Raw genomic sequence first — 55417 nt, forward strand, 5'->3', positions numbered from 1 at the left:
AAGAGCGGAGCCGAGTTCCCAATCCACATTCATTACAAAGGCTGGTTCGGCCCAAATTATACCGAAGAAATGAAGCTGAGGATTATCGATAGCGACACGTTCACCGGCTTCATGTGGGCATGAAAGGCCCAGGGAGCCAGAGCCGCCAGCCGCTCCCTCGTATTTTAGCAAATGTGAAACAGAGCGATCTTGCTAGCGTTGAAGCTCCGAAAAAGGATCTTCGAGCATGGACTCGTCTACAGCAGCAGTCATGGTTTTGCTTTTGTGCAGCCAAGGCGATGCGTCGGTCTGCAAACCGGTCAATGCGGCTTCGTCTCGTGTGTTCTCATCCCTCAGCGAATGCCGTTCTTCGTTGGCAAAAGAGCTAGCGCGGGCTCCCAGCGGAAGAATGGTCGGCCGATGCCAAGTCGTCGATCCGATCGTCACAGGCTCGCTGCCAGCCGGCTATACGACAGTTATCGTTTCGCGTGGCGGGAAGGCTGCCAGGTATGTTGTACCGCATATTGAAAAGCCCGCCACCCATTGAGGCAGCGGGCTAACTTTCCGCCTTGGGTCGAAAGCAGGCGCCACGTCAGCGTCCCCGGCAATCGGAACAAAAAGCCATGCGCGGCTGTTTCCCTGTCGAAGGGACCGCAATTGGGATGCGGATACAGTGGACGTACTGAACTTGGAGCTGGCAAGAGCCAGGCAGCGCGTCAAGCGCGCTGAGATTTCGCTCAATCACGCAAAAGAACTGCTGGACGAGGAATGCGGCGTCGGTATCAATCTTGTGCTGTGCGACCGCATTAGGTCGGAACAGCAGCGGGTCGCGGAGGCCAAGAAGCGGCTGGTGAAGATCGCTTCGACTGCCTCAGCCTGACGGTGTGACTTCCCCAAAGGTGATCCTGCCGCGTTGCCTTGTCCCTGGACAGGGTCATGGCTACACTCAGGCCCCGAGGGAGGCTCCAGGATGGCACTTGACCTTTCGGTAGAGACCACGGCCCGTAAAGCGGCGACGCAGCCCGGCAAATATCTCTTCGGTCCGGTCGCTGATTTCCTGATGCTCGGCGGCAGCGCGTTTCTGATCCTGCCCGTGCTGTTCTTTGTGCCCCGCGAATACGAAGGCCCCTTGGCCGCGACGATGGTCGTCGTGGCCTATCTGGTGAACTACCCGCATTTCGCCCATTCCTACCAGATCTTCTATCGCAATTTCGGCAGCAAGGCGCGCGGCGAGGGATACGACAGGAGCCTGCAGCTTCGCTACATTTTCGCCGGCGTCATCGTTCCGCTGATCATGGCGCTGTTCTTCGCCTATGGCGCGGTGACGTCGAACACGCGGCTGCTCGGCTTGGCAGCCAATGCGATGTTCTTCTTCGTCGGCTGGCACTACGTCAAGCAAGGCTACGGCATGCTGATGGTCGACGCCGTCTTGAAACGTAAATTCTTCGATGACCGGGACAAGAAGGTGCTGCTCGTCAACAGCTACGCGGTGTGGATCCTGGCCTGGCTACAGACCAACACGGCGGTGACACAGGGGCAGTACTACGGCCTTCAATATTACACCTTCGCGGCACCGTCCTGGATCACCGACATTGCGGCGCTGGCGGCCGTCGGATCGACGGCGGCCACGCTTCTGATGCTGATCAACCGCTGGCGACGGAATGGCGGCGGCCTGCCTTACAACGGCATCGTTGCCTATGTCGCCTCGCTCTATCTCTGGATCCTGATTGCCCGGATAAATCCGCTCTGGCTGCTGGTGGTGCCGGCGCTGCATTCGTTGCAATACCTTGCCGTGGTGTGGCGCTACCAAACCAATGTCGAGCGCGACGTCTCGGATGCCGCGAGCGACCCGGAGCCGAAAATCCTATCTGTGTTCGGGCCCCGCTACAGGCTGCGGGTGCTGGGGTTCATCATCGGGGGCGGGGCGCTTGGCTATCTCGGCTTCTGGCTGATCCCGTTCGTGCTGACGGCCCTGGTCCCCTACGACAAACAGGTGCTCGGTTCGTCGCTGTTCTTCTTCATCGTGCTGATCTTCATCAACGTGCACCATTACTTCCTCGACAATGTGATGTGGCGCCGCGGCAATCCGGAAGTGTCGAAATATTTGTTTCGATAGGGAAATTCGAGCCGACAGGCGACGCCGAGGTCACGCGACCAGTGATACATTTCCGCCGGCGTGACGCTCGAGTCGCCCGGCGAGGTCGAGTTCCAGAAGCACCATGGCAACCTGCGCGGCGCTCAGTCCGGTGTGGCGGATGATGTCGTCCACGGCGGTGGGTGTAGGCCCAAGCGCCTCCAGCACGTCGGCGCGGTCGTTTTCGCCGGGCGGCGGCATGGCAGACATGTCGGGCGCCTCGGCGAGCGGCGTGGTTCTTGGAGCGCGGGTGCCGGCAAGCGGTGCCAGCGCGCTAAGCACATCAGCGGCTTCGGTGACCAGCGTGACGCCGTCCTTGAGCAGGGCGTTGCAGCCGGCGGCGCGCGGGTCGAGCGGCGAGCCCGGCACGGCAAAGACCAGCCGGCCCATTTCATTGGCGAGGCGTGCGCTGATCAGCGAGCCGGAACGTTGCGCGGCTTCGACCACCACCAGACCGAGGGCCATGCCGGCGACAAGGCGGTTGCGGCGCGGGAAATCCTGGGCGCGCGGCTGCCAGGCGAAGGGCATTTCCGAAACGATGGCGCCGCCGCGATCGCCGATCTCGTCGCACAGGCCGGCATTCTCGGGCGGGTAGGGGACATCGAGCCCGCCGGCCAGAACGCCGATGGTTCCGGTCGACACGCTGCCTTTGTGCGCGGCCGTATCGATGCCGCGCGCCAGGCCCGAAACGACGGCGTAGCCTTCACGGCCGAGGTCGGTTGCCAGCATGCGTGCCATCTTGATTCCGGCCAGCGAGGCGTTGCGGGCGCCGACGATCGCCACCGCGGGCAAGCGGAAGGCCGCGCCTTCGCCTTTCACCGCCAACAGCGGCGGCGGGTTGTCCACCGTCTTCAGCATGGGCGGATAATCGGCCTCGCCAATGCCGACGAAGCGGGCGCCGGCGCGCCGCGCGGCGTCCAACTCGGCTTCGGCCTCGGCGGCGGAGGGGATGCGGACGATACGATTGGCACCGCCGGAGATCATCAGCTCAGGCAACATTTCAAGCGCGGCTTCGGCCGAGCCGAAGCGGTTGATCAACTCGCGAAACGAAGCTGGGCCGACATTGGGCGTGCGGATCAGCCGAAGCCAGGCAAGCCGCTGCCGGTCGCTGAGGCGCGGGCCGGCGGCCGGAGCGCTCATCCCTTCGCCCCGATCTTGCCCTCGGTGCCGGCCAGCAGCCGCGAGATGTTGGCATGGTGCTTGATGATGACGATCAGGCTCATCACGGCGAACAGGCCGGCGATCTGCGGCGTGCTGATGAAATAGAGCGCGATCGGCACGACCACCGCGGCCGCCAATGCCGCCAGAGAGGAGTATCGAAACAGAAAGGCCATCGCGAGCCAGACGACGGCGAAGACGAGCATGCCTTGCCAGGCAAGACCGAGCAGCACGCCGAGATAGGTTGCGACGCCCTTGCCGCCTTTGAAGCCGAGCCAGACCGGGAAGAGATGGCCGAGGAAGGCGCCGAAGCCGGCCAGCAGTCCGAGGTCCGGTGAAAAATGCCCGGCGACCAGCGCGGCGGCCGTCCCCTTCAGCGCATCGAGCAGAAGCGTGGCGGCGGCGAGACCTTTATTGCCCGTCCTCAGCACATTGGTCGCGCCGATATTGCCGGAGCCGATCTTGCGGACGTCGCCGAGGCCAGCAGCGCGGGTAATCAGGAGCCCGAACGGGATTGAGCCGAGCAGGTAGCCGAAGACGAGCGCGATCGCGTAACCCATCGTTTCCCCCATATTCTTTCGTCCGGGCTCTCGCCTTACGATTGCTGCAGTTTGCGTTATGCAACTCTAGTTTGCAATAGCTGGCGCTGCTCCGGGCATCAGTCGGGCATAATGGTAGAGTCGGGAGGGTTCGCCAAGCAACTCTGTGCCTGCAGGCTCGCCAGGGCCGAAAGCGATGGATGATCTATGCAGAAAACACCGTGCGGCCCGCGACCACCGTCTGCAGGACCTTGCCCTGAAGGCGCGCGCCTTCGAAACAGGTGTTCTTCGAGCGCGAGTGCAGGCCGCTTTCACTGACGATCCACGGCTCGTCGAGATCGACGACCGCGAGATCGGCCGGTGCGCCCGGCTGCAGCGTGCCGCCAGGCAGGCCGAACAATCTTGCCGGCGCCGTGGACAGCGTCTCGATCAGCCTGAGCAGCGGCACGTCGCCATTGTGGTAGAGCCGAAGTGCCGCGCCAAGCAGCGTCTCCAGCCCGATGGCGCCGGCGGCGGCATCGGCGAAGGGCAGGCGCTTGGTGTCGACGTCCTGCGGGTCGTGCGAGGAGACGATGATGTCGATCGTGCCGTCCTTGATCGCTTCGATCATCGCCAGCCGGTCGTCCTCGGCGCGCAGGGGTGGGGTCAGCCGGAAGAAGGTGCGGTATTCGCCGACATCGTTCTCGTTGAGCGACAGATTGTGGATGGCGACCCCGGCCGTGACATTGGCGCCGTCGGTCTTGGCCCGGTTCACCGCGCTGGCCGCCATCGCCGAGGAGATCTTTGCGGCGTGGTAGGCGCCGCCGGTCAGCCGGGCCAATGCCAGGTCGCGTTCGAGCGGGATGAGCTCGGCCTCGCGCGGAATTCCCGAAAGGCCGAGCCAGCTTGCATAGAGCCCTTCGTTCATGACGCCGGACGAGGCGAGGTCGGCATCCTGCGTCTCATGCACGATCACGCCGTCGAAATCGCGTGCATAGGTCAGCGCGCGGCGCATCACCAGTGCGTTGGCGATCGTGTGGCGGCCGTCCGTGTAGGCGACGGCGCCGGCCTCGCGCAGCAGGCCGAATTCGGTCATCTCGCGCCCTTCGAGGCCCTTGGTGATCGCGGCCGCGGGGAAGATGTTCACGCTTGCGGTGTCGCGGGCCGTGCGCAGCACGAACTCGACCAGCGCCACATTGTCGATCACCGGATCGGTATCCGGCATCATGACGACGGAGGTGACGCCGCCTGCCGCCGCCGCCACGCTTGCCGAGGCGATGGTCTCGCGATGCTCGCCGCCGGGTTCGCCGATGAAGACGCGCGCGTCGACAAGGCCTGGAATGATCGTCTTGCCGGCGCAGTCGACGACGGTGGCGCCTTCCGGCACGCCCTGGTTCAACGCGGCTTTCCCGGCCGCGGCGATCTTGCGGCCGTCGACGATGACGCTGCCGATCTCGTCCACGCCGCGCGACGGGTCGACGATGTGCGCCTTGCTGAAGACGGTTACGCTCATGCGCCACGCCCCTCATGGTTGCGGCGCGGGTCGAGCAGCGCCTCCATGACCGCCATGCGCACGGCGACGCCCATCTCCACCTGTTCCTGGATGACGCTTTGCGGTCCGTCCGCGATTTCGGAGGCGATCTCGACGCCGCGGTTCATCGGCCCGGGATGCATCACCAGCGCATCGTCCTTGGCGGCTTTCAGCTTTTCTGCATCGAGGCCGAAATAGCGGAAATATTCGCGGATCGACGGCACGAAGGCGCCTTCCATGCGCTCGCGCTGCAGGCGAAGCATCATCACGACGTCGGCATCTTTCAGTCCCTCGGCCATCGAGCGCGCGACGATCACACCCATCCTGTCGATGCCGGAGGGCAGCAGCGTCGAGGGCGCGACGACGCGCACCTGCGCGCCGAGCGCGTTCAACAGCATGATGTTGGAGCGGGCGACGCGCGAATGCAGGATGTCGCCGCAGATCGCCACGATCAGCTTCGACAGCGGGCCCTTGGCGCGGCGGATGGTCAGCGCGTCGAGTAAGGCCTGCGTCGGATGCTCATGCGCGCCGTCGCCGGCATTGACCACAGAGCAGCCAACCTTCTGGGCGAGCAGGGCGGCCGCGCCGGCCGACTGGTGGCGGATGATCAGGATGTCCGGGCGCATGGCGTTGAGTGTCATCGCCGTGTCGATCAACGTCTCGCCCTTCTTCACGGAGGAACTTGCCACCGACATGTTCATGACGTCGGCGCCGAGCCTTTTTCCGGCGAGCTCGAAGGACGACTGCGTGCGGGTCGATGCCTCGTAGAACAGGTTGATCTGCGTGCGGCCGCGCAGCGTCGAGGTCTTCTTTTCCGGCTGGCGCGAGATCGAAACGGCCCGATCGGCGCGATCGAGCAATAGCTCGATATCGGCCGGGGAAAGATCGCGGATGCCCAGAAGATGGCGATGGGGGAAGAGCGGCAGGGACGAAGCGTCGGTCATCTCAAGGCGCTGCTATAGGGTGCGGTCCGGCCTGCCGCAAGCGCCAGCTTTGGATTGCGGGCGTTCTCCCCGGTATTTTCGTCGCGCGTGCCGTAATGCTTGGGCTATAAACCGGATGGCCTCGGATTCGTAATCGCGGCCTTGGGATGTAAGGAAGACGCGTGACCGACGAGGTGACCAACCAGCCGCCGCCGCTGACGGGCGGCAACGCATGGCGGGGCGATCCGTTGCTCATCCAGCTTGCCGAGCGTTTTTCCGATCCCGTGCGCAAGGATCTCGACGGGCTTGGCCGGTTCGTGATGACGCAGGAGGCGCAGGAGCTTGCCCGCCTCGCCAACGCCGATACGCCGAAATTGCGCACGCATGACCGCCAGGGCCGGCGCCTCGACCTCGTCGAATACCATCCGGCCTATCACGCCTTGATGCGCCGCTCGGTCGCCGGCGGCCTGCATTCTTCCGTCTGGGAGAACGGCGATGCCGAGATCGGCCGCCGCCATCAGGTGAGGGCGGCGCGCTTCTATCTGACCGCCGAGCTCGAGAGCGGGCATCTGTGCCCCATCACCATGACCAGCGCCTCGCTGGCGGCGCTGATGGCGAGCCCAAAACTTTTCCGCGAATGGGCGCCGCGCGTGACGACGCGCAAATACGATCAGACGCAGAAGCCGCCGGTGCAGAAGACCGGCCTGACGCTCGGCATGGGCATGACCGAGAAGCAGGGCGGCACGGATGTGCGCGCCAACACCACCAGGGCGGAGCGCACCGGTAGCGGTTTTTATCGGCTCACCGGCCACAAATGGTTCATGTCGGCGCCGATGTCGGACGCTTTCCTGGTGCTCGGTCAGGCACCGGAGGGGCTGTCCTGCTTCCTCGTGCCGCGCATCCTGGGCGACGGTTCCGGCAACGGCTTCCGCTTCCAGCGGCTGAAGGACAAGCTCGGCAACCGCTCGAACGCCTCGTCTGAGGTGGAGTTCGTCAACGCGATCGGCGAGATGGTCGGCGATCCGGGCGCGGGCGTGAAGACCATCATGGATATGGTGACGTTGACCAGGCTCGACTGCGCGGTCGCTTCCTCGGCGCTGATGCGGGCCGGGCTCGCCGAGGCCGTGCACCACACGCGCCATCGCCAGGTGTTCGGCTCGAACCTGATAGACCAGCCGCTGATGCAGCGGGTTCTGGCCGACATGGCGCTCGACGTCGCCGCGGCCACGGCGCTGTCGTTCCGGCTGGCGCGCTCCTTCGACGAGGCGGCGAGCGATCGCGGCGAGGCGGCCTTTGCCCGCGCCATGACGCCTGTGGTCAAATACTGGGTCTGCAAGATCGCGCCGGCGCTGCTCTACGAGGCGATGGAGTGCCTCGGCGGCAATGGCTATGTCGAGGAAGCGCCGCTTGCCCGCTACTATCGAGAAGCGCCGGTCAACGCGATCTGGGAGGGCTCGGGCAATGTCATGGCGCTCGACGTGCTGCGCGTGCTTGGCCGCGCGCCCGGCCTGTTCGAGGAGGTGCTGGCCGGCATCGACCGCGATCTCGGCACCGGCGGACGCGGCACGATCGGCGTGCTGAAGGCGGCCATGCAGGTCGCCGCGACCGACCAGGGCTCGGCGCGCCTTTTGACGGAACAACTCGCGCTTTCGGCCGCCGCGGCGGAGCTGCGCAGGCTGGGAGCAGGGCGGATCGCCGACGCCTTCGTCGAAACCCGGCTCGGCGGCCAGTGGCGCACCACCTACGGCATGCTCGATTCGCGCCACGATGCGCGAATGATCATCGACACGCTCTATCCGCCGGTGACCTGATCCCGGCTCTAAATCAAAGGAGCACGATCCGAAAACTGCTTCGCACGTTCGGCACCATGCTCCAAAGCCAATTGCCGGCCTGTGGATAGCCGTTAACCTTAACGAATGGTTTCCATTGCGGCGGACCTTCGCAAAGCCCAATCTCCGCTTGCTGGAGTAGGGAAGAGTTAACCATAGCCGGGCTCCGCGAAGCAGGATGCGTATGCGGCACGTGTTGAGCTCAGTTCTGGCCTTGCATTGGGCGGTGGTTTTCGCCCTGCTTGCCTATGTCTGCATGGACGGCAGCCGGGGCATAGGAGCGGCCCTTGGCGTGCTTGGCCTCTCGATCCAGGGCGGCCGGTTTCCGCAGCTTGAAAATGTCGCCGTGGTCGCGCCGCTTTCGGTCGCGCTCCTGACCGTCGCGGTGTTGTTCTGCTGGGCCTTCGTCGAAACGCTGCTCAACGGCGCGGCAAGGCCGGACGCGGGTGAGAGCGTGGCGCGGGTCGCCTTCATCTTCGCATCGTCGCTGCTTTCGCTGATTCTCATCGGCGGCGTGGCGCAAGGCATCGACGGCCTGTTCGTGATCGTCGGCATCCAGATGACGGCCCTGCTTGCCTCCTATGTCGCGGTGACGGCCGAACGCCGCTCCGCCTTTGCCGCCGCAATGAATTTGCCCCAGGGCGACGTTCGTGTCGCCTCGCGCATGGCGATGGGGGCTGCGCACAGCTCCTTGCTTTCGCGCATATCAGGCCGTTCGGAAAACAAGCCTGGAGGCAGCCGCTGATGCGCACGCTGTTCACACTTTGGGCTGCTCCGATGGCCATCTTCTGGGGATGGTTCTTCCTGTCGGCCAACGACATGAATTTCGGCTATGTGATGCTGAGCCGACAGGTGCACGATTTCGCCTTCCAGCTTTATGGCCAGATGCTCGGCGTCGACCCGGCCATCATCCCGGGCATGGTGGCGCGGACCTGCGTTTTCGACTTTTTCCTGCTGATGGGGCTATGGGCCTTCCGCCGCCGGCGCATCATCGCCGAATGGATCAGGCAGCGCCGGCGAGGCAATATCAGCGAAGACCGTTTTGCCGGAGCGACTGAAGCCGGTCCAACGCTCCCTGCAGAATAAAGGCGGCGGCCGCCGAATCGATCTTGCCGGCGCGCTTCTTGCGCGAGAAATCCATCTCGATCAGCGTCCGCTCTGCCGCGACCGTCGACAGCCGCTCGTCCCACAGCACGAAGGGCAGGTCGGAAAGCGGAGCCATGTTGCGGACGAAGGCGCGCGATTTTTGCGCACGAGGGCCTTCAGAGCCGTCCATGTTGACGGGAAGGCCGAGCACGACGGCGCCGACATTGTCCTTCTCGAGCTGAGCGAGCAGCTGAGCGGCATCGAGCGAAAATTTCTTGCGCAGGATGACCGGGCGCGGATGGGCGAAGGACAGCCCGCGATCGGAGACCGCGACGCCGATCGTCTTGTCGCCGAGATCGAGCCCGGCGAGCGTCTTGCCGTTGGCAAGCCGCCCCGGCAGTTCCTCGATTGAAATAATGCCCAATGGCTTTTCCTGACATCCGGGCGTCACACATCCTTTCGACGTTTAGGAGCAGGGCGCCACTTTCAATTTGCCGCCAGCGTTCTATCTTCCGGCAACGGAAAAATCGAGGAAGCATTCATGAAACTGACCTGGTACGGGCATTCGGCATTCCGCGTCGAGACCAAGGACGCCACCATCCTCATCGATCCTTATCTGATCGGCAATCCGTCTTGGACGGGCGGCTGGGAGGGGCCGGCGGAAGGCGTTACGCATGTGCTCCTGACCCATGGCCATAGCGATCATGTCAGCGGCGCGGTCGAGGTGCTGAAGAAAAGCGGCGCCATGCTGGTCGCCAATTTCGAGATCTGCATGTATCTCGTCGGCCAGGGCGTCAGCGGCGACAAGATCAATCCAGGCAATATCGGCGGCACCGTCGATTGCGGTCCTTTCACCACGACCTTTGTCCAGGCGCTGCATTCGTCTTCTTTCGGCGGCCAAGGCGGCTCCAACACCTATCTCGGCAATCCGGGCGGGCTCGTCCTGCATTTTCCCGAAGACAAGACGCTCTACCATATGGGCGATACCGACATCTTCTCCGACATGGGGCTGATCAACGAACTGCATGAGCCCAAGATCGGCATCGTGCCGATCGGCGACCGCTTCACCATGGGCGGCGCGGTGGCGGCCCTTGCCTGCCGCCGCTTCTTCGGCTTCGACACCGTCATTCCCTGTCATTTCGGCACTTTCCCGATGATCGACCAGACCGCCGACAAGTTCGTCGCCGGCATGGAAGGCTCGGGCGTCAGGGTGGCGCTGCCCGAGATCGGCAAGGCGATCACGATCTAAGGCGCTTCGCTCTTCTGCGATGGGGTCGCACTGTCTTGGACGCCCCCTAGGCATCTCCGGGCCGATCGGGTCGACATGATCCATGTTGCGCGCTGAGCGCCGCGCCGCTATAGCCCGCACTGGTTTTCCCGAGGCGAAAAGAACATGTCCGTTGATCTTCAGACCGTGAAGCGCGTCGCGCGCCTTGCCCGTATCGCGGTGAGCGAGGAGGACGCCGAGCGCATGACCGGAGAATTGAACGCCATCCTCGGTTTCGTCGAGCAATTGAACGAGGTCGATGTCTCGGGCGTTGAGCCGATGACCTCGGTCACGCCGATGGAGATGAAGAAGCGCCAGGATGTCGTCACCGACGGCAACAAGCCCGCCGACATCGTTGCCAACGCGCCGGCGACGGAAGAGAACTTCTTCCTCGTTCCGAAGGTGGTGGAGTAGGCCGTGGCCGTCGAGATCGCCGTCGAGACGCCTTTGCAGGACGACGTGCGCGCGCTGGTCGCAGAACTCAATGCCGCGCTGCTCGAACTGACGCCGCCCGAGCATTGCTATCATCTGACCGTCGAGCAGATGGCGGGCTCGGATACGACGGTGTTCATCGCGCGCGACAACGGCCTTGCCGTCGGCTGCGGCGCGCTGAAGCGCCACGACGAGGCGATCGGCGAGGTCAAGCGCATGTACACGCGGCCGTCGCATCGCGGCCAAAAGATCGGTGCCGAAATCGTCGGATGCGTCGAGGCGCTTGCCCGCCAGGAAGGATTGACGCGGCTGGTGCTGGAAACCGGCGATCGCCACCCCGCCGCCTGGACCGTCTATGAGCGCGCCGGATTCACGCGTTGCGGACCGGTGCTGGATTATCCCGACTCCGAATGGTCGGTGTTTTACGAAAAGAGCCTTGCCTGATGAGCGATCTCACACATCTGACCATTTCCGAGGCCCGCGCCAAGCTGCGCGGCAAGGAGATCACCGCGGCCGAAATTACCGAGGCCTATCTCGCGGCGATCGATCGCGCCAATCCGGTGCTGAACGCTTATGTGACTGTCACCGCTGACAAGGCGCGCGAAATGGCAAAGAGCTCGGATGCCAAGCTCGCCAAGGGCGAGGGCGGCGCGCTGGAGGGCATTCCGCTCGGCATCAAGGACCTGTTCGCTACCGAAGGCATCCATACCCAGGCCTGCAGCCACGTGCTCGACGGCTTCAAGCCGCGCTACGAGTCCACCGTAACGTCGAATCTGTGGGCCGACGGCGCCGTCATGCTCGGCAAGCTCAACATGGACGAGTTCGCCATGGGCTCGTCCAACGAAACCTCCTATTACGGTCCGGTGATCAATCCGTGGCGCCGCTCGCGTGTCGACACGGTAGTGATGCCGACGACGCATCAGGGCGATGGCGGCTTCGTCTCCGCCGGCGGCACCAGGACCCAGCGCACGCTGGACAACGCCCAGCTGGTTCCGGGCGGCTCATCCGGCGGCTCGGCGTCGTCCGTGGCCGCGTTCCTGTGCGCCGGCGCCACCGCAACCGATACCGGCGGCTCGATCCGGCAGCCCGCCGCCCTGACCGGCACGGTCGGCATCAAGCCGACCTATGGACGCTGCTCGCGCTGGGGCATCGTCGCTTTCGCTTCCTCGCTCGACCAGGCCGGCCCGATCGCGCGCGACGTGCGCGACGCCGCGATCCTGTTGAAGTCGATGGCTTCGGTCGACCCGAAGGACACGACCTCGGTCGACCGCCCGGTACCCGATTATGAAGCTGCGATCGGCAGGCCGATCAAGGGCATGAAGGTCGGCATTCCGAAGGAATACCGCGTCGACGGCATGCCGGAAGACATCGAGGCGCTCTGGCAGAAAGGCATTGCCTGGCTGAAGGACGCCGGCGCCGAGATCGTCGACATCTCGCTGCCGCACACCAAATATGCCTTGCCGGCTTATTACATCGTGGCGCCCGCCGAGGCGTCTTCGAATCTCGCCCGCTATGACGGCGTGCGCTATGGCCTGCGCGTGCCCGGCAAGGACATCATCGACATGTATGAGAAGACGCGCGCCGCCGGCTTCGGCCGCGAGGTCAAGCGCCGCATCATGATCGGCACCTATGTGCTGTCGGCCGGCTATTACGACGCCTACTATCTGCAGGCGCAGAAGGTGCGAACGCTGATCAAGCGCGACTTCGAGAATGTCTTTGCCGCCGGCGTCGACGTCATCCTGACTCCCGCGACTCCGTCGGCCGCCTTCGGTATCGCCGACGAGGACATGGCCTCCGATCCGGTCAAGATGTATCTCAACGACATCTTCACGGTGACGGTGAACATGGCCGGCCTTCCCGGCATTTCCGTACCGGCTGGCCTCGACGGGAAGGGCCTGCCGCTTGGCCTGCAGCTGATCGGCCGTCCGTTCGACGAGGAAACGCTGTTCCAGACGGCTAATGTCATCGAGCAGGCGGCGGGTAGGTTCCAGCCGGAAAAATGGTGGTAGATCAATCCCATCAGGCTAGTGCCAACCCAGCGTCGTGAGTGATGTTTTTCTTCCTGTCGAAGCTCTTTTGGTTCGTTGCCAGGCCACTCAACTTGGCGATATTCCTGCTGCTGGCAGGCTTGGTTGCCGGCATGTTCGGCCGTCGGCGATTGGCAACCACCGGCAGTGTTCTCGCCTTTCTCATCCTTGTGCTTTCGACATGGTCGTCGATTGGCGTCATGATGCTCAACCCGCTGGAAGAGCGCTTTCCGAGACCGCCGATGCCGGCAAAGGTGGATGGTATCGTCGTGCTGGGCGGCGCCATGGACGGCGCGGTCAATATTGTGCGCGGCGGCTATGAATTGAACGCCAGCGGCGACCGCATCGTCGAGGCGGCGGTGCTGGCCCGGCGATTCCCGACGGCAAGGGTCGTCGTTACAGGCGGTCCGCTCGAAATGATCGGCGAAGGCGAGGGTGATGCGGACGCCGCGCCGCGCCTGCTTACAGCGCTCGGGGTAAGCGCCGATCGCCTGGTCCTCGAGAACAAATCACGCACCACCTACGAGAATGCCATATTCACCAAGAGGCTGGTGATGCCGAAGCCGGGCGAGACCTGGCTGCTCGTCACGTCGGCTTTCCATATGCCGCGCGCCAAGGCCCTGTTCGACAAGGCCGGCTTTCCTACTGTTCCCTGGCCGGTCGACTACTGGACCACGGGAAAGGAACGCCTGTACCGCACAAGCCCTGGGGACAATCTGGAAATCACCACCAAGGCGCTTCGTGAATGGACCGGGCTCATCGCTTATTGGATCGCCGGCCGCATCGATCAGCTCTTTCCCGGACCGGGTGGCTGACCGAGCACCGCCTGCCGCGCGGCGGAGAAGAACTGGCGGCGCACCAGCACCGCCAGAAGCACCAGCGTCGAGATCACGAAGACGACCGGGTCGACAAACCAGCCGAGATAGCCGATCGAGAAGAAGACGGCGCGCAGGCCGGAATTGAAGTGCTTGCCGGCAAGTACGTTCATGCGCGTCGCCCGCCACACCGCCGTTTCGCTGACCGGATTGCGTGAAGCCGGGCCATGCGGCGTCGGCACCGCGCCGATCAGGATCGAGCAATAGTTGAACAGCCGGTAGGCCCAGCCGAATTTGAAGAAGGCGAAGGCGAGAATGAGCACCAGGCCGAACACCTTGGTTTGGAAGGTTTCGCGCGACGCTGCCGCGCCGAAGGGCAGGTCGGCCAGCACCTGAAGCACGCGATCGGAGGCCCCGAGCAAAGCAAAGCAGCCGCCGAGCGCAATCAGGGAAGAGGAAGCGAAGAAGGCGGTGCCTTGCTGCAGGCCGCCCATGATGGCGGTGTCAACGATGCGAATCTCGCGCTCGGCCATATTGCGCATCCAGGCTTCGCGCTGGGCGTTCATGGCGGTTGTCAGCGAGACGCGGCTGATCAGTTTGCCGTCGGAGGCGAGGGTATGCAGCACCCAGACGACCAGGAAGAAGGTCAAAGCCGCCAGATCTGCCGGTGAAAGGTGGAGTGAGTCGCCCATGCGTTCTTGTAACACAGGCGAAGCCGGTGCTTCGACGAGGCAGGAGGCGTCGGCACTGCGATGTCGCTGGCGGAGCAAACAAGGTCGGCAGCCGCCGCGCCGCGACATGCAAAACAGCGGAAACATCGCGGGAGTTCCTATATGTAAGCCTTGATCGGCCCCCAGGAGACAATGGCCCGTGTTCCTTTCGGTTTTCGACCTGTTCAAGATCGGCATCGGGCCGTCGAGCTCGCACACGATGGGCCCGATGACGGCCGCGCGCCGTTTCCTCGACGAGATCCTGACCGGCGACTGGCCACGGCCGGCGGGCGTCAAAGTCGATCGTATCGGCGCCAGCCTGCATGGATCGCTCGCCTATACCGGTATCGGCCATGGTTCCGACCGCGCCGTGATCCTTGGCCTAGCCGGCCAGACGCCGCAGACGGTCGATCCGGACGAGGCCGACGGTATCGTCGCCAGCATCGGCGCGGAGAAGCGGATTTCGCCGCCTGGGCATCCGACATACCGTTTTGATCCCGCCAAGGACCTCGTGCTCGACCGCAAGACGCCGCTGACCGGCCATGCCAACGGCATGGCCTTTTATGCCTATGATGCCTCCGACCGGCTGCTGCTCAAGCGCATCTATTATTCGATCGGCGGCGGCTTCGTCGTTTCCGAGGAAGAGCTGCAGCGCATGAAGTCCAAGGGCTCAGTGACGACCGAAGGCAGACGAGTGCCGTACCCGTTCAAGAATGCCGTCGAGATGCTGGCGATGGCGGCAAAGAGCGGGCTCTCGATCGCCGAGATGAAGCGCGCCAACGAGGAAAAACATATGTCGCGCGAGGAGCTCGACAAAGGCCTCGACGCGATCTGGGACGCCATGAAAGGCTGCATCGACCGCGGCCTGTCGCAGGACGGCATCATGCCGGGCGGGCTGAAGGTGCGGCGCCGCGCGCGGCAGCTGCACGACAAGCTGCAGGAACAGTGGCAGCAGAACCGGCCCAACCCCTTGCTCGCCAATGACTGGCTGTCGATCTACGCCATGGCGGTCAATGAGGAGAACGCTGCCGGCGGCCGCGTCGTCACAGCGCCGACCAATGGTGCTGCCGGCACGCTGCCGGCGGTGCTGCGCTACTGGCTGCATTTCCATCCCGAGGCGGATCAGCCGAGCATCCGCGACTTCCTGCTGACGGCGGCCGCCGTCGGCGGCATCATCAAATCCAACGCCTCGATCTCAGGGGCCGAAGTCGGTTGCCAGGGCGAGGTGGGGTCAGCCTCTGCGATGGCCGCCGCCGGCCTGTGCGCCGTGATGGGCGGCACACCCGAGCAGGTGGAGAACGCCGCCGAGATCGCGCTCGAGCATCATCTCGGCATGACCTGCGATCCGGTTGGCGGCCTGGTGCAGGTTCCCTGCATCGAGCGCAATGCGCTTGGCGCGGTCAAGGCGGTGACCGCCGCTTCCTTGGCCATCAAGGGCGATGGCACGCATTTCGTGCCGCTCGACGCCGCGATCGAGACCATGCGCCAGACCGGCCTCGACATGAACGAGAAGTACAAGGAAACCAGCCTGGGCGGGCTGGCCGTAAATGTGGTGGAGTGCTGAGGTCTTACCGAGAACCCCAGGCTGGTCCTGTGGAGAAGTCTCTCAAGGCGTTGACGCATCAACCGTCGCGGCTAAATCTTGGGCCATGTCACTCAATCTCCTAAAATTGTGCGTCGGCTGCGACAGCGTCGAGGATCTCGAAGAGTGGATCGCCTTCCGCCTCGACGAGCGGCGCCGCGCCGGCGAGCCGGTCGAACATTGGCACACCACCCGCATGGTGCCGACGCGCGGCAGCGAGATCACGGATGGCGGCTCGCTCTATTGGGTGATCAAGGGCAGCGTGCAGTGCCGGCAGCTGATCACCGAGATCAGGCCCTTCACCGACGCTGAAGGTGTCGGCCGCTGTCATCTGGTGCTCGATCCCGAGGTCGTGCGCACCGACTGGCAGCCGCGGCGCGCCTTCCAGGGCTGGCGTTACCTCAAGCCCGCCGATGCGCCGGCCGATCTCGGCAAGGGCAGAGCGGCACTCGCCGAAATGCCACCGAAGCTGAGGCTGGAACTCGCCGAACTCGGTCTGCTCTAAAGCAGCTTGTGTATCGCCGTCCCGGCGCTGGCCCTTCGGCTCGCCCAGCGTGGGGCTTGCAAGCGCCGGACGTAGGTCCCATCCTATTTCCATGCTCAGTCATTCGTATGGCAGCGCAAACCGATGGGTGTGATCCTCGCATTGGCGGCAATCCTTGTGGTGCTTTTCGGCGCCGCGTTGCTCTTTGTGCGCGCGGATCCGACAAGGATGGCTGATAGTCTCAGGTCGCTTGGACCGGCCTTGCTGGGGCTGGTGGGCGCGCCCATGCTGATCTTCGGCCGCAGCCTCATTGGCGGACTGCTTTTGCTGGCGGCGCTCGCCTGGGTCGGCTGGATCCGGACGAGGCGACCTCCGGCGCGGGCCGCCGCTTCCAAGCATTCGACGGTGCGCACCGCCGCGCTCGAAATGGACCTCGACCATGACAGCGGCAGGCTCGAGGGGCTTGTTCTGGCCGGGCGCTATGAAGGCAAGATGCTTGGCGCGATGGGGCTGACGGATCTGCGCCAGCTTTATGGCGAGCTGAGCCCCGATCCGGAGAGCCGCCAGCTCTTAGAGACGTATCTTGACGGCCGTTTTCCCGTCTGGCGCAAGGACGCGCAGCCGCACGGTGGCGAAGGGCTGAGTGTTGCGCCAGGTGCGGGCGCCATGACTAAGGAGGAGGCCTACAAGGTCCTTGGTCTTGAAGCGGGGGCTGCCGCGGCGGATATCCGCAAGGCGCACCGCCGCCTGATGCAGCGCCTGAACGCTGATGTCGGCGGCACGTCTGTCCTGGCGGCGCGAATCAATGAAGCCAAGGACGTCCTGCTCTCCAATCACGATTAGTCTCCTTCGACGCCGGTACCTTCCGGGAGATTTCAACAGCCGCCTATTGCTCGACGGCGTAGCACGAGATTTTCTTGCGTTTCAGCGCATCGCAGGCCTTCCAGGCGGCATTTTTCGAGCCAAAGCCGCCGAAGCGGGCGCGGTAGTAGGTGGTGCCGTCCTTGTCGAAGGCGACGGTGAAGCCGGAAGCATCGGCCAGTACCTTCGGCGCCTGCTTGGCGGTCTGGTCGAGAAGGCTCTGAGCTCCGGATTTGGTGGGCGAGGAGGCAACCTGAACCACCCAGCCGGACGGAACCGACGACGTCTTGACAGGATCAACCGCCGGCGCGGCGGGTGCCGGTTCGGCATAGGCCGTTACCGCCTGCGATGTGGTCTCCTGCGGCTGAGGAGCCGGCGCCATGGCGGCCACGGCAACCGTCTTCACCTTCTTGACCTGGATCACGGGCTTCGTCTCTTCGGCGACCTGCTGGGTGTCGTCCTCAACGTCGTCAGCCGAGGCAACGACAGTGTCGTCCGTCGCCGGCTTTTCGTCCGGTGTTGGTGCTTCATGCTTGGGCAAAAAGACCTTGGCCAGCGTCTTGATCGGGTTGTCGTTGCCCTTGGCAATGAGATCACCGCCGCCGCGCGTCGAGGCGCGCGGCAGATAGGTGTTGATCAGCGCCGCCATCTGGTTGTCGCGGCTGCGGCCGGAAGCGCCGCCCATCACCACAGCGACGAGCCGACGATCGCCATCGGCGACGGAGGACACCAGATTGTAGCCCGAGGCGCGGGTGTAGCCGGTCTTGATACCGTCGACGCCCTTGATGCGCCCGAGCAGGCGGTTGTGGCCGTTGATGCGCTGGCGGCCGTAGAGGAACGAGCGCTGCGAGAAATAGCCGTAATATTGCGGGTAGTGCTCGCGCAGAGCGATGCCGAGCATCGCCATGTCATGCGCGGTGGTGAACTGGCCCGGATCGGGCAGGCCGTTGGCGTTGCGGAAGACGGTGCCGTTCATGCCGAGCTGGCGCGCCTTGGCCGTCATCATGCGGGCGAAATTGTCTTCGCTGCCGCCGAGCATCTCGCCAAGCGCTGTCGCCGAGTCGTTCGCCGATTTCGTCACGATCGAGAGAATGGCGGTCTCGACCGGAACCGAGCCGCCGGGGCGCACGCCAAGCTTGGTCGGCGCCTCGGCGGAGGCATGCGCGGAAAACGGAACCGGCGTGTTCTTGCTGATCCTGCCCTTCGCCAGCGCCTCGAAGGTGAGGTAGAGCGTCATCATCTTGGTGAGTGAAGCCGGATAGCGCCGGCCATTGGCGTCGGCCGAATAGAGCACCTTGCCGGTCTTGGCGTCGACGACGATGGCCGCGGACTTGGCGGCAAGGGCAGACGCGGCATCGGCGGCGACAATCGTTACCGCGAGCGCGGCAACCATGATTGCCTTGAAGGAGAATGCAGATTTGGAGACGAAGCCCGACAACGCCTGACGCACCGTTACTTACCCTGAATTTTCGTTGCCCCGGAGGCGGCAAAGGGAATGCCTGCCTCACTTCCGGCCAAGCTATCGCGCGCAGCGTTACCAATCCGTTTATGGTAACCGCCGCGTTCACCATTTTTCGGCAAATCGAGCTTCTCTTTAATCGAATTTTACCGGCCCGGTGCCGCTGGAGCCCCCGCTTACCCAAGGGATTCTTGACTTTTGTGCATCGCACAATATATTGAGGTGCATTGCACAAGGGCGCCCGGGGCCAAAAGGGCGTTTCAACCAAGGGAAGAATGAAATGACCCAGACCTATGAGGACTTCTCGAAATATGGCAAGGAGTTTGCCGACACCGGGCTGAAGAGCTTTGCTTCGCTCACCAAGGGCGCGCAGGCGATCGCCACCGAAGCCGGCGAATACACCAAGAAAAGCTTCGAGGCCGGCAGCGCCGCCGTCGAGAAGCTGTTCGCGGCCAAGTCGATCGAGAAGGCCATCGAGATCCAGACCGATTACGCCAAGCAGAGCTATGAGAGCTTCGTGGCCGAAGCCAGCAAGATCGGCAATCTCTATGCCGAGCTCGCCAAGGAAGCTTACAAGCCCTTCGAATCGGTGGTCGCCAAGGCGAAGTAATTTCGACCCATCACAGCCGATACGGCCAACGGGCCTGTGGAAAGGACCCGGTCGCGGAAACGCGGCCGGGTTTTTTCATGCGCGACGCAACCCGATGCACATTGCCGCATTCACGATTGAGAAATTCGCTGAGGTTTGCCCACCTAGCCATATTGTCAGCTAAACAGAAGGGCTTAAAATCGTCCATCGAGAACCTACATGTTGAACTCGCATGAGGATTCGAAAAGGCTGGACTACGTGACGATCGGTTTGACTGCCACGGCGGGCGTGGTGCGAATGCAAAGTGACGGGGACCGCAACGATCCCGGTCGCGGTACCGCTGTCATCACGCGCACCAAGACCAAAACCAAAAAGCCCAGTCTCTACCGGGTTCTCATTCTGAACGACGACTACACGCCCATGGAGTTCGTCGTTCACGTCCTGGAGCGTTTTTTCCAAAAGGACCGCGAGGCCGCCACACGCATCATGCTTCATGTTCACAATCATGGAGTGGGCGAGTGCGGTATCTACACATTCGAGGTGGCCGAGACCAAAGTGTCCCAGGTCATGGATTTCGCCCGACAGAATCAGCATCCGCTGCAATGCGTGATGGAGAAGAAGTGAGGTAACATGCCGGCTTTCTCCCAAGGCCTGGAAAAGGCGCTACATCAGGCGCTGACATTCGCCAACGAGCGGCATCACGAGTATGCGACGCTCGAACATCTGCTGCTCGCCCTCATCGACGACACCGAGGCGGCCGCGGTCATGCGCGCCTGCAACGTCGATCTCGACGAGCTCAAGCACACCGTTCTCACCTATATCGACACCGAGCTGGATAACCTCGTCACCGGTTACGACGAGGATTCCAAGCCGACGGCAGGCTTCCAGCGCGTCATCCAGCGCGCCGTGATCCATGTGCAGTCGTCCGGCCGCGAGGAAGTGTCCGGCGCCAACGTGCTTGTCGCCATCTTCGCTGAGCGCGAGAGCCATGCCGCCTACTTCCTGCAGGAACAGCAGATGACCCGCTACGACGCGGTCAACTACATCTCGCATGGCATCGCCAAGCGCCCCGGCGCTTCGGAATCGCGCACGCCGCGCGGCGCCGAGGACGAGCAGGGCGGCCAGAACGGCGCCGAGCCGCAGGAGGAAAACGGCAAGAAGAAGCAGCAGGACGCGCTGACGGCCTACTGCGTCAACCTCAACAACAAGGCACGCGCCGGCAAGATCGACCCGCTGATCGGCCGCGACAGCGAGATCAACCGCACCATCCAGGTGCTGTGCCGCCGCTCCAAAAACAACCCGCTCTATGTCGGCGACCCCGGCGTCGGCAAGACGGCGATCGCCGAGGGCCTGGCCAAGCGCATCGTCGAAGGCGATGTCCCGGAAGTGCTGCAGGACGCGACCATCTTCGCGCTCGACATGGGCACGTTGTTGGCCGGCACGCGCTATCGCGGCGACTTCGAGGAGCGGCTGAAGCAGGTCGTGAAGGAGCTCGAGGACTATCCGGGCGCGGTGCTGTTCATCGATGAGATCCACACCGTGATCGGGGCCGGCGCCACCTCAGGCGGCGCCATGGATGCATCGAACCTCCTGAAGCCGGCGCTGTCCTCCGGCGCAATCCGCTGCATCGGCTCGACCACCTATAAGGAGTTCCGGCAGTTCTTCGAAAAGGACCGCGCGCTCGTGCGGCGCTTCCAAAAGATCGACGTCAACGAGCCGACCATCGAGGACGCCATCGAGATCATGAAGGGCCTGAAGCCCTATTTCGAGGAGTTCCACAAGGTCCGCTACACCAGCGAGGCGATCAAGGCCTCGGTGGAACTGTCGGCGCGCTACATCAACGACCGCAAGCTGCCGGACAAGGCAATCGACGTGATCGACGAGACCGGCGCCTCGCAGATGCTGGTGCCGGAGGCCAAGCGCAAGAAAACGATCGGCATCAAGGAGATCGAGGCAACGATCGCTACCATGGCGCGCATCCCGCCGAAGACGGTTTCGGCCGACGACGAGAAGGTGTTGCAGGGGCTCGATGTCGAGCTGAAGCGCGTCGTCTACGGCCAGGATACCGCCATCACCGCGCTGACCTCGGCGATCAAGCTGGCGCGTGCCGGCCTGCGCGAACCGGAAAAGCCGATCGGCTCCTACCTGTTCTCGGGCCCGACCGGCGTCGGCAAGACGGAAGTGGCCAAGCAGCTTGCCGCCTCGCTCGGCGTCGAGCTGATCCGCTTCGACATGTCGGAGTATATGGAACGCCACACCGTCTCGCGGCTGATCGGCGCGCCTCCCGGCTATGTCGGCTTCGACCAGGGTGGCCTGCTCACCGACGGCGTCGACCAGCATCCGCATTGCGTGCTGCTGCTCGATGAGGTCGAGAAGGCGCATCCGGACCTGTTCAACATCCTGTTGCAGGTGATGGACCACGGCAAGCTGACCGACCATAACGGCAAGCAGATCGACTTCCGCAATGTGATCCTGATCATGACCACCAATGCGGGCGCGTCGGATGCGCAGCGCGCGGCGATCGGCTTCGGCTCGACCAAGCGTGAAGGCGACGACGTCGAGGCGATCAACCGGCTGTTCACGCCGGAGTTCCGCAATCGTCTCGATGCGATCATTCCGTTCGGTTCGCTGCCGGTGCCGGTCATCCATCAGGTGGTGCAGAAGTTCGTCATGCAGCTCGAGGCCCAGCTCTCCGAGCGTGGCGTCACCTTCGACCTGTCGCCGGACGCGATCGCGTGGTTGGCCGACAAGGGCTATGACGAGCGCATGGGCGCCCGTCCGCTCGGCCGCGTCATCCAGGAGCACATCAAGAAGCCGCTGGCGGACGAGGTGCTGTTCGGCAAGCTCAAGAAGGGCGGCACGGTGCGTGTCACCGTCGAGAAGAAGGAAACGGGCGAGTCCGGCCTGAAGCTCGAATCGCTCGCCGACGAGTCGCCCGTGCAGCCGAAGAAGGAAGAACCGGAAGACACGCCGAAGCCGAAGAAGGCAGTGGCCAAAAAGCCTGCGCCCAAGAAGGCGGTGGGGCAGAAGCCGGAGCCGAAGGGCAAGGACGGCAACAAGCGGAGCCTTGTGCCGCAACTGCCGCGCAAGGGCTGATCGGCTCTTATCCCGAATTGCAGAAAAGCCCCGGCGACGGGGCTTTTTTGTTGCGAGGAAAAACGTGGAAATGCCGCACGGATCTTGCCGGCGCTTTCGGGCAGGATTTGTGGCTGCCCGCGTAGCCGATGTCCTCCAACCGCCAATAGATTTTCCTGGATCAATGGAAGACGATGCGCCGCTTTCGGTGCGGTCGCATCCTATGGCCGCGCATGCTATGGCCGGCACATGTCGACTTGGACCTCGGACGCCACAACGCCTCGTTCCACCTGGTTCCTGCGTGGTGTCCGCGCGGCCTTTTCCCTGCCTGGCCTGATCCTCATCAGCTCGTTCATTGGCTTTGCCGCCTTGGCGAAAGACGCCGGGGTCACGGTCGTACAGGCCGCTTTCATGACCGGAACGGTGTGGGCGCTGCCATCGATGGTCGTGCTGGTGGGCGCAATCGCATCGGGAGCGGCGCTGCCGGCGGCGATGTTCGCCGTTACGTTGTCCGCCATACGTTTGATGCCGATGGTGATGGCGCTAGCACCCGAGATGCGCGCCGGGAAAACCCGGCAATGCGTGCTCTATCTCCTGGCGCATTTCGTGGCCGTGACCTCCTGGGTGCTGGCCATGGAGCGCCTCAAGCGCGTCCCGCCTCACATGCGTACGACTTACTATACCGGCCTCGGCGGCACGCTGGTGACGACGAATGTCATCGTCGTGACCGTCGTCTATGCAGTGGCGGATGCGCTGCCGTCCGCCGTTTCGGCGGCGTTGCTGATGTTGACGCCGATGTATTTCCTGACCTCGTTGTGGGGGTCCGCACGCGAACGGGCAGGGCATGTGGCAATGGTCCTGGGCCTCGTCCTCGGACCGGTCTTCCACATAGTGTTGCCGCAGATCGATTTGCTGGTTGCCGGACTGATCGGCGGCACGGTGGCCTATGGCTTGCACTTACGGCGGCGCAAGGTGCGCGTGGCGTGAGTTACTTTTCTAGCGGCGCCTGGTGGTGGCCATACATGTTCATTCTCGTCGCCGGTTTCGCCGCGACGGATATCTGGCGCTTCCTCGGTGTCTATCTTGGCGGCAAGCTTTCCGAAGATTCAGACCTGTTGGTACTGGTTCGCACCATGGCGACGGCGCTTGTTGCCGCCGTCATCGGCAACCTGATTGTCTTTCCAGGCGGCGCGCTTGCGCACACTTCGCTTGGCTTGAGGATTGGGGCGGTGGCCCTGGGTTTCGTCGCCTATCTGGTGTCGGGAAAGCGCATGGTCGTCGGCATCGCCACAGCCGAGTTTCTGCTGCTGGCGGGACTTTATCTGGGCTTTTGATTTCGCCCCATCTCAGCCCGCCAGAGCCGCCCGGACCTTGCCGGCATTCTCGGCCAGCACCTCTGGCTTCTCCATCTGCCCGGAATGCGGCTTCAGCGGCACGCCTTCGAAGCGCGGCACGACGTGGACATGTAGATGGTAGACGGTCTGCCCGGAAGCCGGCTCGTTGAACTGCATGATGGTGACGCCATCGGCATCGAAAGCCTTTTTCACCGCCACCGCCACCTTCTGCACGACCGCAAACAGCGGGGCGAACGTTGTCGGATCGGCGTCGAGGATGTTGCGCGACGGCGCCTTCGGCACGACCAGCGTGTGGCCCGTGCCTTGCGGCATCACATCCATGAAGGCGACGACCGCGTCGTCCTCATAGACGCGGTGCGAGGGGATCTCGCCGCGCAGGATTTTCGCGAAGATGTTGCCGGGATCATAGGCTTCGGCCATGGGTGACACTCCCAATTGCATTCGCCGTCCGGTGTAGCGAAGCCGCGGATAGGCGGCAAGGCGTTCAGGCGAGATCGACGATGCCCACGACGTACTCCCTGCTATTGCATGAGCGCCGGCATTTGCGGGAAGCCACTGACCGCGAGACCTTATTCCCCGAGGTCCTTGCGGAAGGGCGTGTGCTCTTCGAGATATTCGCCCATGCGCTCGACCTCGCGCCGCTCGCGCCTGAGATAGTCGGCGACGGCGTTGCGCAAGTCGGGATGCGAAATGTAGTGCGCCGAATGCATGGTCACCGGCCGGTAGCCGCGCGCCAGCTTATGCTCGCCCTGTGCGCCTGCCTCCACCACTTTGAGCTTGCGGTCGATGGCGAAGTCGATGGCCTGGTGATAGCAGACCTCGAAATGCAGGAAGGGGTGATCCTCGATGCAGCCCCAGTTGCGGCCGTAGAGCGCGTCGGAACCGATGAAGTTGATGGCGCCGGCGATATAGCGGCCGTTGCGCTTTGCCATCACCAGAAGGATGTCGTCGGCCATGCGCTCGCCGATCAGCGAGAAGAACTGCCGATTGAGATAGGGCCGGCCCCATTTGCGGCCGCCAGTGTCCATGTAGAAGGCGAAGAAATCGTCCCAGGCGCTTTCGGTGATGTCCTTGCCGGTCAGCCAGTCGATCGAGATGCCGTCGGCCAGCGCCTCGCGGCGCTCCTTCTTCATCGCCTTGCGCTTGCGCGAAGCAAGCGTGGCGAGGAAGTCGTCATAGGCCGAAAAGCCTTCGTTGAAGAAATGGAACTGCTGGTCGGTGCGATGCAGGAAGCCCGCCGCTTCCAGTGTCGCGACGTCGGGCTCGCTGGCGAAGGTGACATGCGCGGAAGAGACGCCGAGCTTGTCGGTCACGAGCTTCAGGCCTTCGGCGAGGCCGGCCTTCACTGCGCCCGCCTCCTCGCCTTTGCTGACCAATAGGCGAGGGCCGGTGACCGGCGTGAACGGCACAGAGCATTGCAGCTTGGGATAGTAGCGGCCGCCTGCGCGTTCGAAGGCGTCGGACCAGCCATGGTCGAAGACATATTCACCCTGGCTGTGCGATTTGAGATAACAAGGGACAGCGCCGAGAAGCCTGCCCTGCGCCGTTTCCAGCCGCAGGTGATGGCCCTGCCAGCCAGTGCGCCGGACAGCACAGCCGGAATCTTCCAAGGCGCTCAGAAAGGCGAATGAAACCAGCGGGTTGTAACCGTTTTCTTTATCGCCACGTGTGGTTCCGGCAAAGCCGTCCCATTCCTCGCAGCTGAAGGCGCCGATGCCTGCCGCAACGCGGATCGCATAGTCCGCGTTCGCTGCCCGTCCATCGTCGTCGTCGCCTTGATCCATGCGGCTTATTTAAGCGTCCTCAGGGCTGCTACAAGTCACGTTTCAGGCACCGCCTAGAGCATGATGCCGAAAAGTGTGAAGCGGTTTTTCGGACGACATCATGCTCTCTCTTTGATTAATTTAGAGGCGGATCCGATTTCAGGTCGCTTCGACCTGAAATCATCCGGCTCTAGGCGATCTTCACCAGGTCTGGCTCGAAACCCTCGAAGGTCATCTGATCGGCATATTTGAATGTGAGGTCGACCGCTGGCTGGTCATGCACCGTCCAGGTGATGACAGGCATCTTAAGCTTTTCGCGCACGAAGCTGACAAAGGGGTTGGGCAGGTCGCCGGCGGCGTAGGAGGTGAACGCAAGGTCATGCGCGAGCATGGCGAAATGAGCTTCGATCAACTGGTTCTCCGTGCCGTAAGCAGTCAGCCCTCCGGGGATGCCGGGCGCTTCGTTGGCGAAGTCGCGGATCAGCCAGTGGTCGAACGACATGATCGCCACCTTGCCCGTGTAGCGCTTGAGCAGCCGGCCGACGCTTGCCACTAGCCCCGCGTCATGGCCGGGAACGCCTTTCAGCTCGACCACCAGCGGCACGCGGCCGTCGATGAGGTCGAGCGCTTCTTGCAGCGTCGGCAGATGGTCCTTGGTGCCGCCCACCTTCAGCGACGTCAGTTCCGCCGCAGTGCGCTGCCAAATGAACCCGTCCTCGCCGGTCAGGCGCTTAAGGTCATTGTCGTGGATGATGATCGGAACGCCGTCGGCCGAGATGTGGACGTCGCATTCGATGGCGTAGCCGCGCTCGGCCGCCGCGGCGAAGGCCGACAGTGTGTTCTCCCAGCGGGTCTTGTTCATGTCGTGGAAGCCGCGATGCGCGACAGGGCGTGCAATCAGCCAGGAAAGATCCGTCATGTTGGGCATCACTCGACTTCGAAGATCGCTTCAATCTCGACCGCGGCGTTGAGCGGCAGCGAGGCGGTACCGACGGCGGAGCGGGCGTGCTTGCCGCGCTCGCCGAGCGCCGCGACCAGGAAGTCGGAGGCGCCGTTGGCGACAAGATGCTGCTCGACGAAATCAGGTGCCGAAGCGACGAAGACGGTGATCTTGACCAGACGCCGGATCTTCTCGAGATCGCCGAGGGCTGCCTTGGCCTGCGCCAGGATGTTGATGGCGCAGAATCTGGCGCCTTCCTTGCCTCCCGCCGTGTCGATGTCGCGGCCGAGCAGCCCGCTTGCCTGCAGCTTGCCGTCCTTCAGCGGCAGCTGGCCGGCGGTGAACAGCGTGTTGCCGGTCCGGCAATAGGGCACGTAGTTGGCGGCGGGCGCGGCGGCGGCCGGAATGGTGACGCCCAGATCGCTTAGCCGCTTTTCGATTGTTTCGCTCATTGGTTTTCCCTATTGCTGGAAGGCGCCGCGTTGGCCGGGCCGAAATTGCTATTTTTGCCTCGCTTCCGCCACGACTTTTTTTAAGCTGGACCATCTTTCCCTGCGGCCTGCCTCGCGGCCGCCACGATCGGAGCAACGTATGCGCGCAACGCGCCTTTTTCTTGCCGCTGCCTGTCTTTCTGCGGCATTCCCAATGGCGCCGGCCTTTGCGGTGCCCGCGCTGCAGGCTCATCGCGCCGTCTACGATCTCACGCTCAACAAGGCCTCCGATCGCTCGGGCATTACCGGCATCACCGGTCGCATGGTCTACGAGTTCAATGGCTCCGCCTGCGAGGGCTACACGGTCAAGTTCCGCTTCGTCACCCAGATCGTGACCAACGACAACACTAGGCTCACCGACCAGCAAACGACGACTTTCGAGGATGCCGAAGGCAAGACCTTTTCCTTCGTGACGAAATCCTTCGTCGACCAGAACCTCGACAAAGAGGTGAAGGGGGTTGCCACCAGGGAAGCGAAGGGCCTCAAGGTCGATATCGACAAGCCGGAGAAGAACAGCCTTGAGCTTGCGGCCACGCAGTTCCCGACCCAGCATCTGGTCGAGCTGATCGGCAAGGCCGAAAAGGGCGAGAATTTCTATCAGACCAACCTGTTCGATGGCTCTGAGGACGCCAACAAGGTGATGGCCACCACCGTTGTCGTCGGCAAGAAGACGGACGCGGAAAAGACGGATCCAGAAGCGCCGGCGCTGGCCAATCTCGCTTCCGACAAATACTGGCCGGTGGACATCGCCTATTTCGACGATACCGACAAAAGCGGCGAAGAGGTGCCGGAATACCGGATCAGCTTCAAGCTGCACGAGAACGGGATCACCCGCGACCTTGTCATGGACTATGGCGACTTCTCGATGACCGGCAAGCTGGTGAACCTGTCGCTGTTCGACCAGACCAAGCCTTGCCCGGCTTCGAAATAGCGATTCCCGACGATCGGCGACCCGGCTTGTGGGCCCGGCCTCAAGACGCCATGTGTGAAGCTTACCAAGTGCGGCGAGCCTGATGGTGGTCTATGTCGATGCGGCGATCTGGAAATGGGCCGGCCACCGCTGGTGTCACCTGCTTGCCGACGAGGTCGATGAACTGCATCGCTTCGCTGCCGAACTCGGCATCAAACGCTCGTCATACCAGGGGCCGCCCAAGACGTCGGCGCCGCACTACGATATAACCGGCTTCGAGCGCGACCGTGCGGTGCGGCTAGGGGCCGTCGAATGCAGCCGCGAGGAAATCGTGGCAGTCTTCCACCGTGTGCGGGTGCCGAATGGGAAGGTGAGACGATGACGGTGACGGCGTTCCTGGCCTATTGTGTCGCAATCACATTGGCAGCCGCCACGCCTGGGCCGGCGATGTTCGCGGTCATCACCAACGGTTTGTCGCGCGGCTTCGGCCGGGCGTTCATGACCGGTGTCGGCGTCGCCGCGGGCGACGCCGTGCTGGTCACCCTGGCTCTGCTCGGACTGGTGGCGCTTGCCCAGACGTTCGAATGGATTTTTCTTCTCCTAAAATACGCAGGCGCCGCTTACCTCGTCTTTCTCGGGATCAGGATGTGGCGAGGCGCCGCCAAACAACCGGACGAATCTCCTCGGTCGCAGGCGCGGCTGTCGCGGTCTTTCGTTCTCGGTGCTTCCATTGCGCTCGGTAATCCGAAGGCGATCCTGTTCCACGCCTCCATCATGCCATTAATCTTGAACCTCGATACCATGACCTTCGCCGATGGCCTGCTGGTGGTGCTTGTCGTGATCAGCGTGAATGTCATCACCATGGGCATCTACGCCGCGATGGCCGGCCGGGCAGCTGGCTGGTTCAACACCCCGAGGCGCATGCGCCTGATGAACAGGTTCGCCGGCGGCGCGATGATCGGCACCGGTGCGCTGATTGCCGCACGTTGAGCCGCGCAGCGATGCACGGCTTGCGTTTGCCGGACTTCCCCTCTATATGCGCGCTCATTCCACACACGGACTTTGGTGTCTGCCCGGGAGAAATCCGGCTGAAACCTCCGGTGGCATCAGGACATTCCGTCCGAAATGCCTGTGTCCGTGGAGGCCAACCGGAAAGGAACTAAAGAATGGCTCTGCCAGATTTCAGCATGCGCCAGCTTTTGGAAGCTGGTGTTCACTTCGGCCACCAGACCCATCGCTGGAACCCGAAGATGGCGCCCTACATCTATGGCGCCCGCAACAACATCCACATCATCGACCTGTCGCAGACGGTGCCGCTGCTGCACCAGGCCCTGAAGCAGGTGTCCGACACCGTCGCCAAGGGCGGCCGCGTGCTGTTCGTCGGCACCAAGCGCCAGGCGTCCGATATCGTCGCCGACGCCGCGCAGCGTTCGGCTCAGTACTATGTCAACTCGCGTTGGCTGGGCGGCATGCTGACCAACTGGAAGACGATCTCGAACTCGATCCAGCGCCTGCGCAAGCTCGACGAGACGCTGGCCGGCGAGGCCCAGGGCCTCACCAAGAAGGAGCGCCTGAACCTCGACCGCGAGCGCGAGAAGCTCAACAAGGCTCTCGGCGGCATCAAGGACATGGGCTCGACGCCGGACCTGATGTTCGTCATCGACACCAACAAGGAAGCGATCGCCATCCTCGAGGCCAAGCGCCTCGGCATTCCGGTCGTGGCCATCATCGATTCGAACTGCGACCCGGACAAGATCGACTTCCCGATCCCCGGCAATGACGACGCGGCCCGCGCCATCCAGCTCTATTGCGACCTGATCGCCAAGGCCGCCATCGACGGCATCGCCCGCCAGCAGGGTGCGCTCGGCGTCGACATCGGCGCTTCGGCCGAGGCTCCGGTCGAGCCGGCGCTCGACACCCCGGCCGCGGAAGCTCCGGAAGCTTGATAAGGAAGGCCGGATCCCGGCCTTCATCTTTCCAATAAGTTGGCGCGCTAAAGCGCTTTTGCCGAGCGCATCACCCGAGTCCCGGTTGGTGCGTCGGCGCATTTGAAACAAAGAGGCGACAATGACGATTTCGGCTGCACAGGTCAAAGAACTCCGCGACTTGACCGGCGCGGGCATGATGGACTGCAAGGCGGCGTTGAACGAGACCAACGGCGACATGGAAGCGGCCGTCGACTGGCTGCGCAAGAAGGGCATCTCGAAGGCCGACAAGAAGGCCGGCCGCACCGCCGCCGAGGGCCTGATCGGCGTCGATTCCGGCGTTCGTGAAGCCGCGGTCGTCGAAGTCAATTCCGAGACCGACTTCGTTGCCCGCAATGCGGCCTTCCAGGAGATCGTCGCCAACGTCGCCAAGGTGGCGCTCGCCTGCGGCGCGACCGAGGCGGTGGCTGCTGCCAAGTATCCGGGCTCCGACAAGTCGGTCACCGACACCATCAAGGACGCGGTCGGCACCATCGGCGAGAACATGGGCTTCCGCCGTTCGGCGAAGCTCACCGTGCCGCATGGCGCGGTGGCGACCTATGTCCACAACGCGGTTGCCGATGGCCTCGGCAAGCTCGGCGTGCTGGTGGCGATCGAGACCACCGGCAACGAGCACGCCGCCAACGCCTTTGCCCGCCAGGTCGCGATGCATGTCGCCGCCAGCAACCCGGTCGCGCTGAGCGCCGAGGAAGTCGATCCGGCGCTGGTCGAGCGCGAGAAGGCGATCTTCTCCGACCAGGCGCGCCAGTCCGGCAAGCCGGAAGCGATTATCGAGAAGATGGTCGAGGGCCGCCTGCGCAAGTTCTATGAAGAGGTGGTGCTTTTGAAGCAGGCCTTCGTGCTCAATCCCGACATCACCGTCGAGAAGGCGCTGAAGGATGCCGAGAAGGAGATCGGCGCTCCGGCCAAGATCACCGCCTATCTGCGTTACGCGCTGGGCGAGGGCATCGAGAAGGAAACAACCGATTTCGCGGCGGAAGTCGCGGCAGCGGTCAAGAAATAGCTCCGATCCGGGGAGCGCGCGGCGCTTCCTTAAGGTGAAGAGCTCACGAGCTCAGGCAACTCGGCCGGGTGTCCGCATGGATGCCCGGCCGATTTCTTGCGCGGTGTCGATAAAGGCCCTGAGCTTCGGCGCCATCGAAGCGCGGCGCGGGAAATAGAGGAAGAGGCCTGGCTCCTCGATCGCCGTCTGCGGCAGGATGTGGACGAGGCGGCCGGCGGCAAGGTCGGCACGCACCAGCGGCTCGAAGACGTAGGCGAGCCCGACGCCGGCCAGCGCCAGATCGATGGCGCCAAGCGAATCCGTGACGATGGCCGTGCCGCGCGTTTCGACAACGACATCCTTGCCTTTGTCGTTCAGGTCCCAGCGGTAAAGTGCGCCGGATCGGACCAGCCGGTAGCCGATGCAGTTGTGATTGGCGAGATCGGTCACGTTGCGCGGACGGCCGTGCTTTCCGACATAGGCGGGAGAGGCGACGATCACGGCTTTGAACGGCGGTGTCATCCTGACGGTGACCATGTCCTGCGCGATCATCTCGCCCAGCCGGATGCCGGCATCGAAACCTTCGCCGACAATATCGATAAGTCCCTGGTCGGCAATGATCTCGACCGTCACGTCGGGGTAGCGTTCTGCCATGGCCGCGACCACCGGCGTCACCGCCAGGGGGATCGCTATGTTGGAGGCGTTGATCCTGAGCAGGCCAGCCGGCCTTCCCTTCACGCCGCGGATGCGGTCCATCCGCTCGGCAATGTCCTGGAGCGCTGGGACCGCGGTCTCCACCAGCGCTTTGCCGGCCTCGGTCAGCGAGACGCTGCGTGTCGTGCGGGCAAAGAGCGGCTGGCCGATGCGCTCTTCCACCAGCCGCACCGCATGGCTCACGGCGGATGGGCTCATGCCGAGCTCAGCCGCGGCAAGCGCAAAGCCGCCGCGCCGTGCCACGGCGACGACGACCGGCAAATGTGTGAGCAAATCGCGATCCATTCATGAATGGTATCGCATGGTCTTTGCAAACAATGCAATCTTATCGTTGCCTGCAGGCTGGTCCACATTCTCCTCGAAACATCGGCGGCGGGCTGATGCTCAAGGAGAGACGAAATGAACACGTTGAGACATGTAACCTTTGCAGCGGGCGTGGCATTGGCGCCGGTCGATGCCGGCGGCGCCGAACTGGCCGGTTGGCAGGCGCTTGCCGACGAGCGCGCGGTGATCCGCATCGCCGACGCCATCGACCGGGCGGTGGATGCACAGGACTGGAAGCTCGCCCGCAGCTATTTCGCCGATCGCGTCACCGCCGATTTCAGCAGCCTGTCTGGTCAGCCCGCGGCCAATATCGCGTCCGACGACCTGATCGGCGCCTGGGCGGGCAACCTCAAGGGCAGCAAGACCAGCCTGCATTTGCGCACCAACCATCAGGTCGTGCTCGAGGCCAATGCCGCGACCGTTCATTCCAATGGCTATGCCTGGAACCGCATGGAAGGCAATGGCGACCCGCTCTGGGAGGTCTGGGGCACCTATGAGCACCATCTGTCGCGCTCGGCCGCCGGCTGGAAAGTCGATGGCTTCACCTTCCGCATGACGCATGAGCGCGGCAACCCCTGGATCAAGGCGACGCCTGGCCAGTAACACGGAGCCGCCATCGGACAAGGATCGGAAGCACCATGAGCATGACCTATTACACCCTTGGCAACACCGGGTTGCGCGTCAGCCGGCTGGCGCTCGGCACCATGACCTTCGGCACCGAGTGGGGCTGGGGCGCGGACAGGGACACCGCCCGCGCCATATTCGACGCCTATGTCGAGGCAGGCGGCAACTTCATCGACACCGCCGATCTCTATACCGGCGGCACGGCCGAAACTTGGCTCGGCGAGTTCGTCGCCGAGCATGGCCTTCGCGACAAGGCGGTGATCGCCACCAAATTCACCTTCAACGCGGAACCAGGCAACCCAAATGCCGGCGGTAATGGCCGCAAGAACATCATGCGCGCGGTGGATGCCTCGTTGAAGCGGCTCGGCACCGACTATATCGACCTTTACCTTCTGCATGTCTGGGACAGGATCACCCCGGCCGAGGAGGTGCTTCGTACGTTGGACGATCTCGTACGCGCCGGCAAGGTGCGCCATATCGGCCTTTCCGACGTGCCGGCCTGGTATGCCGGCCGCGCCCAGGCGATCGCCGAACTGCGCGGCTATGAGCCGGTCTCGGCGCTGCAGCTCGAATACTCGCTCGCCGAGCGCGCGATCGAACATGAATATGTGCCTTTCGCCACCCGTCATGGCGCGGGCATCATGGTGTGGAGCCCTTTAGCCAGCGGCCTGCTCAGCGGAAAATACAAACCGACACAGGACGGTAATGCCGGGCGGCTCGACGGCTTCCGCAACACCACGCATCCCGGCTTCCAGAAGTTCAGCGACCGCAACTGGGCGATCGTGGCGGAGCTCGAGAAGGTGGCGGCCGAGCTCGGCCGCAGCATGGCGCAGGTCGCGCTCAACTGGGTGGCGACGCGGCCCGGCGTCGCCTCCGTCATCCTCGGAGCGACCAAGCTCGCCCAGATCGAGGACAATCTTGGCGCGCTCGATTTTTCGATCCCCGCAGGGCTTCGCGCGCGGCTGGAAAAGGTCAGCGCCACGCCGGCGCCGTTCCCGCATTCCTATTTCGGCTCCGAGATCCAGGTGCGGGTGACCGGCGGCGCGGTCACCGGCGACAAGCCGGCCGGCTATTCGCCCGCGGTCATGATCGAAGGGGAAGCGGTCAGCATCTCAAGCGACTGATTGAAAAAGGGCAAAGATCAAAAGACGGCAACTGACCGAAAAAGCCTGGGATTTTGCACGAGGGCGCGGCGTGACATCGCCGCGCCCTTCGTGTATCGGGTCAGCCAGTCATGACAGCATCGCCAGGTGAAGCGGGGGCGGTTTTGCCTCCAAAATTGCCGCGCCGAGATTTTCGAGGATCAAGATGATGGATAAGCCCCTCTATCGACGTGTCGTGCTGAAAGCTTCCGGCGAAGCGTTGATGGGCGAGCAGCATTTCGGCATCGACGTCTCGGTGGTCGACCGCATCGCCGCCGACATCGCCGAGGCGCGCGCGCTGGGCGTGGAAGTGGGCGTCGTCATCGGCGGCGGCAATATTTTTCGTGGCGTCGCCGTCGCCTCCAAGGGCGGCGACCGCGTCACCGGCGACCACATGGGCATGCTCGCCACCGTCATCAACTCGCTGGCGCTGCGCACCTCGCTGAACAAGATCGGCGTCGACGCCGTCGTGCTGTCGGCGATCGCCATGCCGGAGCTCTGCGAGAGCTTTTCCCAGCGCCAGGCGACCGCCTATATGAACCAAGGCAAGGTCGTCATCTTCGCCGGCGGTACCGGCAATCCGTTCTTCACCACCGATTCGGCCGCCGCGCTTCGCGCCGCCGAGATCGGTGCGGATGCGCTGTTCAAGGGCACGCAGGTCGACGGCGTCTATTCGGCCGATCCCAAGAAGGACCCGAATGCGGTCCGCTTCGACCGCATCAGCCATGCCGAAGTCATCAAACGCGGGCTTGCGATCATGGATACGGCAGCGATTGCACTTGCGCGCGAAAACAACATTCCGATAATCGTCTATTCGATCCACGAAAAAGGTGGTTTCGGCGATATTCTGAGGGGCGGCGGCCACTGCACGGTCGTCACGGACAAGTAGCAGGCGCCCGGATCCGTCAAACGATTGCGGAACCGCCGACGAATAACGACAGAAGCAGTGAACCCGGCGAACGGGTCGAGGAGATGATCATGAGTGGCGAGTACGAAGATCTGAAGCGACGCATGGACGGAGCGATCGCCGCATTCAAGCACGACCTGGCTTCGCTACGCACCGGCCGGGCCTCCAGCAACCTGCTCGACGCCGTCCAGGTGCAGGCCTACGGCACGGCGATGCCGATCAACCAGGTGGCCAACGTGTCCGTGCCGGAGCCGCGCATGATTTCGGTGTCGGTCTGGGACAAGTCGATGGTCAGCGCGGTGGACCGCGCCATCCGCGAGGCCAATCTGGGATTCAACCCGATCGTAGACGGCACCACGCTTCGGATTCCGCTGCCAGAGCTCAACGAGCAGCGCCGCAAGGAACTGGTCAAGATCTCGCATGGTTACGCCGAGAACGCGCGCGTCGCGGTGCGCCATGTCCGCCGCGACGGCATGGATTTCCTCAAGAAGGCTGAGAAGGACGGCACCATCAGCGAGGACGACCAGCGCAAACGCTCCGACCAGGTTCAGAAGCTGACCGACGAGATGATCAGCACGATCGATCACCTGCTTTCCGATAAGGAAGCTGAAATCATGCAGGTTTAGGGTCGGGTTTTCCGGCTCGAAAGCGAGATTAATGGCAACGCCCGCGCATGTCGCGATCATCATGGATGGAAACGGACGCTGGGCCAAGGCGCGCGGCCTGCCGCGCCTTGCCGGGCATCGCGCCGGCGTCGAGGCCCTGCGCAAGACGGTGCGCGCCGCACCGGAGCTCGGCATTTCCTATCTGACGGTCTACGCCTTTTCCTCGGAGAACTGGTCGCGGCCGAAATCCGAGGTCAGCGACCTCATGGGTCTGTTGAAGCTGTTCATCCGCCGCGATCTTGCCGAACTGCATCAGAACGGGGTGCGGGTGAGGATAATTGGCGACAAGCAAGGGCTGCAGCCTGACATCAGGGGCCTGCTGCAAGAGGCCGAATCGCTGACCGCCGGCAATGAGGCGCTGACGTTGGTGATCGCCTTCAACTATGGCGGCCGCGACGAGATCGTGCGTACCGCCCGCAAGCTGGCAGAAGCTGTCGCGCGCGGCGACATGGCAAGCGAGGCGATCACGGCGGAGAGTTTCGCGGCGTCGCTCGACACAAAGGACATTCCCGATCCCGAACTGGTGATCAGGACCAGCGGCGAGCTCAGGTTGTCGAACTTCCTCCTGTGGCAGGCCGCCTATAGCGAGCTCGTCTTCCTGCCTTGCTACTGGCCGGATTTCAGTCGCGAACATCTCGCCGATGCCTTGCGCGACTTTGCCGGCCGCGAACGGCGCTTCGGCGGGCTTGCCGCCCGCGATGTCGCGCTTTAGGCGCCGCTACGCATGAGCAACCTCCAGCAGCGCGTCATCTCGGCAATCGTGATGGCGGCGCTGACGCTTGTGCTTACCTGGCTCGGCGGATTGCCGTTCCGGCTGTTCTGCGCGGGAATCACGGCGCTGATCTTCTATGAATGGACGCGCATGGCGCGTCCCGGGAATGGCGCGGCGCTCGGCTTCCTGCCGGAGGCGCTGATTTTGGTCTTCATCGGCGCGCTGATTGCCGGCGTTCCGGCCTTATGGCTGCTGCTCCTCGTCGTGATCCTTGTGGCGGTCACGGCCACTGCCGCCCGGATCAGGGGGGCTGCCCAGTGGGAAGCTTCCGGAGTGGCTTATGCGGCTCTTTCCGGCTTTTCGCTCGCCTATCTGCGCGACGGCAGCCATTCCGGCCTGATAGCGATTCTCTTCCTTTTCGCCGTGGTTTGGGCGACCGATATTGCGGCCTATTTCGTTGGCCGCGCGGTCGGCGGCCCGAAACTTGCGCCGTCGATTTCGCCCGGCAAGACGCAGAGCGGCGCGCTTGGCGGTGCCGTCGGAGGGGTTGCCGCCGGACTGCTGCTGGCAATTGCAGCCGGCGCCGGCGATCTCGTCCAGCTTGGCCTCGCCGCGCTGGCGCTCTCAATCGTTTCCCAGATCGGCGATCTGTTCGAATCCTGGGTCAAGCGCCGGCACGGTGCCAAGGATTCGAGCAACCTCATTCCCGGTCATGGCGGCATCATGGACCGGGTCGACGGGCTTGTCGCGGCCGCGTTCGCGCTGTACGTCATTGGTTGGGTCGCGGCGGGCGCCGAGCATCCGGCATTGGGGCTGTTTCCGAACTGAACGACGATACGGTCAAGGCGAAAAATGGCGCGCGCCACGGTTTCGCCCGGATTGATGCCACAGTCGCGGCGGAGTGTCGTGTGCGGGCGAATTTGAGGGCATGACTTGAACGACATTTTTCACGCGGTCTTCAGCACGCAAGGCTTCGTCCTTGGCACGCTCGTGCCGTTTCTGTTCGTGCTGACCGTCGTCGTGTTCGTCCACGAGATGGGCCACTATCTCATCGGCCGCTGGTGCGGCATCGGCGTGAAGGCCTTTTCCATTGGTTTCGGCCCCGAGCTCGTCGGCTTTAACGATCGCCACGGGACGCGCTGGAAGCTTTGCGCCATTCCGCTCGGCGGCTACGTCAAATTCGTCGGCGACATGAATGCGACGTCGAGCCAGCCGAGCGCCGAAGAGATCGAATCGCTGACCGACGCCGAGCGCGAGGTCGCCTTCCACACGCAGCCCATATGGAAGCGCGCCGCCACCGTCGTTGCGGGGCCGCTGTTCAATTTCCTGCTGACGATCGCCGTGTTTGCGGTGCTGTTTTCCCTCTATGGCCGTCCGGTTCTGGAACCTACGGTGGCCCAGGTCACCGCGGGCAGTCCGGCTGAGAAAGCCGGAATCCTGCCCGGCGACCGATTCGTCAAAGTCGACGGCAGCAAGGTGGAGACCTTCGCCGATGTGCAGCGCCTGGTTTCAGGCAGGGCAGGCGATGCCATCACCTTCACCATGCTGCGCGACGGCAAGGAAATCGCCGTCACGGCGACACCGGAGCCCATGGAGCAGCAGGATGCGCTGGGCAACAAGGTCAAGGTCGCGGTTATCGGCGTCGTCAACAATGCCGAACTCGGCCAGCCACGTTTGATCTCCTATACGCCGGCCGGCGCCGTGGTGGCGGCGGTCGAGGAAACCGGCCATGTGATCGAGCGCACCGGTCAGTTCCTGCAGCGCTTTGCGCTTGGACGCGAGGACAAATGCCAGTTGGGCGGCCCGATCAAGATCGCCAAGATGTCCGGTCAGGCGGCAAAGCTGGGCTTCGAGTGGCTGGTGCAGCTTGTTGCATTTCTGTCAGTCGGGATAGGATTTCTCAATCTCCTGCCGATTCCCCCCCTCGACGGCGGCCACCTGTTGTTCTACGGCGTGGAGGCCGTCATAAGGCGGCCCGTTTCGGAGCGAATGATGGAGATGGCCTATCGGACAGGGCTGTTCCTGGTGCTCGGCTTCATGGGCTTCGTTTTTTGGAATGATCTGTTTGGGTGCTGAAATCATGAAGAAATTTGGCTTCAGCCCCGCCCATATTGAGATGCCGTTTACCATGCGTGGGGATATGCGTGACGCGAAAGCCACGCGGTACGGTTAAGTAAATACAAATTAACCGGGAGCCTTGCGTGTAGGGAAAATCCGGTTAATACGGTAAGGGAAAATACCGCACGTCCGGTTTTCTCGCCGTGGGGACTACGAGAAAAAGGTACAAAAGCCCGATGAAGGCAGCATCCAAGTTTCTGAGCGCCGCTTCCGCGGCGGCTTTGTCCGCCGCTCTGGTCGTGCCAGGCGCGCTCGCAGTGCAGTTCGCTGCCACCTCGGTGGCCGAGGCCGCGGTCATTTCGCGTGTCGAGGTCAGCGGCAACCAGCGGGTCGATGCGGAGACCATCCGCAATTACATCTCGATCAAGCCGGGCAAGCCCTTCTCCAGTTCCGATATCGACGAAGCCGTCAAGGCGTTGTTCGGCACTGGGCTGTTTTCGGACGTTCAGATCAACCAGGTCGGTTCGAGCCTGGTCGTCAAGGTCTCGGAGTACAAGGTCGTCAATCAGGTCCTGTTCCAGGGCAACAAGAAGATCAAGGATAACGCGCTTCAGATGGGTATCCAACTGAAGCCGCGGGCGACCTTCTCACAGCAAACGCTCGATGCCGACGTCGAGGCGGTCAAGGCGGCATACAAGAGAATCGGCCGTGACGATGCCGCCGTGACAACGCAGATCATGGATCTCGGCGACAATCGCGTGAACGTGGTCTTCAACATCAACGAAGGCGGCCGCACGCAGATCGCGGCGATCAATTTCGTCGGCAACCACGCTTATTCCAGCCGCCGCCTGTCCGATATCATCAACACCAAGCGTTCGTCCTGGCTGTCCTTCGTGCTGCGCGACGACGTCTATGACGAGGACAAGCTGCGCGCCGACCAGGAGCTGCTGCGCCGCTTCTACTACAATCATGGCTATGCCGACTTCCAGGTCGTCTCGGCCGTCGGCGAGCTTGACGACGCCACCAACAAATACACGGTCACCATCACGGTGCAGGAAGGCGATCGCTACACGTTCGGCGACGTCAGCGTGGAAAGCACCATTCCGGAGGTCGATTCAAAGGCGCTGGAATCCGCCGTCGAAACCCACAAGGGCGATGTCTACAACGCCAAGGATGTCGAGGATTCGATCGTCGCCTTGACCGAGAAGGTAGCGGGCTCGGGCTATGCCTTCGCCCAGGTGACGCCGCGCGGCGATCGCAATTTCGAGAATCACACCATTTCGGTCGTCTACACCATCGACCAAGGCACCAAGGCCTATATCGAGCGCATCGAGATCCGCGGCAACGACCGCACGCGCGACTATGTCATCCGTCGCGAATTCGATGTCAGCGAGGGTGATGCCTTCAACCAGGTTCTCATCCAGCGCGCGAAGAAGCGACTGGAAAGCCTTGATTACTTCCAGTCTGTCGACATTTCGACGGTTCCTGGCTCGGCGCCCGACCAGGTCGTGCTGGTCGTGACCGTGGTCGAGAAGTCGACCGGCGAGTTCTCCATCGGCGCCGGCTATTCGACCGGTGGCGACACGCCCGGCCCGTCGGTCGAGGGTTCGGTCACCGAACGCAACTTCCTTGGCCGTGGCCAGTACATCAAGCTGTCGGCAGGCGGCGGCAGGCATTCGCGCGACTACGCCGTCTCCTTTACCGAGCCTTACTTCCTCGGTCGGCGCATCGCGGCAGGTTTCGATATCTACAAATCGACGCGGGAGTACGACCACTACGACACGGACACCACCGGCGCGACCGTTCGGTTCGGCCTGCCGATTACCGACAGCATTTCGACACAGCTGGCGTACAATATCTCGCAAGAGAAGTACTCGCTTGAGGACAATTGCACGACCAACGGGATCTACGATCCAACCAAGTGTACCATCTCCCAGGCGGTTCGCGATGGTGTGGCAGAAAGCCCTTGGCTCAAGTCGTCGGTCGGCCTAGGTCTGGTTTACAACACCATCGACGACATGAAGAATCCGCATGAAGGCCTTTATGTCACCGGCACGACCGAGTTCGCCGGTTTGGGCGGCGATGCCAAGTGGGTCAAGGTGACCGGGCGCGCAAGCGTCTACCAGACGTTGTCCGAACAGCTTGATCTCGTAGGTCTGGTTTCGGGCGGCGCGGGCTACATTGCTGGTTACGGCAATGGCGATCTGCGTATCTTCGATCTCTTCCAGAGCAACGATCGCATGATCCGCGGCTTTGAGTATGGTGGCATCGGTCCAGTTGCTGGTGATGGCAGCGGTGACCATCTCGGCGGCACGACTTATTTCAATGCCTCCGCGGAAGCTCAGTTCCCGCTGCCAGTCATTCCGGAAAGCTTCGGACTGCGTGGTGCCGTCTTTGCGGATGCGGCTACGCTTTATGGCAACAAGCTTGAGGGCGTCGATCCGGACTCGGTCGGCTCGAAACTGCGCGCTTCGGTCGGTGTCGGCCTGATGTGGGCTTCGCCGTTCGGCCCAATCCGCATCGACTATGCGATCCCGGTCAAGAAAGAGTCGACCGACGATGTGCAGGAATTCAACTTCGGCATCGCGACCCGTTTCTAATTTGTGGTTGCGATGGTTCCGGGCCGGCTGACGGCCCGGACTGGACTGATCCGACCCAGCTGGATATTGCTTCTGGAATGACCGATCCGGTGTTCTTCGCGCCTTCACGCCGGTATACGGCTGGCGAAGTCGCGAATCTGACCGGCGCCAGCTTGGCCGATTCCGCTCAGGCCGAAATTGCCATCGAGGCGCTGGCTCCGGCGAATGAGGGCGGGGATGGCGCGCTCGTCTTTGTCGACGGCAAGCGCAATTTCGTGCTGATGCAGTCGCTGAGGGCGGCCGCGGTCCTGTGCCCCCCTGATTTTGCCAGCAAGGCACCGCCAGGGGTCGCGGTGCTTATGCATCCTCGCCCGCAACAGGCTTTCGCGATGGTCGGGCGCCTTTTGTTTCCGCACGCCGCAACTCCGGGGCCAATGACCGGAGAAACCGGCGTCTCGGCGCATGCCTTTGTCGATCCGTCCGCACATATCGAGGAAGGGGCGATCGTCGAAGCGGGCGCCGTGATCGGTCCCGGCGTATCCATCGGCAGCGGCACGGTCATCGCGCCTCACGCCGTTGTTGGCCGCTCCTGCCAGATCGGCCGCGACGGGTTCGTCGGTCCGGGCGCCAGCATCCAATATGCGCTTGTCGGCAATCGTGTCATCATCCATGGCGGCGCAAGGATCGGCCAGGACGGTTTCGGCTTCGTGGGCGGCGCCAAGGGACCTGAACGCGTGCCGCAGATCGGTCGCGTCATCATCCAGGACGACGTCGAGATCGGCTCCAATTCGACCGTCGACCGCGGCGCGATGTCCGATACCATCATCGGCCAAGGCACCAAGATCGACAATCTGGTGCAGATCGCCCACAATGTTCGCATCGGCCGCAATTGCATTATAGCGGGCCTTTCGGGTATTTCCGGTTCCGTCGTCGTCGGCGACAACGTCACCATGGGTGGCGGTGTCGGCCTCGCCGATCATTTGACCATCGGGCCGGGGGCCAAGCTTGCTGCGAGAAGTGGATTCATGAACAACGTGCCGGCAGGCGAGATCTGGGGAGGCTATCCGGCACAGCCGATGGCGGAAGCCATGCGCGAGATAGCGATGCTGCGCAAGATGGCCAGGACGCGCAAGCAAGGCGACGGAAATGGCTGATATGGTGGCAACGACACTCGAGGCGGTCGACATCATGGGGCTGATGAAGCTCCTGCCGCACCGCTATCCGTTCCTGCTGATCGATCGCATCGTCGACATCGACGGCGACGAATCCGCCGTCGGCATCAAGAACGTGACCATCAACGAGCCGCATTTCCAGGGCCACTTTCCGCAACAGCCGGTCATGCCCGGCGTGCTCATCATCGAGGCGATGGCCCAGACCGCCGGCGCGATCTGCATCCGTAGCCTCAACACGGAAAAGCCGTCGCTGGTTTATTTCATGACCATCGACAACGCGAAATTCCGCAAACCGGTGGTTCCGGGCGATCAGCTCAGGATCCATGTCAAGAAGATCAAGAAACGCGGTAACCTGCTGAAATTCGCCTGCGAGGCGATGGTTGATGGCGCGAAGGCGGCAGAAGCCGAGGTTTCGGCCATGATGGTTACCGGCTGACGGTTCGAAATGCTCATGAAAGTCGCGACATTTATCCATCCTTCCTCGGTCGTCGAAGAAGGAGCCCGGCTCGGCGAGGGCGTCCGCATCGGACCCTTCTGCCATATCAGCGCCGATGCGATCATCGGCGACCGCGTCGAGCTGGTCAGCCATGTGTCGGTGATGGGCGCAACAACCATCGGAGCCGAAACAAAGGTCTATCCGATGGCGACGCTCGGCGCGCCGCCGCAGAACACCAAGCACAAGGGCGGGCACACCACGCTCGTCATCGGTGAGAACTGTACCATCCGCGAAGCCGTCACGATGCATGTCGGCACCGATTCCAGCCGCGGCGAGACGAGTGTCGGCGACAACGGCAATTTCCTTGCCTATGCCCACATCGCCCATGATTGCGTCGTCGGCAAGAACGCGACTTTCGCCAATGGCGCGACGCTCGGCGGCCATTGCGAGATAGGCGACAACGTCTATATCGGCGGGCTGACCGCCGTTCACCAGTTCGTGCGCATTGGCGACAACGCATTCATCGGCGGCTGCTCGGCGGTTGTCGGCGATGTCATTCCCTATGCGATTGCCGCCGGCAATCGCGCCAAGCTGCGCGGCCTGAACATCGTTGGACTGAAGCGTTCCGGCCTGCCGCGCTCCGAAATCTACCTGCTGCGCAAGGTTTACCGGTTGATTTTCGACCGTTCCCGCAGCGTCGCGGAGAATATCGATCTCGCCAGGGCGGAATTAGGCTCCTCGTCTCCGGCCGCCATGAAGATGATCGACTTCATCGCCAGCGGCGGCAAGCGGCACTATGCGGTCCCGCCGCTGAAGGGTGGCGGCGACGATGCAGATGACGAAGGCTGAGGCGGCCGGGACGAAGCTAAACCTCGCGCCGGGCGCCAGGATCGGCATCATCGCCGGCGGCGGCAGTCTGCCGGTGGAAGTCGCCGCGAGCTTGGCAAAGCAAGGGTACCCGCCTGTCATCATCGCGGCCGAGGGCGAAGTCGACCGCAAGTCGGATCTCGCCGCTTATGAAACCGAGAAGCTTGCTCTCGAAGACTTCGGCTCGCTGGTCCCGCTGCTAAAGCGCAAACGGATCAGCCATCTCGTGCTGGCCGGCGAGATCAGGCGCAGGCCGAAATTGACTGGCATGCGGCCGAGCCTTGGCCTGCTGGCCGTCGTGCCTACCGTGGTCATGGGACTGGCGCGCGGCGACGATGGCTTGCTGAAGATCCTGACGCGCTTTCTGGAAAAGCGGGGCATCAAGGTCGTCGGAGCGCACGAGATCGTGCCTGAACTGCTTGCGGGCGGCGGCCCGCTGACCAAGGCGGAGCCGCGCAAATCCGACTGGCGTGACATCGAGGCGGCGCGGGCTGCGGCGAAGGCGATCGGCGCGCTGGATATCGGCCAGGCAGCGATTGCTGTTGGAGGTCGAGCGGTCGCCCTCGAAGGCATTGAAGGGACCGCCGGCCTGCTCGACAGAATGCGCGAATTGCGCATCCATGGCAGGCTCGCCGGCAAGACGCGCGGCGTGCTGGTCAAATGCGCCAAGCCGGGTCAGGAATTGCGGGCGGACTTGCCCTCCATCGGCCCGCAGACGATCGAGGCTGCGCATGCGGCGGGCCTTGCCGGCATAGCCGTCGAGGCCGGCCGTTCGCTCATTCTCCAAGGTCCGGAAACGCTGGCGCGCGCCAATGCGCTCGGCCTGTTCATCGTCGGCCTGCCAGCAAAGGAGCTGGTCAACGGGGAGCCGGCTGATGGCCGCTGACAAGCCGCTCAAGCTCGCGATCGTCGCCGGGGAGGAATCCGGCGATCTACTCGGCGTCGATATCGTGCGGGCGCTCGAGCGTACGACCGGCCGCAAGGTTCAGCTTGTCGGCATCGGTGGCCGGCACCTGCAGCAATTGGGGCTGACCCCACTGTTCGACGGCGGAGAGATCGCGCTGATGGGTTTCAGCGCGGTGCTGCGCGACCTGCCGCGGCTGATGCGCCGGATCCGCCAGACGGCGGCGATGATCGCGACCGAGCGGCCTGACTGCCTCGTCACCATCGACAGTCCGGATTTTTCGCTGCGCGTCGCCAGGAAGGTCCGCGCCGTGGCACCGTCCATCCCGATCGTCCACTATGTCTGCCCGAGCGTATGGGCCTGGCGGCCGGGCAGGGCGGTGGCGATGAAACCCTATGTCGACCATATCTTGTGCATCCTGCCGTTCGAGGTGAAGGCGCTTGCCCGGCTCGGCGGACCACCGGGCACCTATGTCGGTCACCGCCTGACGCGGGATCCGGGCGTGCTTAGCGCCGCCAAGGCGCAGAGCCAGCCGCGCGACCTCTCCGACGCCCGCGTCAAGACGGTGCTGGTGCTGCCCGGCTCGCGCCGCAGCGAGGTCCGCCGGCTGATGGAACCCTTCGGCAAGGCGATGTCGGCGCTGCGCCAACGCGGCCATCGCCTGCGCCTGTTGTTGCCGACGGTGCCGCATGTCACCGAGCTGGTGAAGGCTTCGGTCGCCAGTTGGGACGACAAGCCGGAAATCATCACCGAGCCGGAGCGCAAATGGCAGGCCTTCGGCAAGGCCGATGCGGCATTGATCGCGTCGGGAACGGTGTCGCTCGAGTTGGCGCTTGCCGGCGTTCCGATGGTTTCCTGCTACAAGCTCGACCCGATTGCGCGCCAGCTGCTGCAGCATATGGTGACGACTTGGTCGGCCCTGTTGCCCAACCTGATTTCCGACCGCACGCTGGTTCCGGAATTCTACGATCAGTATGTCCGGCCGGAGAACCTTGCCCGGCAACTTGAGGCCCTGTTTGGCGACACCGGCATGCGTGCCTGGCAAAAGGCTGGCTTTGCCGAAATTGCCCGGCGCATGGCAACCGAGCGGCCGAGCGGCGATATCGCCGCCGAGGTGGTGATGGGGTGTATCAAGAGAGCGAATAGGGAGTAGTCAGTAGTGAGTAGTTTGGAGCGATAGCTCACTACTAACTACTAACTTTTTCACCACTCACTCAACGCTTAGCAATCGGCACGTAATCGCGTTCCGTGGCGCCGGTGTAGAGCTGGCGCGGACGGCCGATCTTCTGGTGCGGATCCTCGATCATTTCCTTCCACTGGGCGATCCAGCCGACCGTGCGGGCAACCGCGAACAGCACGGTGAACATGGTGGTGGGGAAGCCCAGCGCCTTCAGCGTGATGCCGGAATAGAAGTCGACGTTCGGGTAGAGCTTCTTTTCGATGAAGTAAGCGTCGGTCAGCGCGATCTTCTCCAGTTCCATCGCGATGTCGAGCAGCGGATCGTCCTTGATGCCGAGCTCGCCCAACACCTCATGCGCGGTCTTCTGCATGATCTTGGCGCGCGGATCGTAGTTCTTGTAGACGCGGTGGCCGAAGCCCATCAGCCGGAACGGATCGTTCTTGTCCTTGGCGCGGGCGATGAACTCCGGGATGTGATCGACATGGCCGATCTCGCCCAACATGTTGAGCGCCGCTTCGTTGGCGCCGCCATGCGCCGGACCCCATAGGCAAGCGATGCCGGCGGCGATGCAGGCGAAGGGGTTGGCGCCTGACGAGCCGGCGAGGCGGACCGTCGAGGTCGAGGCGTTTTGCTCATGGTCAGCGTGCAGGATGAAGATACGCTCCATCGCGCGCGCCAGCACCGGATTGATCTTGTACTCCTCGCAAGGCACGGCAAAGCACATGTGGAGGAAATTGGCCGCGAAGTTCAGCTCGTTCTTCGGATAAATGAAGGGCTGGCCGATATGGTATTTGTAGGCCATCGCCGCGATGGTCGGCATCTTGGCGATCAGGCGCATGGAGGCGACCATGCGCTGGTAAGGATCCGAGATGTCGGTCGAGTCGTGATAGAAGGCCGACAGCGCGCCAACCACGCCGCACATCACGGCCATCGGGTGCGCGTCGCGGCGGAAGCCGGTGAAGAAGCGCGACATCTGCTCATGCACCATGGTGTGGCGCGTCACGCGATAGTCGAAATCCTCCTTCTGCGCCTTGGTCGGCAGTTCACCGTAGAGCAGCAGATAGCAGACCTCGAGGAAGTCGCCATGTTCGGCAAGCTGGTCGATCGGATAGCCGCGATGCAGCAGGATGCCGGCATCGCCGTCAATGAAGGTGATCGCCGACTCGCAGCTCGCCGTAGACGTGAAGCCGGGATCGTAGGTGAAGGCGCCGGTCGTGCTGTAGAGCGCGCCGATATCGATCACGTCAGGCCCGGTCGACCCGCTTCGCACCTTGAATTCATGGGTCTTGCCGGCGAGTTCGAGCCTGGCGGTCGACTCATGCGCCTTGCCGCTCGGTTCCAGTTTTGTCGCAGCTTCGCTCATTCCCAAACTCCTTTATGTTTCCTCATGCCGGCAAGGCAATTCCTGCAAACGACACGTCGAAGGAATGCGCGAACTCGCCACCGCATTTTAGGAGGTGCGTGCCAGATTGGGCCAGGGCCTAATGTTGCACTGCGAAACACACCTTTCAATGCCAATCTTTTTGGACCAGTCCGCTCCTAATCGATTTGATCTCCAATGCGCGCCAGGCTTTCCTGGCGGCCCAGCACGGCAAGCACGTCAAACACGCCGGGCGACGTGCTGCGGCCTGTAAGCGCGGCTCTCAGCGGTTGGGCCACCGCACCCAGCTTGTGTCCGCCAGCCTGCGCAAACTCGCGGATCGAAGTCTCCGCCGAGGCGGCGCTCCACTCGCCCTGCACAGAAGACAAGGCGCCGTGCGCGCCGCGCAGAATCGCGCGCGCATCCGCGTTGAGCAAGCCCGCCGCCTTCTCGTCCAGGGGCAGTGGCCGCTCGGTGAACAGGAAAGCCGCGCCGTCGACCAGCTCGACCAGGGTCTTGGCGCGCTCCTTGAGGCCGGGCATGGCGGCAAGCAGCTGCGCCTTGCGCTTGTCATCGAGTTTCGCGGCAAGCGCCGGGCCGCCTTCGAGATAGGGCAAGGTGGCGACGAAGATGTCGAACAGCGCCTGGTCGTCCATCTTGCGCATATGCACGCCGTTCAGCGCCTCGAGCTTGGCGAAGTCGAAGCGGGCAGCGCCCTTGTTGACGTCGCCGATGTCGAACCAGGCGACCATGTCCCTGATCGACATCACCTCATCGTCGCCATGGCTCCAGCCGAGCCGCGCCAGATAGTTGAGCAAGGCTTCCGGCAGATAGCCCATGGCGCGATAGGCCTCGACGCCCAGCGCGCCGTGCCGCTTCGACAGCTTGGCGCCGTCGGCGCCGTGGATCAGTGGGATATGCGACATCGACGGCACCGCCCAGCCCATGGCGTTGTAGATCACCGTCTGGCGCGCGGCGTTGGTCAGGTGATCGTCGCCGCGAATGATGTGCGTGACGCCCATGTCGTGATCGTCGACGACGACGGCATGCATGTAGGTCGGGACGCCGTCGGAACGCAGGATGATGAAGTCGTCGAGATCCTTGTTCGGGAAGCGAACCTCGCCCTGAACGCGGTCGTTGACGATCGTCACGCCCTCGGTCGGCGCCTTGATGCGGATTGCGCCTTTGACGCCTGCCGGCGCCTCGGACGGATCGCGGTCGCGCCACTGGCCGTTGTAGCGCGGAGGCAGACCCTTGGCGCGGGCCGCCTCGCGCATTGCCTCAAGCTCGGCCGGCGTCTCATAGGCGTAATAGGCTTTACCTAGCCGCACCAGTTCCTCCGCCACCTCGCGATGGCGCGGCGCACGCTCGAACTGCGAGATGGCGTCGCCGTCCCAGGAGAGCCCAAGCCAGGTCAGACCGTCGAGAATGGCGGCCGTGGCGGCCTCGGTGGAACGCTCGCGATCGGTGTCCTCGATGCGCAAAAGCATCGTGCCGCCGGTGTGCTTGGCGTAGAGCCAGTTGAACAACGCCGTGCGAGCGCCGCCAATATGCAGGTAGCCGGTGGGCGAAGGGGCAAAACGGGTGACGACCTTGTCGGACATGGAACTCTCGAAGAAGCACTGAAAAAATGCATGTATCGCGAGGACTTCCACGCGATCGGCGTTCATGTAGCATAGGCGGTCTGGGGCGCAAGGGGCAGACCCGATGGCTGGGCGTGGCCGGGGTACGGAGGAGGGCGGGGGAACGACAGCTGGCGTCAGCGAGCGCCTGATGTTTGCCCATGCCTCGCCTGCCGAAGAAGCGCCGCTTTCGCTTCCGGAACTCCATCCGCCCGCCGAGCTACCGCCGCCCGGTGGCGGTGCGCTGCAGCCAGCCTCGCCAACGGCCATCGTCGGCAGGATCCGCAAACAGCTTGGCCGCGCATCGCTTCCCGCGTTGCGCCAAAGCGTTGCGGTCGCCGCCGCCACCGAGATCGACCGCGGCATCGGCTTCCTTTTGGTGCCGGTGTTCCTGGCCGCCGGCGTGATCTATTACTTCTCGCTGAGCGCCGAGCCGGATCTCTACAGGCCGCTTGCGGCGGTGGCTTTGATGGCTGTCTGCGCGGCAGTCTCGCGTTCCTGGCAGCGGACGCACCTTGTCTTCATGGCATCGCTTTTCTGCGCGCTCGGCTTTCTCGCGGCCAAGGTGGAGACCTGGCGGATGGCGACGCCGATGCTGGGGTCCGAAATCCAGACACGGCTGACCGGCCGTCTCGTCACTGCCGAGGCGATGGCCAATGGCCGTGTGCGGCTGACCATCGATCTCATGTCCACGGAGCATCCGACGCTGCGCTACGCGCCGGATCGCGTCAGGGTTTCGGCGCGCAGGATACCGCCCGGCATGACGGCCGGATCGATGTTGACCGGCTATGCCAAGCTGCTGCCGCCGACCGGCCCAGTCCGCCCGGACAGTTACGATTTTTCCTTCGACAGCTACTTTAGCGGCATCGGCGGTAGCGGCTTTTTCCTGGGCGATCCAAAGCTGTTAGCTCCGGCTTCGACTGCGCCAACGCGGGCACCCTTCGGCGCGCGCATCGCATCGGCGGTGGAAAATGCGCGCGAAGGGATCGCAGACCACATCCGGAGCAGCATCGGCGGGTCCGAAGGCGAGATCGCGGCGGCGCTGATCGTCGGCGTGCGCGCCGGCATTCCGGAAGCGGTCAACGAGTCGATGCGGCGCACCGGCATTTATCACATCATCTCGATCTCCGGTCTGCACATGGCGCTGGTGGCTGGCACGATCATGTTCCTGCTGCGCGGCGCTTTCGCGCTGTTTCCGGATTTGTCGTCGCGCCGCCCGGTGAAGAAATACGCCGCGGCGATCGCGCTTGCCTCGATTGCCGCTTACCTCGTCATCTCCGGCATCGTGGTGGCGGCCGAACGGAGCTTCATCATGCTTGCGGTGATGCTCACCGCCGTGCTCTTCGACCGCGCGGCGCTGACGATGCGCAACCTTGCGATCTCGGCGATTGCCGTCATCCTTGTCTCGCCGCATGAAGTGGTCGGCCCGAGCTTCCAGATGTCCTTCGCCGCCACCGCCGCCCTGGTTGGCGCCTATGCTGGCTTTGCCGATTATCGCGCCGGCAAAGCGACCGCGCCGCCGGCAAAGCGTTCGTTCCTCGGATACCTGTCGCGAAAACTGGCGGTTGGCGTTGCTGGCGCCGCGGTAACCTCGCTCATCGCGGGCAGCGCGACACTACTGTTTGCGATTTGGCACTTCCAGCGCATATCGCCGCTCAGCCTGCTCGCCAATCTGGCGGTGATGCCAATCGTCTCGCTGATCGTCATGCCGTTCGCCGTGTTGAGCGCGCTGGCCATGCCGTTCGGCTTCGACGGTCCCTTCCTTTATGTGATGGGCAAGGGGCTGACAGCGATGATTGGCATTTCGGCATGGATTTCCGAGCGCTCGCCGGTCGATGCTGTGGGATTGATCTCGATCCAGTCGGTGCTGCTGGCGACAATCGCGCTGGTCATCGCGACCATGGCCACGACCTGGCTAAGGCTTGCCGCTGTTCCCTTCGCTCTCGCCGCGCTGCTGGCGATCCCGCATGTGCGCACGCCGGATGTGCTGATCTCGGAGGACGCGCATCTGGTGGCGATGCCAATCGGCGGCGGCGAACTTGCCGTCAACCGCGAACGCTCCAACGAGTTCACCACCGACAATTGGAAGCGGGCGCTGAAGGCCGAGGAAATCGTGCCGCCCGAGAGATTCGCCAAGAATGCTCTCGATATCGCCGACCCGGTCGACCTGCCGCCCGGCTCGCCCTTCTATTGCACCGGCAACCTCTGCATTGGCCGGCATCCTTCCGGCGCGATCGTCGCGCTCGCCGAAAATCGCGACAGCGCACGGCCAGCCTGCGGTTTTGCCGACCTCATCGTCATCAACGATGCGACGGCCTACAATCCCTGCTGGGATCAGCGCGTGCTTGTCGTCACCAAGCGCCAGCTGGCGCGTGACGGCAGCGCAGCCGTCTTCTTCGATCCACAATCGGCAACCGCGCGCGCAGCCATCCAATATGCCGTCGAAAAGCCATATCGGCCTTGGCACGAGCAGCGCAAATACACGCGTGAGGCGAGGGGACTGCCGCCTTATGAAAAGCCTGAGAGGGCCAAACCCTCGCAGCCGGATCAGTAGCGCCTGATAAGCCCGACGAGCTTGCCCTGCACCTTAACCCGATCCGGCCCGAAGATGCGGGTCTCGTAGGCCGGGTTGGCAGCCTCCAGCGCGATCGAGGCGCCCTTGCGGCGGAAGCGCTTGAGCGTCGCTTCCTCATCGTCGACCAGCGCCACCACGATCTCGCCCGGGCTCGCCGTGCTGGCGTTACGGATGATGACGGTGTCGCCGTCGAAGATCCCGGCCTCGATCATCGAGTCGCCTTTAACCTCCAGCGCGTAGTGCTCGCCGCCCATGATCATATCCGGCGGCACTGAGATCGAATGCGTCTGGTGCTGGATGGCGTCGATCGGCACACCTGCGGCAATGCGGCCCATCACCGGAATGGACACGGCCGAAACGGCGTCGTCGTCATTGCTGGGTGTCGGCGCGCGCGAGGGCGCTGCCGGCTTGACCTGGCGGCTTAGATTACCCTGGCCGCCTTGAATGACGCTCGGCGAAAACTTCTTCGCGGCATTCAGGCCAGGTGCAATCGAGTCGGGCAGGCGCAAGACCTCCAACGCGCGTGCCCGGTTCGGCAGCCGACGAATGAAGCCGCGTTCTTCGAGCGCCGTGATCAGCCGATGAATGCCGGACTTCGAGGCGAGGTCGAGCGCTTCCTTCATCTCGTCGAAGGATGGAGGAATCCCGCTCTCCTTCAGGCGTTCATGGATGAACATCAGGAGTTCATGTTGTTTGCGCGTCAGCATTGGCGGCCCCCACGGGTTCCGAAACCAGAATCAGAAAAACAAACCCAGAACAAACACTATCTGTTCCAGTTGTGTTCCGCAACCATTTAAAGTTTAATGAATTTGTTAAGGCCGGCGAAAGAATGTTGCATCCGACGGTGCCCGGCCGCCACCGGTTGGGCTGTGTCATTGATTCCGCTCGATTTTGCAATTCTCCTTAAGCTGAAATTCGGAGGCGACGCCGTCGCCAAGGTGCTGAAGGGATCCGGTCAGCTGACCAACCATGTACCGCACCGTGAACGAAACGAACCCAAAATGCCAACCTGGCGCTGGTTCCGATCCTCAGCCTTTGCCGTCTATGGACCAGCTAACATAAGACAGAAGGTTCTTGCCGTGTCGTGGACGGTGATGAGACAACCGCCCTGGTCGCCGGGGGATGTTGCGGCCTGGCTCGAAACGGAGGCGGTAGCACAATGAGGGGAATTCCCGATCTTGCCGAGGTCGAGGCGATGGATGCCGCGGACCCGCTGCGCGACCTGCGCGATCGCTTCGTTCTGCCGGAAGGGGTGATTTACCTCGACGGCAATTCGCTGGGCGCCGCTTCAATCAATGTCTTCAACGAGATCGAGAAGTCAGCGAAGCAGGAATGGGCGCAGAATCTCATCCGCGCCTGGAACACCGCCGGCTGGTTCGACATGCCTGTCCATCTGGGCGACCGGCTCGGGCGTCTGATCGGCGCCGCGCCTGGCCAGACGGTGGTATGCGACACCACCTCGATCAACATCTACAAGGTCCTGCATGCGGCGCTCGCGATGCGGCCCGAGCGCCCGGTGATCGTTGCCGAGGGCGACAGCTTTCCGACCGACCTCTACATGGCGGAAGGGGTGGCCTCGACGCGGCCAGGCACGGTGCTGCGGCTCGAAGGCGTCGATGCCCCGACGATCGAAGACCTAGTCGACGACCGTGTCGCTGTCATCATGGTCAACCATGTCAACTACAAGTCCGGCCGGCTGCGCGACATGGCCGCCCTGACCCGCAAGGCCCATGACGCTGGTGCGCTGATCGTCTGGGACCTCTGCCACACGGCCGGCGCCCTGCCGGTGGATCTCGACGGCTCGAATGCCGATTTCGCCATCGGCTGCACCTACAAATATCTCAATGGCGGGCCGGGCGCGCCGGCCTTCCTCTATGCCGCTACCCGCCATCTTCCCGACATCAGCCAGCCGCTCAGCGGCTGGTGGGGGCATGCCCGGCCGTTCGCGTTCGAGCAGGGTTATGCCGCTGGCTCAGGCATCCGGCGGTTCCTGTGCGGAACGCAGCCGGTGCTGTCGATGCGCGCGCTGCAAGGCGCGCTGGATCTCTGGGACGAAGTCGACATGACGGCCGTGCGCGAGAAGAGCGTCGCGCTGACGGATCTGTTCATTCGCCTTGTCGAAGTCAGATGCGGCGCGTTTGGTCTCGAGCTGGAAAGCCCGCGCAACGGTGCCGAGCGCGGCAGCCAGGTGTCGTTCGCCCATCCGCACGGCTACCAGGTGATGCGTGCCTTGATCGAGCGCGGCGTGATTGGCGATTTTCGCGCGCCGTCGACCGTTCGTTTCGGCTTCACGCCGCTCTATGTCGGCTACAGGGATGTCTGGGACGCCGTCGAGGTGCTGGAAGACATCCTACGCACGGGCGCTTGGCGGGAGGCCCGTTATGCGGTCAAGGAGGCCGTCACCTGACTTCGAATGGCATGCCGAACAAAGACAACTTGAAATCGATCTGATCGCGGGAGGGGCTGGTGCTGGGACACCGCATTGTCGACTGGGATGATGCCTACGCCAACGGCGCGAACATCGCCGGCGGCGACCGCTGGCCGGCGGCCTGGGACGGCCCGGCTCAGGCATTTCGTGAAAAGTTGTTGGCAGAGGGTAGGGTGCGACTCGACATTGTCTATGGCGAGGCGCCGCGCAACCGGTTCGATCTCTTCCTCCCGCCTGCCGCGCCGAAGGGGCTCGTGGTGTTCATCCATGGCGGCTACTGGATGGAGTCACACAAGAACTCCTGGTCGCATCTGGCCGCCGGCGCCGTAGGTCGCGGCTTTGCCGTCGCCACGCCTTCCTACACGCTCTGCCCGCAGACCAGGATCAGCGGCATCGTCAATGAAGTCGCGGTCGCGATCGGCAAGGCGGCGGCCATGGTCGACGGCCCGCTGATGCTGACTGGACACTCGGCCGGCGGACATCTCGCCAGCCGCATGGTGACGTCGAGTTCGCCGCTGTCCTCCAATGTGGTGCGGCGGGTGCGCCAGGTCGTTTCGATTTCAGGCTTGCACGACCTCCGGCCGCTGATGTCGACCGCGCTGAACGAGACCCTGAACATCGATGAGCGGGAAGCGTTGAGCGAAAGCCCGACTTTGCTGCGGCCCCGGCAGGGGGCCCGCATCACCTGTTGGGTCGGCGGCGGCGAGCGCTCGGAATTCCTGCGCCAGAGCGCATTGCTCGCCAACATCTGGACCGGGCTCGGGGCCGCCACCGGTTCAGTTGTCGAGCCGGACCGGCATCATTTCAACGTTGTCGATGGTCTCGCCGATCCGGACCATCCCCTGACGCGAACGCTGGTGGACGAATAACGATCGGCTTCGCCGACGAACAACGGTCGACTTCGTCGTTGTATAAACGAGATCGGCGTTGTCGATGTATCAGCGCAGCATCAGCACACCGCATTCGGCGCCGACCTCCGCGACCGGCGCGAAGGGCTCGCGCACGATCAGGCCGTTGGCGTCGGCGAGCATCCTGAGCATCGAGGAGTCCTGGATGCCGAAGGGGGTCGCGACCAGGGTGCCGGCGTCCTCGCGAACCACGGCGCGCACATAGTCCTGCCTGAGATCGTTGGCCTGCATCGCGGCGCCCAGACGGGCCGTTCGCACGTCCTGCCTGAAATCGCGGCCGCCGAGCCGGGCAAGCAGCGGCTTCAGGAAGAGCTGCGAGCAGACGATGCTTGCCACCGGATTGCCGGGCAGGCCGATGCAGCGGATGTTGCCAAGCCGGCCGAACATCAACGGTTTGCCGGGGCGCATCGCGATCTTCCAGAAATCGAGCGCCATGCCTTCGCCGGTGAGCACGTCATGGATCAGGTCGTGGTCGCCGACAGAGGCGCCGCCGAGCGTGACGATAACGTCGGCGCCCGCCTCGACGGCTTTCCGGATCAGCGCGGCGATCGCTTCCTTGCGGTCAGCGGCGATGCCGAGATCGAGCGCCCGCGCGCCGACCGATTGCGCGGCGGCGGCAACGCCATAGGCATTGGAGGAAATGATCTGATCTGGGCCGAGCGTGCTGCCCGGCGGCAGCAATTCGTCTCCGGTGGAGATGATCGCGACCAGTGGCCGGCGCACGACATTCAAGGCGGGGTGGTTGGCAGAAGCCGCCAGCGAAAGGGCTGCCGCGTCGAGCACGCGACCTTTTTCGAGCAGCACGTCGCCCTCGCTGAAGTCGAGCCCGCGGCGGCGCACATTGCGTGCTTGCGCGGTCGGCTCCGTCACCTCGATCCGGCCATTGCCGAGGTCGCGGACGTTTTCCTGAATGACGATGGTGTCAGCGCCTTCAGGCAGCGGCGCGCCGGTAAAAATGCGCACGGCCTGGCCTTCGCCGACGGTTCCGGAGAAGCCGCGCCCCGCGGGCGCCATGCCTATGACCTCAAGCCGCGCCGGAGCTGAAGCGACGTCGGCGGAACGCGCGGCATAGCCGTCCATGGCCGAGGCATTGAAGGGTGGCTGCATGCGCAGCGCCGCAACCGGTTCCGCCAGTACCCGTCCGGCCGCGTCCGCCAGCGGCACGCTTTCGCCCGGCAAAGGCGCTGCGCCGTCGAGCAGGCGGGCGAGCGCTTCGGCGACCGGAACCAGCGCCATCAGGTATCCACCTTGTAGTCACCTGATTTGCCGCCGGTCTTCTCAACCAGCCTTATGCCGGAAATCGCCATGCCGCGGTCCACCGCCTTGGCCATGTCATAGATGGTGAGGCAGGCGAC

Annotated in this window: 57 protein-coding genes (1 of these 57 running past the window's edge); 40 read left to right on the forward strand and 17 right to left on the reverse strand. The window is 63.5% G+C overall.

What is annotated here, in order from left to right:
• The first annotated feature begins 652 nt into the window (after window positions 1-652).
• Together CK230_RS19030 and CK230_RS19035 are read left to right on the forward strand one after the other, a co-directional pair.
• Window positions 653-859: a hypothetical protein gene (locus tag CK230_RS19030; protein ID WP_095818660.1), complete on the forward strand. Its 207-nt coding sequence runs from the start codon at window positions 653-655 to the stop codon at window positions 857-859.
• A gap of 90 nt (window positions 860-949) precedes the next feature.
• Complete coding sequence (locus tag CK230_RS19035; protein ID WP_095818661.1) at window positions 950-2095, forward strand: hypothetical protein; 1146 nt, start codon at window positions 950-952, stop codon at window positions 2093-2095.
• Window positions 2096-2125: 30 nt separating this feature from the next.
• Here the strand turns inward: CK230_RS19035 and dprA are convergent, their stop codons facing one another.
• From dprA to CK230_RS19055, 4 genes are all read right to left on the reverse strand, one after another.
• Window positions 2126-3253, reverse strand: a complete 1128-nt coding sequence (gene dprA, locus CK230_RS19040) for a DNA-processing protein DprA (RefSeq protein ID WP_095818662.1) — start codon at window positions 3251-3253, stop codon at window positions 2126-2128.
• Complete coding sequence (gene plsY, locus CK230_RS19045) at window positions 3250-3831, reverse strand: glycerol-3-phosphate 1-O-acyltransferase PlsY (RefSeq protein ID WP_095818746.1); 582 nt, start codon at window positions 3829-3831, stop codon at window positions 3250-3252. Before plsY ends, dprA begins: the two co-directional genes overlap by 4 nt.
• Window positions 3832-4015: 184 nt before the next feature.
• Window positions 4016-5302: a dihydroorotase gene (locus CK230_RS19050; protein WP_095818663.1), complete on the reverse strand. Its 1287-nt coding sequence runs from the start codon at window positions 5300-5302 to the stop codon at window positions 4016-4018.
• Window positions 5299-6264: an aspartate carbamoyltransferase catalytic subunit gene (locus tag CK230_RS19055; protein WP_095818664.1), complete on the reverse strand. Its 966-nt coding sequence runs from the start codon at window positions 6262-6264 to the stop codon at window positions 5299-5301. Before CK230_RS19055 ends, CK230_RS19050 begins: the two co-directional genes overlap by 4 nt.
• Before the next feature lie 161 nt (window positions 6265-6425).
• Here CK230_RS19055 and CK230_RS19060 point away from each other — a divergent pair, with 161 nt between their 5' ends.
• The 3 genes from CK230_RS19060 (at window position 6426) to CK230_RS19070 (ending at window position 9158) form a co-directional block, all read left to right on the forward strand.
• Window positions 6426-8054 (forward strand): DNA alkylation response protein, encoded by a 1629-nt coding sequence (locus CK230_RS19060; protein ID WP_095818665.1) that lies wholly within the window; start codon window positions 6426-6428, stop codon window positions 8052-8054.
• A 202-nt stretch (window positions 8055-8256) separates the two neighbouring features.
• Window positions 8257-8817: a hypothetical protein gene (locus CK230_RS19065; protein ID WP_095818666.1), complete on the forward strand. Its 561-nt coding sequence runs from the start codon at window positions 8257-8259 to the stop codon at window positions 8815-8817.
• Complete coding sequence (locus CK230_RS19070; RefSeq protein ID WP_095818667.1) at window positions 8817-9158, forward strand: DUF6105 family protein; 342 nt, start codon at window positions 8817-8819, stop codon at window positions 9156-9158. Before CK230_RS19065 ends, CK230_RS19070 begins: the two co-directional genes overlap by 1 nt.
• On the opposite strand, the gene ruvX is transcribed toward CK230_RS19070, so the two are convergent.
• Window positions 9100-9582, reverse strand: a complete 483-nt coding sequence (ruvX, locus tag CK230_RS19075; RefSeq protein WP_095818668.1) for a Holliday junction resolvase RuvX — start codon at window positions 9580-9582, stop codon at window positions 9100-9102. The two genes, CK230_RS19070 and ruvX, sit on opposite strands and share 59 nt — an antisense overlap.
• Before the next feature lie 117 nt (window positions 9583-9699).
• Between ruvX and CK230_RS19080 the strand changes: the two genes are divergently transcribed.
• The 5 genes from CK230_RS19080 (at window position 9700) to CK230_RS19100 (ending at window position 13699) form a co-directional block, all read left to right on the forward strand.
• Window positions 9700-10407 (forward strand): metal-dependent hydrolase, encoded by a 708-nt coding sequence (locus CK230_RS19080; RefSeq protein WP_095818669.1) that lies wholly within the window; start codon window positions 9700-9702, stop codon window positions 10405-10407.
• A 144-nt stretch (window positions 10408-10551) separates the two neighbouring features.
• Entirely contained in the window at window positions 10552-10839 is a 288-nt protein-coding gene (gene gatC, locus CK230_RS19085) for an Asp-tRNA(Asn)/Glu-tRNA(Gln) amidotransferase subunit GatC (protein ID WP_040987223.1), read from the forward strand.
• Window positions 10840-10842: 3 nt separating this feature from the next.
• Window positions 10843-11301 carry a GNAT family N-acetyltransferase gene (locus CK230_RS19090; protein WP_095818670.1) on the forward strand — a complete coding sequence of 153 codons (459 nt, stop codon included), beginning with the start codon at window positions 10843-10845 and terminating at the stop codon, window positions 11299-11301.
• A complete protein-coding gene (locus tag CK230_RS19095; protein ID WP_095818671.1) occupies window positions 11301-12866 on the forward strand; it encodes an amidase family protein in 1566 nt (521 codons plus the stop codon). The genes CK230_RS19090 and CK230_RS19095 overlap by 1 nt, the downstream gene beginning before the upstream one ends.
• A gap of 41 nt (window positions 12867-12907) precedes the next feature.
• Complete coding sequence (locus tag CK230_RS19100; protein ID WP_095818672.1) at window positions 12908-13699, forward strand: YdcF family protein; 792 nt, start codon at window positions 12908-12910, stop codon at window positions 13697-13699.
• Here the strand turns inward: CK230_RS19100 and CK230_RS19105 are convergent.
• Window positions 13672-14391, reverse strand: a complete 720-nt coding sequence (locus tag CK230_RS19105) for a DUF599 domain-containing protein (RefSeq protein WP_095818673.1) — start codon at window positions 14389-14391, stop codon at window positions 13672-13674. The genes CK230_RS19100 and CK230_RS19105 overlap by 28 nt on opposite strands.
• Window positions 14392-14569: 178 nt before the next feature.
• Between CK230_RS19105 and CK230_RS19110 the strand changes: the two genes are divergently transcribed.
• The 3 genes from CK230_RS19110 to CK230_RS19120 all read left to right on the forward strand — a co-directional run bounded on the left by CK230_RS19110 (window position 14570) and on the right by CK230_RS19120 (window position 17318).
• Complete coding sequence (locus CK230_RS19110; protein ID WP_095818674.1) at window positions 14570-15973, forward strand: L-serine ammonia-lyase; 1404 nt, start codon at window positions 14570-14572, stop codon at window positions 15971-15973.
• 85 nt (window positions 15974-16058) lie between these two features.
• Entirely contained in the window at window positions 16059-16496 is a 438-nt protein-coding gene (locus CK230_RS19115; RefSeq protein WP_095818675.1) for a DUF1489 family protein, read from the forward strand.
• 123 nt (window positions 16497-16619) lie between these two features.
• A complete protein-coding gene (locus CK230_RS19120; RefSeq protein ID WP_095818676.1) occupies window positions 16620-17318 on the forward strand; it encodes a molecular chaperone DnaJ in 699 nt (232 codons plus the stop codon).
• A gap of 43 nt (window positions 17319-17361) precedes the next feature.
• On the opposite strand, the gene CK230_RS19125 is transcribed toward CK230_RS19120, so the two are convergent.
• Window positions 17362-18786, reverse strand: coding sequence for a D-alanyl-D-alanine carboxypeptidase (locus tag CK230_RS19125; protein WP_095818677.1), 1425 nt, complete (start codon window positions 18784-18786; stop codon window positions 17362-17364).
• Window positions 18787-19075: 289 nt separating this feature from the next.
• On the opposite strand from CK230_RS19125, the gene CK230_RS19130 reads away from it, so the two are divergent.
• The 5 genes from CK230_RS19130 (at window position 19076) to CK230_RS19150 (ending at window position 23793) form a co-directional block, all read left to right on the forward strand.
• A complete protein-coding gene (locus CK230_RS19130; RefSeq protein WP_095818678.1) occupies window positions 19076-19405 on the forward strand; it encodes a phasin family protein in 330 nt (109 codons plus the stop codon).
• A gap of 276 nt (window positions 19406-19681) precedes the next feature.
• Window positions 19682-20008: an ATP-dependent Clp protease adapter ClpS gene (gene clpS, locus CK230_RS19135; RefSeq protein ID WP_036258315.1), complete on the forward strand. Its 327-nt coding sequence runs from the start codon at window positions 19682-19684 to the stop codon at window positions 20006-20008.
• A 6-nt stretch (window positions 20009-20014) separates the two neighbouring features.
• Window positions 20015-22480 (forward strand): ATP-dependent Clp protease ATP-binding subunit ClpA, encoded by a 2466-nt coding sequence (gene clpA, locus CK230_RS19140; RefSeq protein WP_095818679.1) that lies wholly within the window; start codon window positions 20015-20017, stop codon window positions 22478-22480.
• 228 nt (window positions 22481-22708) lie between these two features.
• Window positions 22709-23446, forward strand: coding sequence for an AzlC family ABC transporter permease (locus tag CK230_RS19145; RefSeq protein WP_095818680.1), 738 nt, complete (start codon window positions 22709-22711; stop codon window positions 23444-23446).
• The gene (locus CK230_RS19150; protein ID WP_095818681.1) at window positions 23443-23793 is read left to right on the forward strand and encodes an AzlD domain-containing protein; all 351 of its coding nucleotides are present in this window, start codon (window positions 23443-23445) and stop codon (window positions 23791-23793) included. Before CK230_RS19145 ends, CK230_RS19150 begins: the two co-directional genes overlap by 4 nt.
• Before the next feature lie 12 nt (window positions 23794-23805).
• On the opposite strand, the gene CK230_RS19155 is transcribed toward CK230_RS19150, so the two are convergent.
• The 4 genes from CK230_RS19155 to CK230_RS19170 form a co-directional block, all read right to left on the reverse strand.
• Window positions 23806-24234, reverse strand: a complete 429-nt coding sequence (locus CK230_RS19155; protein ID WP_095818682.1) for an HIT domain-containing protein — start codon at window positions 24232-24234, stop codon at window positions 23806-23808.
• 149 nt (window positions 24235-24383) lie between these two features.
• On the reverse strand, window positions 24384-25598 hold the full coding sequence (locus tag CK230_RS19160; RefSeq protein ID WP_095818683.1) for a GNAT family N-acetyltransferase: 1215 nt from the start codon (window positions 25596-25598) through the stop codon (window positions 24384-24386).
• 169 nt (window positions 25599-25767) lie between these two features.
• Window positions 25768-26496, reverse strand: coding sequence for a glycerophosphodiester phosphodiesterase (locus tag CK230_RS19165; RefSeq protein ID WP_095818747.1), 729 nt, complete (start codon window positions 26494-26496; stop codon window positions 25768-25770).
• Window positions 26497-26504: 8 nt separating this feature from the next.
• Window positions 26505-26969, reverse strand: a complete 465-nt coding sequence (locus CK230_RS19170) for a RidA family protein (RefSeq protein WP_095818684.1) — start codon at window positions 26967-26969, stop codon at window positions 26505-26507.
• 139 nt (window positions 26970-27108) lie between these two features.
• Here CK230_RS19170 and CK230_RS19175 point away from each other — a divergent pair, with 139 nt between their 5' ends.
• The 5 genes from CK230_RS19175 to tsf all read left to right on the forward strand — a co-directional run bounded on the left by CK230_RS19175 (window position 27109) and on the right by tsf (window position 30906).
• Window positions 27109-27939, forward strand: coding sequence for a cell envelope integrity EipB family protein (locus tag CK230_RS19175; RefSeq protein WP_095818685.1), 831 nt, complete (start codon window positions 27109-27111; stop codon window positions 27937-27939).
• A gap of 82 nt (window positions 27940-28021) precedes the next feature.
• Window positions 28022-28300 (forward strand): DUF4031 domain-containing protein, encoded by a 279-nt coding sequence (locus CK230_RS19180; protein ID WP_095818686.1) that lies wholly within the window; start codon window positions 28022-28024, stop codon window positions 28298-28300.
• Window positions 28297-28908 (forward strand): LysE family translocator, encoded by a 612-nt coding sequence (locus CK230_RS19185; protein ID WP_095818687.1) that lies wholly within the window; start codon window positions 28297-28299, stop codon window positions 28906-28908. Before CK230_RS19180 ends, CK230_RS19185 begins: the two co-directional genes overlap by 4 nt.
• Before the next feature lie 176 nt (window positions 28909-29084).
• Window positions 29085-29864 (forward strand): 30S ribosomal protein S2, encoded by a 780-nt coding sequence (gene rpsB / locus CK230_RS19190; protein WP_040994986.1) that lies wholly within the window; start codon window positions 29085-29087, stop codon window positions 29862-29864.
• A 121-nt stretch (window positions 29865-29985) separates the two neighbouring features.
• Window positions 29986-30906 carry a translation elongation factor Ts gene (gene tsf / locus CK230_RS19195; RefSeq protein ID WP_095818688.1) on the forward strand — a complete coding sequence of 307 codons (921 nt, stop codon included), beginning with the start codon at window positions 29986-29988 and terminating at the stop codon, window positions 30904-30906.
• Between the two features lie 51 nt (window positions 30907-30957).
• Here tsf and CK230_RS19200 read toward each other — a convergent pair whose 3' ends face one another.
• Window positions 30958-31884: a LysR family transcriptional regulator gene (locus tag CK230_RS19200; RefSeq protein ID WP_095818689.1), complete on the reverse strand. Its 927-nt coding sequence runs from the start codon at window positions 31882-31884 to the stop codon at window positions 30958-30960.
• A 114-nt stretch (window positions 31885-31998) separates the two neighbouring features.
• Between CK230_RS19200 and CK230_RS19205 the strand changes: the two genes are divergently transcribed.
• The 13 genes from CK230_RS19205 (at window position 31999) to lpxB (ending at window position 45142) form a co-directional block, all read left to right on the forward strand.
• Window positions 31999-32526 (forward strand): nuclear transport factor 2 family protein, encoded by a 528-nt coding sequence (locus CK230_RS19205; protein ID WP_095818690.1) that lies wholly within the window; start codon window positions 31999-32001, stop codon window positions 32524-32526.
• A 35-nt stretch (window positions 32527-32561) separates the two neighbouring features.
• Window positions 32562-33671: an aldo/keto reductase gene (locus CK230_RS19210; RefSeq protein WP_095818691.1), complete on the forward strand. Its 1110-nt coding sequence runs from the start codon at window positions 32562-32564 to the stop codon at window positions 33669-33671.
• Between the two features lie 184 nt (window positions 33672-33855).
• Window positions 33856-34578, forward strand: a complete 723-nt coding sequence (gene pyrH / locus CK230_RS19215) for a UMP kinase (RefSeq protein WP_095818692.1) — start codon at window positions 33856-33858, stop codon at window positions 34576-34578.
• Window positions 34579-34667: 89 nt separating this feature from the next.
• On the forward strand, window positions 34668-35222 hold the full coding sequence (gene frr, locus CK230_RS19220) for a ribosome recycling factor (protein ID WP_082037291.1): 555 nt from the start codon (window positions 34668-34670) through the stop codon (window positions 35220-35222).
• Between the two features lie 31 nt (window positions 35223-35253).
• Entirely contained in the window at window positions 35254-35973 is a 720-nt protein-coding gene (locus tag CK230_RS19225) for an isoprenyl transferase (RefSeq protein WP_095818693.1), read from the forward strand.
• 12 nt (window positions 35974-35985) lie between these two features.
• Window positions 35986-36801 (forward strand): phosphatidate cytidylyltransferase, encoded by an 816-nt coding sequence (locus CK230_RS19230; RefSeq protein ID WP_095818694.1) that lies wholly within the window; start codon window positions 35986-35988, stop codon window positions 36799-36801.
• 105 nt (window positions 36802-36906) lie between these two features.
• On the forward strand, window positions 36907-38049 hold the full coding sequence (gene rseP / locus CK230_RS19235) for an RIP metalloprotease RseP (protein ID WP_095818695.1): 1143 nt from the start codon (window positions 36907-36909) through the stop codon (window positions 38047-38049).
• A 218-nt stretch (window positions 38050-38267) separates the two neighbouring features.
• The gene (gene bamA / locus CK230_RS19240; RefSeq protein WP_095818696.1) at window positions 38268-40631 is read left to right on the forward strand and encodes an outer membrane protein assembly factor BamA; all 2364 of its coding nucleotides are present in this window, start codon (window positions 38268-38270) and stop codon (window positions 40629-40631) included.
• Between the two features lie 77 nt (window positions 40632-40708).
• Window positions 40709-41764, forward strand: coding sequence for a UDP-3-O-(3-hydroxymyristoyl)glucosamine N-acyltransferase (lpxD, locus tag CK230_RS19245; protein ID WP_095818697.1), 1056 nt, complete (start codon window positions 40709-40711; stop codon window positions 41762-41764).
• Window positions 41757-42218 (forward strand): 3-hydroxyacyl-ACP dehydratase FabZ, encoded by a 462-nt coding sequence (gene fabZ, locus CK230_RS19250; protein WP_095818698.1) that lies wholly within the window; start codon window positions 41757-41759, stop codon window positions 42216-42218. The genes lpxD and fabZ overlap by 8 nt, the downstream gene beginning before the upstream one ends.
• Window positions 42219-42233: 15 nt before the next feature.
• Window positions 42234-43067 carry an acyl-ACP--UDP-N-acetylglucosamine O-acyltransferase gene (lpxA, locus tag CK230_RS19255; protein WP_095818748.1) on the forward strand — a complete coding sequence of 278 codons (834 nt, stop codon included), beginning with the start codon at window positions 42234-42236 and terminating at the stop codon, window positions 43065-43067.
• On the forward strand, window positions 43054-43971 hold the full coding sequence (lpxI, locus tag CK230_RS19260; RefSeq protein ID WP_095818699.1) for a UDP-2,3-diacylglucosamine diphosphatase LpxI: 918 nt from the start codon (window positions 43054-43056) through the stop codon (window positions 43969-43971). The genes lpxA and lpxI overlap by 14 nt, the downstream gene beginning before the upstream one ends.
• Window positions 43961-45142: a lipid-A-disaccharide synthase gene (gene lpxB / locus CK230_RS19265; RefSeq protein ID WP_095818700.1), complete on the forward strand. Its 1182-nt coding sequence runs from the start codon at window positions 43961-43963 to the stop codon at window positions 45140-45142. The genes lpxI and lpxB overlap by 11 nt, the downstream gene beginning before the upstream one ends.
• Before the next feature lie 61 nt (window positions 45143-45203).
• On the opposite strand, the gene gltA is transcribed toward lpxB, so the two are convergent.
• Both gltA and gltX read right to left on the reverse strand, forming a co-directional pair.
• Window positions 45204-46532, reverse strand: coding sequence for a citrate synthase (gltA, locus tag CK230_RS19270; RefSeq protein WP_095818701.1), 1329 nt, complete (start codon window positions 46530-46532; stop codon window positions 45204-45206).
• A 176-nt stretch (window positions 46533-46708) separates the two neighbouring features.
• A complete protein-coding gene (gltX, locus tag CK230_RS19275) occupies window positions 46709-48133 on the reverse strand; it encodes a glutamate--tRNA ligase (RefSeq protein WP_095818749.1) in 1425 nt (474 codons plus the stop codon).
• Window positions 48134-48236: 103 nt separating this feature from the next.
• On the opposite strand from gltX, the gene CK230_RS19280 reads away from it, so the two are divergent.
• Window positions 48237-50705: a ComEC/Rec2 family competence protein gene (locus tag CK230_RS19280; RefSeq protein WP_095818702.1), complete on the forward strand. Its 2469-nt coding sequence runs from the start codon at window positions 48237-48239 to the stop codon at window positions 50703-50705.
• On the opposite strand, the gene lexA is transcribed toward CK230_RS19280, so the two are convergent.
• Complete coding sequence (gene lexA / locus CK230_RS19285; RefSeq protein ID WP_095818703.1) at window positions 50699-51433, reverse strand: transcriptional repressor LexA; 735 nt, start codon at window positions 51431-51433, stop codon at window positions 50699-50701. The two genes, CK230_RS19280 and lexA, sit on opposite strands and share 7 nt — an antisense overlap.
• A 168-nt stretch (window positions 51434-51601) precedes the next feature.
• On the opposite strand from lexA, the gene CK230_RS32550 reads away from it, so the two are divergent.
• From CK230_RS32550 to CK230_RS19295, 3 genes are read left to right on the forward strand one after another with little or no spacing between them, the layout of a single operon-like run.
• Window positions 51602-51889 carry a hypothetical protein gene (locus CK230_RS32550; protein WP_141246058.1) on the forward strand — a complete coding sequence of 96 codons (288 nt, stop codon included), beginning with the start codon at window positions 51602-51604 and terminating at the stop codon, window positions 51887-51889.
• Window positions 51886-53133, forward strand: coding sequence for a kynureninase (kynU, locus tag CK230_RS19290; protein WP_095818704.1), 1248 nt, complete (start codon window positions 51886-51888; stop codon window positions 53131-53133). Before CK230_RS32550 ends, kynU begins: the two co-directional genes overlap by 4 nt.
• A 59-nt stretch (window positions 53134-53192) precedes the next feature.
• Entirely contained in the window at window positions 53193-54023 is an 831-nt protein-coding gene (locus CK230_RS19295) for an alpha/beta hydrolase (RefSeq protein ID WP_095818705.1), read from the forward strand.
• Window positions 54024-54092: 69 nt separating this feature from the next.
• Here the strand turns inward: CK230_RS19295 and glp are convergent, their stop codons facing one another.
• Both glp and moaC read right to left on the reverse strand, forming a co-directional pair.
• Window positions 54093-55298: a gephyrin-like molybdotransferase Glp gene (glp, locus tag CK230_RS19300; RefSeq protein ID WP_095818706.1), complete on the reverse strand. Its 1206-nt coding sequence runs from the start codon at window positions 55296-55298 to the stop codon at window positions 54093-54095.
• Window positions 55298-55417 carry the final stretch of a cyclic pyranopterin monophosphate synthase MoaC gene (moaC, locus tag CK230_RS19305; RefSeq protein ID WP_095818707.1) on the reverse strand. 363 nt of this gene lie beyond the right edge of the window, so only the last 120 of its 483 coding nucleotides appear in the window; the start codon falls outside the window, past its right edge — the gene reads right to left on this strand; the stop codon is at window positions 55298-55300. The genes glp and moaC overlap by 1 nt, the downstream gene beginning before the upstream one ends.

It is taken from the genome of Mesorhizobium sp. WSM3859, assembly GCF_002295065.1.
GTDB lineage: Bacteria > Pseudomonadota > Alphaproteobacteria > Rhizobiales > Rhizobiaceae > Mesorhizobium.

Excerpts from the sequence above, each read along its gene's own strand:
- CK230_RS19035 (WP_095818661.1), top strand. The coding sequence starts at position 950 with ATGGCACTTGACCTTTCGGTAGAGACCACGGCCCGTAAAGCGGCGACG.
- dprA (WP_095818662.1), bottom strand. The coding sequence starts at position 3,253 with ATGAGCGCTCCGGCCGCCGGCCCGCGCCTCAGCGACCGGCAGCGGCTT.
- plsY (WP_095818746.1), bottom strand. The coding sequence starts at position 3,831 with ATGGGTTACGCGATCGCGCTCGTCTTCGGCTACCTGCTCGGCTCAATC.
- CK230_RS19050 (WP_095818663.1), bottom strand. The coding sequence starts at position 5,302 with ATGAGCGTAACCGTCTTCAGCAAGGCGCACATCGTCGACCCGTCGCGC.
- CK230_RS19055 (WP_095818664.1), bottom strand. The coding sequence starts at position 6,264 with ATGACCGACGCTTCGTCCCTGCCGCTCTTCCCCCATCGCCATCTTCTG.
- CK230_RS19065 (WP_095818666.1), top strand. The coding sequence starts at position 8,257 with ATGCGGCACGTGTTGAGCTCAGTTCTGGCCTTGCATTGGGCGGTGGTT.
- CK230_RS19070 (WP_095818667.1), top strand. The coding sequence starts at position 8,817 with ATGCGCACGCTGTTCACACTTTGGGCTGCTCCGATGGCCATCTTCTGG.
- CK230_RS19080 (WP_095818669.1), top strand. The coding sequence starts at position 9,700 with ATGAAACTGACCTGGTACGGGCATTCGGCATTCCGCGTCGAGACCAAG.
- gatC (WP_040987223.1), top strand. The coding sequence starts at position 10,552 with ATGTCCGTTGATCTTCAGACCGTGAAGCGCGTCGCGCGCCTTGCCCGT.
- CK230_RS19095 (WP_095818671.1), top strand. The coding sequence starts at position 11,301 with ATGAGCGATCTCACACATCTGACCATTTCCGAGGCCCGCGCCAAGCTG.
- CK230_RS19100 (WP_095818672.1), top strand. The coding sequence starts at position 12,908 with ATGTTTTTCTTCCTGTCGAAGCTCTTTTGGTTCGTTGCCAGGCCACTC.
- CK230_RS19105 (WP_095818673.1), bottom strand. The coding sequence starts at position 14,391 with ATGGGCGACTCACTCCACCTTTCACCGGCAGATCTGGCGGCTTTGACC.
- CK230_RS19115 (WP_095818675.1), top strand. The coding sequence starts at position 16,059 with ATGTCACTCAATCTCCTAAAATTGTGCGTCGGCTGCGACAGCGTCGAG.
- CK230_RS19120 (WP_095818676.1), top strand. The coding sequence starts at position 16,620 with ATGGGTGTGATCCTCGCATTGGCGGCAATCCTTGTGGTGCTTTTCGGC.
- CK230_RS19130 (WP_095818678.1), top strand. The coding sequence starts at position 19,076 with ATGACCCAGACCTATGAGGACTTCTCGAAATATGGCAAGGAGTTTGCC.
- clpS (WP_036258315.1), top strand. The coding sequence starts at position 19,682 with ATGCAAAGTGACGGGGACCGCAACGATCCCGGTCGCGGTACCGCTGTC.
- clpA (WP_095818679.1), top strand. The coding sequence starts at position 20,015 with ATGCCGGCTTTCTCCCAAGGCCTGGAAAAGGCGCTACATCAGGCGCTG.
- CK230_RS19145 (WP_095818680.1), top strand. The coding sequence starts at position 22,709 with ATGTCGACTTGGACCTCGGACGCCACAACGCCTCGTTCCACCTGGTTC.
- CK230_RS19155 (WP_095818682.1), bottom strand. The coding sequence starts at position 24,234 with ATGGCCGAAGCCTATGATCCCGGCAACATCTTCGCGAAAATCCTGCGC.
- CK230_RS19160 (WP_095818683.1), bottom strand. The coding sequence starts at position 25,598 with ATGGATCAAGGCGACGACGACGATGGACGGGCAGCGAACGCGGACTAT.
- CK230_RS19165 (WP_095818747.1), bottom strand. The coding sequence starts at position 26,496 with ATGACGGATCTTTCCTGGCTGATTGCACGCCCTGTCGCGCATCGCGGC.
- CK230_RS19170 (WP_095818684.1), bottom strand. The coding sequence starts at position 26,969 with ATGAGCGAAACAATCGAAAAGCGGCTAAGCGATCTGGGCGTCACCATT.
- CK230_RS19175 (WP_095818685.1), top strand. The coding sequence starts at position 27,109 with ATGCGCGCAACGCGCCTTTTTCTTGCCGCTGCCTGTCTTTCTGCGGCA.
- CK230_RS19180 (WP_095818686.1), top strand. The coding sequence starts at position 28,022 with ATGGTGGTCTATGTCGATGCGGCGATCTGGAAATGGGCCGGCCACCGC.
- CK230_RS19185 (WP_095818687.1), top strand. The coding sequence starts at position 28,297 with ATGACGGTGACGGCGTTCCTGGCCTATTGTGTCGCAATCACATTGGCA.
- rpsB (WP_040994986.1), top strand. The coding sequence starts at position 29,085 with ATGGCTCTGCCAGATTTCAGCATGCGCCAGCTTTTGGAAGCTGGTGTT.
- tsf (WP_095818688.1), top strand. The coding sequence starts at position 29,986 with ATGACGATTTCGGCTGCACAGGTCAAAGAACTCCGCGACTTGACCGGC.
- CK230_RS19200 (WP_095818689.1), bottom strand. The coding sequence starts at position 31,884 with ATGGATCGCGATTTGCTCACACATTTGCCGGTCGTCGTCGCCGTGGCA.
- CK230_RS19205 (WP_095818690.1), top strand. The coding sequence starts at position 31,999 with ATGAACACGTTGAGACATGTAACCTTTGCAGCGGGCGTGGCATTGGCG.
- CK230_RS19210 (WP_095818691.1), top strand. The coding sequence starts at position 32,562 with ATGAGCATGACCTATTACACCCTTGGCAACACCGGGTTGCGCGTCAGC.
- pyrH (WP_095818692.1), top strand. The coding sequence starts at position 33,856 with ATGATGGATAAGCCCCTCTATCGACGTGTCGTGCTGAAAGCTTCCGGC.
- frr (WP_082037291.1), top strand. The coding sequence starts at position 34,668 with ATGAGTGGCGAGTACGAAGATCTGAAGCGACGCATGGACGGAGCGATC.
- CK230_RS19225 (WP_095818693.1), top strand. The coding sequence starts at position 35,254 with ATGGCAACGCCCGCGCATGTCGCGATCATCATGGATGGAAACGGACGC.
- CK230_RS19230 (WP_095818694.1), top strand. The coding sequence starts at position 35,986 with ATGAGCAACCTCCAGCAGCGCGTCATCTCGGCAATCGTGATGGCGGCG.
- bamA (WP_095818696.1), top strand. The coding sequence starts at position 38,268 with ATGAAGGCAGCATCCAAGTTTCTGAGCGCCGCTTCCGCGGCGGCTTTG.
- lpxD (WP_095818697.1), top strand. The coding sequence starts at position 40,709 with ATGACCGATCCGGTGTTCTTCGCGCCTTCACGCCGGTATACGGCTGGC.
- fabZ (WP_095818698.1), top strand. The coding sequence starts at position 41,757 with ATGGCTGATATGGTGGCAACGACACTCGAGGCGGTCGACATCATGGGG.
- lpxA (WP_095818748.1), top strand. The coding sequence starts at position 42,234 with ATGAAAGTCGCGACATTTATCCATCCTTCCTCGGTCGTCGAAGAAGGA.
- lpxI (WP_095818699.1), top strand. The coding sequence starts at position 43,054 with ATGACGAAGGCTGAGGCGGCCGGGACGAAGCTAAACCTCGCGCCGGGC.
- lpxB (WP_095818700.1), top strand. The coding sequence starts at position 43,961 with ATGGCCGCTGACAAGCCGCTCAAGCTCGCGATCGTCGCCGGGGAGGAA.
- gltA (WP_095818701.1), bottom strand. The coding sequence starts at position 46,532 with ATGAGCGAAGCTGCGACAAAACTGGAACCGAGCGGCAAGGCGCATGAG.
- gltX (WP_095818749.1), bottom strand. The coding sequence starts at position 48,133 with ATGTCCGACAAGGTCGTCACCCGTTTTGCCCCTTCGCCCACCGGCTAC.
- CK230_RS19280 (WP_095818702.1), top strand. The coding sequence starts at position 48,237 with ATGGCTGGGCGTGGCCGGGGTACGGAGGAGGGCGGGGGAACGACAGCT.
- lexA (WP_095818703.1), bottom strand. The coding sequence starts at position 51,433 with ATGCTGACGCGCAAACAACATGAACTCCTGATGTTCATCCATGAACGC.
- kynU (WP_095818704.1), top strand. The coding sequence starts at position 51,886 with ATGAGGGGAATTCCCGATCTTGCCGAGGTCGAGGCGATGGATGCCGCG.
- glp (WP_095818706.1), bottom strand. The coding sequence starts at position 55,298 with ATGGCGCTGGTTCCGGTCGCCGAAGCGCTCGCCCGCCTGCTCGACGGC.